At 71.8% G+C, this 57261-nt stretch carries 51 protein-coding genes (1 of these 51 running past the window's edge); 25 read left to right on the plus strand and 26 right to left on the minus strand.

The window, feature by feature from the left end; genetic code table 11:
- Window positions 1-396: 396 nt before the first annotated feature.
- The 5 genes from IO36_RS03800 to IO36_RS03810 all read right to left on the minus strand — a co-directional run bounded on the left by IO36_RS03800 (window position 397) and on the right by IO36_RS03810 (window position 4546).
- A complete protein-coding gene (locus IO36_RS03800; RefSeq protein WP_158997194.1) occupies window positions 397-1953 on the minus strand; it encodes a hypothetical protein in 1557 nt (518 codons plus the stop codon).
- A gap of 391 nt (window positions 1954-2344) precedes the next feature.
- Window positions 2345-2776: a DUF2690 domain-containing protein gene (locus IO36_RS49280; RefSeq protein WP_158997196.1), complete on the minus strand. Its 432-nt coding sequence runs from the start codon at window positions 2774-2776 to the stop codon at window positions 2345-2347.
- Between the two features lie 117 nt (window positions 2777-2893).
- The gene (locus IO36_RS49110) at window positions 2894-3268 is read right to left on the minus strand and encodes a helix-turn-helix domain-containing protein (RefSeq protein WP_342455104.1); all 375 of its coding nucleotides are present in this window, start codon (window positions 3266-3268) and stop codon (window positions 2894-2896) included.
- A 185-nt stretch (window positions 3269-3453) separates the two neighbouring features.
- Window positions 3454-3966 carry an RICIN domain-containing protein gene (locus tag IO36_RS03805; protein ID WP_037615994.1) on the minus strand — a complete coding sequence of 171 codons (513 nt, stop codon included), beginning with the start codon at window positions 3964-3966 and terminating at the stop codon, window positions 3454-3456.
- Between the two features lie 61 nt (window positions 3967-4027).
- Window positions 4028-4546, minus strand: a complete 519-nt coding sequence (locus IO36_RS03810; RefSeq protein WP_037615996.1) for an AMIN-like domain-containing (lipo)protein — start codon at window positions 4544-4546, stop codon at window positions 4028-4030.
- A gap of 465 nt (window positions 4547-5011) precedes the next feature.
- Between IO36_RS03810 and IO36_RS03815 the strand changes: the two genes are divergently transcribed.
- The gene (locus tag IO36_RS03815) at window positions 5012-6970 is read left to right on the plus strand and encodes a PhoX family protein (RefSeq protein WP_063764820.1); all 1959 of its coding nucleotides are present in this window, start codon (window positions 5012-5014) and stop codon (window positions 6968-6970) included.
- A gap of 79 nt (window positions 6971-7049) precedes the next feature.
- Window positions 7050-8903 carry a peptidoglycan recognition protein family protein gene (locus IO36_RS43680; protein WP_063764819.1) on the plus strand — a complete coding sequence of 618 codons (1854 nt, stop codon included), beginning with the start codon at window positions 7050-7052 and terminating at the stop codon, window positions 8901-8903.
- Window positions 8904-9474: 571 nt separating this feature from the next.
- Here the strand turns inward: IO36_RS43680 and IO36_RS49285 are convergent.
- The gene (locus IO36_RS49285) at window positions 9475-9600 is read right to left on the minus strand and encodes a hypothetical protein (protein WP_425535507.1); all 126 of its coding nucleotides are present in this window, start codon (window positions 9598-9600) and stop codon (window positions 9475-9477) included.
- A 68-nt stretch (window positions 9601-9668) separates the two neighbouring features.
- Between IO36_RS49285 and IO36_RS03830 the strand changes: the two genes are divergently transcribed.
- From IO36_RS03830 to IO36_RS03850, 4 genes are all read left to right on the plus strand, one after another.
- Window positions 9669-10370 carry an SMI1/KNR4 family protein gene (locus tag IO36_RS03830; protein WP_158997198.1) on the plus strand — a complete coding sequence of 234 codons (702 nt, stop codon included), beginning with the start codon at window positions 9669-9671 and terminating at the stop codon, window positions 10368-10370.
- A gap of 539 nt (window positions 10371-10909) precedes the next feature.
- Window positions 10910-11218 carry a hypothetical protein gene (locus tag IO36_RS03835; RefSeq protein WP_037615997.1) on the plus strand — a complete coding sequence of 103 codons (309 nt, stop codon included), beginning with the start codon at window positions 10910-10912 and terminating at the stop codon, window positions 11216-11218.
- Between the two features lie 57 nt (window positions 11219-11275).
- On the plus strand, window positions 11276-11809 hold the full coding sequence (locus IO36_RS44150) for a hypothetical protein (protein ID WP_051899962.1): 534 nt from the start codon (window positions 11276-11278) through the stop codon (window positions 11807-11809).
- Window positions 11810-12144: 335 nt separating this feature from the next.
- Window positions 12145-13530 (plus strand): MFS transporter, encoded by a 1386-nt coding sequence (locus IO36_RS03850; RefSeq protein WP_037615999.1) that lies wholly within the window; start codon window positions 12145-12147, stop codon window positions 13528-13530.
- A gap of 49 nt (window positions 13531-13579) precedes the next feature.
- Here IO36_RS03850 and IO36_RS03855 read toward each other — a convergent pair whose 3' ends face one another.
- From IO36_RS03855 to IO36_RS03880, 6 genes are all read right to left on the minus strand, one after another.
- Window positions 13580-15505 (minus strand): helix-turn-helix domain-containing protein, encoded by a 1926-nt coding sequence (locus IO36_RS03855; RefSeq protein WP_037616001.1) that lies wholly within the window; start codon window positions 15503-15505, stop codon window positions 13580-13582.
- A 99-nt stretch (window positions 15506-15604) separates the two neighbouring features.
- Entirely contained in the window at window positions 15605-16405 is an 801-nt protein-coding gene (locus IO36_RS03860) for a 3-hydroxybutyrate dehydrogenase (RefSeq protein WP_037616003.1), read from the minus strand.
- A gap of 60 nt (window positions 16406-16465) precedes the next feature.
- On the minus strand, window positions 16466-16939 hold the full coding sequence (locus tag IO36_RS03865; RefSeq protein WP_037616004.1) for an NUDIX hydrolase: 474 nt from the start codon (window positions 16937-16939) through the stop codon (window positions 16466-16468).
- An 84-nt stretch (window positions 16940-17023) separates the two neighbouring features.
- On the minus strand, window positions 17024-18673 hold the full coding sequence (gene lnt / locus IO36_RS03870; RefSeq protein ID WP_037616005.1) for an apolipoprotein N-acyltransferase: 1650 nt from the start codon (window positions 18671-18673) through the stop codon (window positions 17024-17026).
- A 102-nt stretch (window positions 18674-18775) separates the two neighbouring features.
- The gene (locus IO36_RS03875; RefSeq protein WP_037616006.1) at window positions 18776-19321 is read right to left on the minus strand and encodes a hypothetical protein; all 546 of its coding nucleotides are present in this window, start codon (window positions 19319-19321) and stop codon (window positions 18776-18778) included.
- 240 nt (window positions 19322-19561) lie between these two features.
- Window positions 19562-20347 carry a glutamate racemase gene (locus tag IO36_RS03880; protein ID WP_037616008.1) on the minus strand — a complete coding sequence of 262 codons (786 nt, stop codon included), beginning with the start codon at window positions 20345-20347 and terminating at the stop codon, window positions 19562-19564.
- Window positions 20348-20405: 58 nt separating this feature from the next.
- On the opposite strand from IO36_RS03880, the gene IO36_RS03885 reads away from it, so the two are divergent.
- Window positions 20406-21581 carry a glycosyltransferase gene (locus tag IO36_RS03885; RefSeq protein ID WP_209441147.1) on the plus strand — a complete coding sequence of 392 codons (1176 nt, stop codon included), beginning with the start codon at window positions 20406-20408 and terminating at the stop codon, window positions 21579-21581.
- Window positions 21582-21600: 19 nt separating this feature from the next.
- On the opposite strand, the gene IO36_RS03890 is transcribed toward IO36_RS03885, so the two are convergent.
- Entirely contained in the window at window positions 21601-22935 is a 1335-nt protein-coding gene (locus IO36_RS03890) for a TerD family protein (RefSeq protein WP_051899983.1), read from the minus strand.
- A gap of 291 nt (window positions 22936-23226) precedes the next feature.
- Here IO36_RS03890 and IO36_RS03895 point away from each other — a divergent pair, with 291 nt between their 5' ends.
- From IO36_RS03895 to IO36_RS03910, 4 genes are all read left to right on the plus strand, one after another.
- Window positions 23227-23646 (plus strand): DUF6643 family protein, encoded by a 420-nt coding sequence (locus IO36_RS03895; protein WP_037616211.1) that lies wholly within the window; start codon window positions 23227-23229, stop codon window positions 23644-23646.
- Between the two features lie 45 nt (window positions 23647-23691).
- A complete protein-coding gene (locus tag IO36_RS03900; RefSeq protein ID WP_037616012.1) occupies window positions 23692-24516 on the plus strand; it encodes an MOSC domain-containing protein in 825 nt (274 codons plus the stop codon).
- Between the two features lie 253 nt (window positions 24517-24769).
- The gene (locus IO36_RS03905) at window positions 24770-25375 is read left to right on the plus strand and encodes an Rv1733c family protein (protein ID WP_209441148.1); all 606 of its coding nucleotides are present in this window, start codon (window positions 24770-24772) and stop codon (window positions 25373-25375) included.
- A 174-nt stretch (window positions 25376-25549) separates the two neighbouring features.
- A complete protein-coding gene (locus IO36_RS03910) occupies window positions 25550-27979 on the plus strand; it encodes a right-handed parallel beta-helix repeat-containing protein (protein WP_037616016.1) in 2430 nt (809 codons plus the stop codon).
- On the opposite strand, the gene IO36_RS03915 is transcribed toward IO36_RS03910, so the two are convergent.
- A complete protein-coding gene (locus tag IO36_RS03915; protein WP_037616017.1) occupies window positions 27949-30348 on the minus strand; it encodes a hypothetical protein in 2400 nt (799 codons plus the stop codon). The genes IO36_RS03910 and IO36_RS03915 overlap by 31 nt on opposite strands.
- Window positions 30349-30627: 279 nt before the next feature.
- Here IO36_RS03915 and IO36_RS03920 point away from each other — a divergent pair, with 279 nt between their 5' ends.
- Window positions 30628-31458, plus strand: coding sequence for a DeoR/GlpR family DNA-binding transcription regulator (locus IO36_RS03920; protein WP_037616019.1), 831 nt, complete (start codon window positions 30628-30630; stop codon window positions 31456-31458).
- A 112-nt stretch (window positions 31459-31570) separates the two neighbouring features.
- Entirely contained in the window at window positions 31571-32047 is a 477-nt protein-coding gene (locus tag IO36_RS03925; RefSeq protein WP_037616021.1) for an SRPBCC family protein, read from the plus strand.
- Window positions 32048-32099: 52 nt separating this feature from the next.
- Here IO36_RS03925 and IO36_RS03930 read toward each other — a convergent pair whose 3' ends face one another.
- A complete protein-coding gene (locus IO36_RS03930) occupies window positions 32100-33224 on the minus strand; it encodes a PLP-dependent cysteine synthase family protein (protein WP_037616023.1) in 1125 nt (374 codons plus the stop codon).
- Between the two features lie 340 nt (window positions 33225-33564).
- On the opposite strand from IO36_RS03930, the gene IO36_RS03935 reads away from it, so the two are divergent.
- Together IO36_RS03935 and IO36_RS03940 are read left to right on the plus strand one after the other, a co-directional pair.
- Window positions 33565-33888 carry a hypothetical protein gene (locus IO36_RS03935; RefSeq protein WP_037616025.1) on the plus strand — a complete coding sequence of 108 codons (324 nt, stop codon included), beginning with the start codon at window positions 33565-33567 and terminating at the stop codon, window positions 33886-33888.
- A 212-nt stretch (window positions 33889-34100) separates the two neighbouring features.
- Window positions 34101-34616: an ATP-binding protein gene (locus IO36_RS03940; protein ID WP_078942982.1), complete on the plus strand. Its 516-nt coding sequence runs from the start codon at window positions 34101-34103 to the stop codon at window positions 34614-34616.
- A gap of 62 nt (window positions 34617-34678) precedes the next feature.
- On the opposite strand, the gene IO36_RS03945 is transcribed toward IO36_RS03940, so the two are convergent.
- From IO36_RS03945 to IO36_RS03955, 3 genes are read right to left on the minus strand one after another with little or no spacing between them, the layout of a single operon-like run.
- Window positions 34679-37240, minus strand: coding sequence for an ABC transporter permease (locus IO36_RS03945; protein WP_037616029.1), 2562 nt, complete (start codon window positions 37238-37240; stop codon window positions 34679-34681).
- On the minus strand, window positions 37237-37995 hold the full coding sequence (locus IO36_RS03950) for an ABC transporter ATP-binding protein (RefSeq protein WP_037616031.1): 759 nt from the start codon (window positions 37993-37995) through the stop codon (window positions 37237-37239). The genes IO36_RS03945 and IO36_RS03950 overlap by 4 nt, the downstream gene beginning before the upstream one ends.
- The gene (locus IO36_RS03955) at window positions 37992-38297 is read right to left on the minus strand and encodes an SHOCT domain-containing protein (protein WP_037616033.1); all 306 of its coding nucleotides are present in this window, start codon (window positions 38295-38297) and stop codon (window positions 37992-37994) included. Before IO36_RS03955 ends, IO36_RS03950 begins: the two co-directional genes overlap by 4 nt.
- A gap of 249 nt (window positions 38298-38546) precedes the next feature.
- Between IO36_RS03955 and IO36_RS03960 the strand changes: the two genes are divergently transcribed.
- Window positions 38547-39143, plus strand: a complete 597-nt coding sequence (locus IO36_RS03960) for a TetR/AcrR family transcriptional regulator (RefSeq protein ID WP_037616035.1) — start codon at window positions 38547-38549, stop codon at window positions 39141-39143.
- Window positions 39140-40063, plus strand: a complete 924-nt coding sequence (locus IO36_RS03965) for a phosphotriesterase family protein (RefSeq protein ID WP_051899963.1) — start codon at window positions 39140-39142, stop codon at window positions 40061-40063. The genes IO36_RS03960 and IO36_RS03965 overlap by 4 nt, the downstream gene beginning before the upstream one ends.
- 3 nt (window positions 40064-40066) lie before the next feature.
- On the opposite strand, the gene IO36_RS03970 is transcribed toward IO36_RS03965, so the two are convergent.
- Together IO36_RS03970 and IO36_RS03975 are read right to left on the minus strand one after the other, a co-directional pair.
- Entirely contained in the window at window positions 40067-41305 is a 1239-nt protein-coding gene (locus IO36_RS03970) for an ROK family protein (protein ID WP_037616036.1), read from the minus strand.
- Between the two features lie 80 nt (window positions 41306-41385).
- Complete coding sequence (locus IO36_RS03975; RefSeq protein ID WP_037616215.1) at window positions 41386-42063, minus strand: alpha-ketoglutarate-dependent dioxygenase AlkB family protein; 678 nt, start codon at window positions 42061-42063, stop codon at window positions 41386-41388.
- A gap of 58 nt (window positions 42064-42121) precedes the next feature.
- On the opposite strand from IO36_RS03975, the gene IO36_RS03980 reads away from it, so the two are divergent.
- Both IO36_RS03980 and IO36_RS03985 read left to right on the plus strand, forming a co-directional pair.
- Window positions 42122-43276, plus strand: a complete 1155-nt coding sequence (locus tag IO36_RS03980; protein WP_209441149.1) for a methyltransferase — start codon at window positions 42122-42124, stop codon at window positions 43274-43276.
- A gap of 163 nt (window positions 43277-43439) precedes the next feature.
- The gene (locus IO36_RS03985; protein ID WP_037616038.1) at window positions 43440-44837 is read left to right on the plus strand and encodes an FAD-dependent oxidoreductase; all 1398 of its coding nucleotides are present in this window, start codon (window positions 43440-43442) and stop codon (window positions 44835-44837) included.
- A gap of 49 nt (window positions 44838-44886) precedes the next feature.
- On the opposite strand, the gene IO36_RS03990 is transcribed toward IO36_RS03985, so the two are convergent.
- The 3 genes from IO36_RS03990 to IO36_RS04000 form a co-directional block, all read right to left on the minus strand.
- Entirely contained in the window at window positions 44887-46119 is a 1233-nt protein-coding gene (locus IO36_RS03990; RefSeq protein WP_037616040.1) for a DUF6545 domain-containing protein, read from the minus strand.
- 507 nt (window positions 46120-46626) lie between these two features.
- Window positions 46627-47478, minus strand: a complete 852-nt coding sequence (locus IO36_RS03995) for a class II fructose-bisphosphate aldolase (protein ID WP_037616041.1) — start codon at window positions 47476-47478, stop codon at window positions 46627-46629.
- Between the two features lie 155 nt (window positions 47479-47633).
- Window positions 47634-48515: an SIS domain-containing protein gene (locus tag IO36_RS04000; RefSeq protein WP_037616043.1), complete on the minus strand. Its 882-nt coding sequence runs from the start codon at window positions 48513-48515 to the stop codon at window positions 47634-47636.
- Window positions 48516-48638: 123 nt separating this feature from the next.
- On the opposite strand from IO36_RS04000, the gene IO36_RS04005 reads away from it, so the two are divergent.
- From IO36_RS04005 to IO36_RS04020, 4 genes are all read left to right on the plus strand, one after another.
- Window positions 48639-49418 carry a DeoR/GlpR family DNA-binding transcription regulator gene (locus IO36_RS04005; protein WP_037616045.1) on the plus strand — a complete coding sequence of 260 codons (780 nt, stop codon included), beginning with the start codon at window positions 48639-48641 and terminating at the stop codon, window positions 49416-49418.
- Window positions 49419-49768: 350 nt separating this feature from the next.
- Window positions 49769-51214, plus strand: a complete 1446-nt coding sequence (locus IO36_RS04010) for a glyceraldehyde-3-phosphate dehydrogenase (RefSeq protein ID WP_037616047.1) — start codon at window positions 49769-49771, stop codon at window positions 51212-51214.
- Window positions 51215-51615: 401 nt separating this feature from the next.
- Complete coding sequence (locus IO36_RS04015) at window positions 51616-52782, plus strand: MFS transporter (RefSeq protein WP_037616049.1); 1167 nt, start codon at window positions 51616-51618, stop codon at window positions 52780-52782.
- Between the two features lie 168 nt (window positions 52783-52950).
- The gene (locus tag IO36_RS04020; RefSeq protein ID WP_037616050.1) at window positions 52951-53721 is read left to right on the plus strand and encodes a maleylpyruvate isomerase family mycothiol-dependent enzyme; all 771 of its coding nucleotides are present in this window, start codon (window positions 52951-52953) and stop codon (window positions 53719-53721) included.
- Window positions 53722-53983: 262 nt separating this feature from the next.
- On the opposite strand, the gene IO36_RS04025 is transcribed toward IO36_RS04020, so the two are convergent.
- Window positions 53984-54397, minus strand: coding sequence for a MarR family winged helix-turn-helix transcriptional regulator (locus tag IO36_RS04025; RefSeq protein ID WP_037616052.1), 414 nt, complete (start codon window positions 54395-54397; stop codon window positions 53984-53986).
- A gap of 85 nt (window positions 54398-54482) precedes the next feature.
- Between IO36_RS04025 and IO36_RS04030 the strand changes: the two genes are divergently transcribed.
- Both IO36_RS04030 and IO36_RS04035 read left to right on the plus strand, forming a co-directional pair.
- On the plus strand, window positions 54483-56015 hold the full coding sequence (locus tag IO36_RS04030; protein ID WP_051899964.1) for an MFS transporter: 1533 nt from the start codon (window positions 54483-54485) through the stop codon (window positions 56013-56015).
- A gap of 65 nt (window positions 56016-56080) precedes the next feature.
- A complete protein-coding gene (locus IO36_RS04035; RefSeq protein ID WP_051899965.1) occupies window positions 56081-56416 on the plus strand; it encodes a DUF6332 family protein in 336 nt (111 codons plus the stop codon).
- On the opposite strand, the gene IO36_RS04040 is transcribed toward IO36_RS04035, so the two are convergent.
- Window positions 56377-57042 carry a response regulator transcription factor gene (locus IO36_RS04040; RefSeq protein WP_037616055.1) on the minus strand — a complete coding sequence of 222 codons (666 nt, stop codon included), beginning with the start codon at window positions 57040-57042 and terminating at the stop codon, window positions 56377-56379. The two genes, IO36_RS04035 and IO36_RS04040, sit on opposite strands and share 40 nt — an antisense overlap.
- Window positions 57039-57261, minus strand: partial view of a sensor histidine kinase gene (locus IO36_RS04045; RefSeq protein WP_037616223.1) — the end only. The gene runs 1016 nt beyond the window's last position; 223 of the gene's 1239 nt are visible here — the last part of the coding sequence; the start codon falls outside the window, past its right edge — the gene reads right to left on this strand; the stop codon is at window positions 57039-57041. Before IO36_RS04045 ends, IO36_RS04040 begins: the two co-directional genes overlap by 4 nt.

A 57261-nucleotide genomic window follows, 5' to 3' on the forward strand; every position in this document is an offset into this window, starting at 1 on the left:
GCCGCACCGCGCGTACCCCCCTGGCGACCAGCGCGGCCCACACCAGAACCACGCACCCCGCCCACCAGTGGCCGAGCACGGCCAAGAGAGCCGATACAGCTGCGGTGCACAGCGGGACCGCTGTGTGCCGCAGCAGAGCACGCACCCGGTAGCCGGACGCGGCATGTGCCGCGTCCGCCCGCGCCCCGCTGCCGTCGTCGTGTGCCCATCTCTGACGCAGCGTGTCCCAGGGCACGGCCGCGTCCCCGCCGACCGTTCCAAAGCCACGCGCGCGCCGCCACAACGACAGGTTCTTCCAGCCGCGGGGGAACCGCCGGGGCGGTGCCGCCGGGCTGCCGGGACCGCGGCTGACGCGCCATCCCTGCAGCTCGGCGTCCCAGGGCGCCGCACCCCCGCTCATGCCCGACTCCTCGGCGGAAGGTCGCCGTGTCCCACCGCAACACCGTGTACGGGCGCGGAGGACCGCTCGACGAGGACGCCATCACCGCGCAGCTGCAAGGCTCGCGCATCGAGTTCGGAGGTGTCCCAGTCACGTTCGAGGAGCGCGATACGCACCGCGTTCACAACGCGCTCCCGGATGGTCCCGATGTACCGGCCGGCGTCCAACTCCTGGAACATCGAGGCCTGGCGCTCGGTCGCGAGTTCCCGGACAGAGACCGCGGGTCCCTGGATCGGCCGCCTTCCTCCTCCGTTCACAGCCACCCGCAGGAACCAGGCGACCGTCCTCCCGACGTCGACCAGAGCGGAACCGGCTATGGCCGGTGTCCTCGCCAGCGCCCGGCCGGTCCTACCCGCCAGGACGGCAGGCTCGGGGAGGCGAGCGGCCCGGTCCGCGTCGCGAAATTCGGACCGAACCGGGTTGAGCACACAGGAAACGACCTCCAGCGTGACCATTCCACCCTGCGTGTGCGCCCGGACGAACACGGTCGTGACGACCTCCTCTCGCCAGGCGCCGACCCGAACCCGCAGGAAGTGGCGGCGCGCCTCGCCGCTCTCCTCCACGGCCGCGCGCCGATGCTCCTCGAAGGCGCCGGGGCTGTGCGGTACCTGATCGCGGCTGCGCAGCCCCTCCAGCGGAAGGAACACACACTCGTCGATCTCCACCTGACGCAGCCGGTCCAGACGCACTCCCGCAGCCTTGGACGAACCGTGCTCAGCCGGATAGCGCAGGGCCGCCAGTTGGGATTTGATGTGATCGAGTAGCCAGGCATTGCCGACCGGCTCTTCGGGATCGAGCTGCGCCGCCGAGCGGGCGCCCGAGGCGGGGCGCAACTCCACCGTGAGTGTCCACGCTTCCCGCAGAACGCCCATTCCCCGGAACGGGTCAGCCATGTCGTACAGGATCAAAGGCGAGTGCTGCTCTCGCCCTATGCGCTCGCGAATCCACTGCAGACGGGCGGAGACGACGTGTTCCGCTGGATCGCGCGCCAGGTCGGCAAACGATTCCGGAGCGAGGTCCCGGCGCAGCACCTGGTCGAGGTGCCACTGCCGCAGCGCGACACAGTAGGCCGTCAGCACCAGGCACCCCACAGCGATCCAGCCGTGCATGGCATTCCAGGGCAGGACGGGCGATTCGTCGCCGTACCTGTCCGGGCTGTAGGAGGTCTGCGCCGGGCCGAAGCACGCCACATACAGAACGAGCCAGAGCCCGGCGCCGAAGGTGACTCTGCCGGTCCAGCGCAGCACCGAGCCCCGACTTCTGCGGCTGCGGGCGGCGAGCATGGCACACCCCGGGAGCAGTGCCAGGACCAGCATGTCAGTGAGGAAGAACCCGACCAGCCACACGACCAGCACCAGTGCGGCCCAGGCCAGACCGATACGCCACGCGCGCAGGGCGTGGGCCAAGACCCGCGCGGCGTCGAAGCCGAGCGAGGGGGCGATCACTCGTTGGTCGTGTGCGTACAACTCGTCGAGTACCGCATCGCGGTAGGCGTCGTCGGCATAGACGCCCACGCACAACAGCCGGGTCGCCTCGCTCGAGTGTGGTGGCACGGGCTGGGTCAAAGTGCCTCTTCCTGCAAACAACTGTCCCGCCCATGCGAGTTGACATGCACGATCCGTTGAAGTGCGACCAAGAGGGTAGCGGCCAACGCACCGGAAAGTGTCCCTAATGGCCGAGAAAAGCCAAAGCCGTCCCTTCTCGTGCGCAGCGGTGAATCCGCACTGCGATCCGCACGACGCTCGCCGCGGACCTCGTAGACGGTGCGCCCAACACCGTCTGGCCGGCGTGTGAGCGTGTACGGCGAGATCCTCGGTCTGGGCCACAATGTGGCCAACGCCGCCGAGTTCCTCGACCGAGCCGGCCTGAAGATCGACCCTGCCGAGGTCGCGAGGGCGCCGTGGATCAACTGGCGCAGCGTAGGACCGGAACGCAGGGGTTCAGCGACAAGTGGCCGGCGCTCTCCCAGGCGAGGAGCCAACACGCTTCAAACTGCGGTGGTGTCCTTTGGGGCTCCATGCAGGGGTGTTCACCTGGGTTCATGGGTCCCTTGATGGGGACGGAATCGCCCACCGCGCCGTTGTCGACGCGTCCCCGGACCGAACCGCAAGCCGCGCTATAGCGCAGCTCGATGTGCATCCCGCGCAGCCAGGTCTCGCGCGCGGTTGTGGCGTCCCACTGGCAGTCCCTGGACTGGGGGTCGCGGCGCAGGCAGGTGTCCTCGTGGCAGCCAGGGCGGGGGTTCTGTGGCGACGGCCCGGACTTTCGGGCGAGGTTCGCGGCGCTGGACGCGGACGAACCGCCGTCCGGCTGCGGCGCATGCGATGCGGCGGCCACACTGTGGGCCAATGCCGGTGTCGATGGCGACCAGTTGATCAGCCGGCCGATGAGCGCACCGGTGCCGATCAGTTCGGCCCGGCGGGCGTGGGCGCTCCGGCCCCCTTCTCTCCGCTCTCAGGAAGGAGACAGCCGCCATCGGCCGGAGGGTCCGGAGGGGCGATCTGGTGGGCTCTCCGGTGGTGTCAACTCGCCCTCCGCACCCACCTGGACAGGGGCCGGGCGCTTGGGTCCGCGGCCGGATCGGGGGCGGGATTCAGGCCGGGATCCGGACCCAGATCCCCGCCCGGGTCCATCGCCTCGGTAGCTCTTTCCAGCAGGTCGAACATGGACTCCGTAGGTGCCCCCCATGGCAGCGGCGAACTCCCCTACGGCGACCGTCGTCGGCAGTTGCTTGCCGTTGAGGAAGCGTTCCCACGACGAGCGGCTGTCGTGCGTCTGGGCCGCAAGCCGCCCGTAGCCGAGCCCCGTTCTCTCCTTCAGTCGCCGCATCTCGCTCGCGAGCAGCTCTCTGCCCGACGGCTCGTCGCCGCCGACCCCCTGACTACCGTTCACTTGGTGTCCCCCTTGGACACATGGCTCACGCACGGCCAGTGGATCGGGGAGATTCCTCCTCAGCCCTGGGCGGGCCCGGATGCCCGGACCCGCCCAGCCCGGCCGTTCAGGGCATCAGCGGGTCATCCCCACAGCAGGAGTTCGTTCGGGTCGGTGTTGCAGTCGTAGAGGCGGGCGTAGTAGCCGGGGGCCGATCCGCCCCAGAAGTTCAGGCAGTTGTGCCAGGCGCTCTTGGGCTGGATGGTGACCCACCTGCCGTCGTCGTAGACGAAGTTGAACAGTCTGTCGTCGGTGGTGCCGCAGGCGTAGAGACGGATGTAGTTGCCCTTGCGGTCGCCGCCCTCCCAGTTGTTGAGGCAAAGGCTCGGGTTCTTGGCGCTCTGGACCTGGAAATAGTGAGAGCCGACGTCCAGGAGGTTCCACCGCTGGGAGGCGATCTCCCGGCAGTCCTGCTGCGCCACGTACGCGCCGCTGACGGCGTTCCCCTCCACGACCTCCATGCACTCGCCGTCGGCGGCGATGATGGGGACGTCGTACCGGTTGGCGGCCTGGGCGGGAGCGGCGCCGATCGCGAGGGCGAGGGCGGGTGCCGCGAGAAGGGCGGCGATCCGGGCTGTCGTGCGCTGGATGCTCAAGGTGATTCCCTCTTGGATGTACGGCTTGGACTTATGGATGTCTCTGGTTTCGTGCGCGGTGTCAGTGATGGACGTCGACCACCACACGGTTGGGGCTGGTCAGCGTGAAGACCCGGTAGCTGCGGTAGTCGTCCAGGGCCAGACCGAAGCCGTACTCCCCCTCGTAGCCGCCCGTGAGCGCGTAGCCCTTGAGGGAGGGGTGGTTCACGGTCTGCGGCGAAGGTCCGCCGAAGGTCCACGTGCCGTCGGTCGCGGTGTTGTTGACCCCGGTGAACCGGAGGGCCAGATAGTGCTTGGCCGTGAGGGCGATCGGGTGGCCCTCGTCCCCGCTCTCGTACCAGAGGCCGGTGTCGTTCGTCGTCGCGGTCCAGGTCGGCAGCGAGGACCCGCCCAGGTCGACGACGAGCCGGTCGAAGTCGGTGTGGCCGCCGGTGCGGACGTCCAGGAAGCAGGCGCTCGCGCACACCGGTGAGGTCGTCGCGGCGGAGGCCGGCGCCGGCGTCCCGAGAAGGAGCGTGCCGGCGAGGACCGCGAGTGCGGCCGGAATCCGGCCGTACGTGAGGCGTCCGCTGAGGCGCATCGCGTGGTGGTCCCTTCATCGGGCGGGGTGGGCAGGAGAGGGAAGCGACGTGCCGTGCTCCGGCAGGGCTTCGAGAGCCGCTTCGAGCACTGCTTCACATCGGACGGCCGAAGTGACCATAAGGCGGTCGCCCGGCCGTCCCCCTACTCCTGCCGTCCCGACCCTGTCTCGCCACCGTCCCAGAAACGTCCCACGTGGGGCGGGACAAGTCTGGGACGGTGGCGAGACAGGGTCGGGACGGCCAGGAAGCCGGGAAGCCCCCGCAACTGCTCTAGTGTTCGAGACCGCGGCCCCCTGCTGCCGGTCAACAGGGCTGCCCGCGCGTGGCGTTGGCGACGCGGCGCACCCGCGTGCGCGACGCCGCACCGGACGCGTCCAGTGCAGGACGCGCGCTCCCTCTCATTGCTGATCCCCTTCATTGCTGATCCCTGGCCTCAGCGGGCCACTCTCCGTTTGGTGGCGAACATGTCAGATCAACGACTTCCGTCCGACGCGGTCGATGAGGCCGACGAGGTTGCGGTGGCCTCCTTGTCGCGTCGCCAGGCCGTGGTCGGCGGCACCGTGGCCCTCGCCGCCTTTCTCGGGCTCTCCACGACGACGGCGTCCGCCTCCGCAGCCACGGCCACTGCCACGGCCGCACGGTCCGGTCAGCCGCGGGAAGAGGCGGGTTCACTCGGGTTCACGGCGGTTCCCGTGAGCACGGCGGACACCGTCTCCGTACCGCCCGGGTACACGGTGCAGACCCTCGCCCCGTGGGGGCAGCCCCTGCACGGGCACCACCCGGACCGGCGCCCCCGCAGCGGCGACACCGCCGCCGAGCAGGCCCGGCAGATCGGCACGCACCACAGCGGCCTGCACTTCTTTCCGTACGACGACGGCCCTCGCGGCAACCGGCGCGGAACGCTCGTCATCGGGCACGAGTACACGGACGCCGCGCTGCTGTATCCCGACGGCGGCGCGGAGATGACGAAGGAGAAGGTCGCCAAGGCGCTGGCGGCACAGGGCCTGAGCGTGCTGGAGGTGCACGAGAACGGCGACACCTGGACCGTCGTCGACTCCCCGCGCACCACCCGTGTCACGGGCAGCACGCCGGTGGCCTTCTCGGGCCCCGTGCGGGACGGCCACCCGGCACTGCACACGCACTCGTCCCCCGCGGGCACGCTGGGCAACAGCGCGTACGGAGTCACCCCTTGGGGGACCTACCTCAGCTGCGAGAAGAACGTCGCCGCCTACTTCGGCACCACGGACTCCCGCTGGCGCGCCACCAGGGCGCAAAAGCGCTACGGCCTCAGCGCGTCCGGCCGCGGCCACCGCTGGCACCAGGCCGACCCGCGCTTCGACCTCGCGGTCAACGGCAACGAGCCCAACCGGTACGGCTGGGTCGTGGAGATCGACCCGCACGCGCCCCACGCCACTCCGGTCAAGCGCACCGCTCTGGGCCGGTTCCAGCATGTCGGAGCGACCGTGACCGAGGACGCCGACGGCCGTCTCGTCGTCTACAGCGGCGACGACGAGAACGGTGGCTTCCTCTACAAGTTCGTGAGTTCGGACTCCTGGCAGCACCTGCGCGCCCAGGGGCACAGCCCGCTGGATCACGGCACGCTGTACGTCGGCCGGTTCGAGGACGACGGCTCCGGACGCTGGCTGCCGCTGTCGTACGGCACCGGTCCGCTCATCGGGGACAACGGCTGGCGCGATCAGGCGGACGTGGTGCTGCGTGCCCGGCAGGCGGCGGACGCGCTCGGCGCCACACCGCTGGACCGGCCCCAGCAGACCGCGGTCCGCCCCGAAGACGGCACGGTCTTCTGCGCGCTGGCGAACAGCCCCGGCCGGGGCCACTGCGGCTCCGGCCCGAACGCCCACCGCCCCGCGGTCAGCCCCCGCGCCACCAACCCGTACGGGCACATCATCCGCTGGCGGGAGGCGGAGAACCCGGGCGAGGGCGAGGCGCCCGCGTTCCACTGGGACGTCTTCGTCCTCGCCGGCGACCCGGCACACGACGAGGCGGTCTCCCTCGACACCGACAGCATGTTCGGCTCGCCGAAGGGTCTGTCGTTCGACGCCGAGGGACGGTTGTGGATCGGGACCGGCATCTCGGCCCACCACCAGCACCGGTCGGCCACCGGCCACGGAAACCTCGGCAACAACGCGCTGCTGGCCGCGGACCCGAGCACCGGCGAGATCCGCCGCTTCCTGACCGGACCGCGCGGCGCCGAGATCACCGGGGTCGGCACCACACCCGACGGCAGAACCATGTTCGTCAACGTCCAGCACCCGGGAGAGCGCACACCCACGTGGGGCGCACCCGGACAGGACGACCCCCGGGCGGTGAGCAACTGGCCCGATCGCGATCCGGCCGCGGTGCCGCGTTCCGCCGTGCTTGTGGTGCGACGCGCCGACGGGGGCGTGATCGGGGCCGTGTGACGGGTCCACCGACCACGGGCCGACGGCCACCACGCGTCCTGCCGGCAAGCTCAGCAGCAAGAATTCAGGGAGAACCCAGATGGTCACCATCATCTCGCGCAGTGAGTGGGGCGCTCAGCCGCCCAAGAAGATCGATGTGGAAAGCTTCAGCCCATGGCTCGGCGGCATCGTCGTGCACCACGAGGGGGCTGGGAACTTCGCCGTCGATTCCCACGACAAGTGTGCCGGCCTGGTGAGGAAGGTCCAGGACGACGCGATGCACTACGACATCATCGGCGACGTCCTGGTGGAGGCCCATCAGAAGGAACCCGAGTACGACGACATCCCCTACAGCTTCCTCATCTGCAAGCACGGCAGCATCTACGAGGGGCGCGGCCTGGGCCGGCGGTCCGCCGCGAACAGCAAGGAGATGCCCGGCGCCAACAGCGACTACTACGCCGTGATGGGCATGATCGGCGCCGACGACCCGGTGACCCCGGCGATGGCCGCGGCCTTCAGGGACCTGTGCGGCTTCCTGCAGAACGAGTGGAACGCGGGCTTCAGGATCGTGGGGCACCGGGACGTCCGACTGAAGACGCACACCGACTGCCCCGGTAACCTCTATCCCTACGTTCAGCGCGGCGACTTCGTCGTGCCCGGCGGGGGCACCGGCGCCGGTCCCGACGCCGACATGCTGTACCTCTACCCGCGCAGTGCGTGGGGTGCGCGTCCGCCGAAGGACGTCACCTCGGTGGACCTGAGCTCCCGTATCGGATTCACCGTCCACTACTCGGACGGACCCACCTCGCAGACGCCCCGTCAGATCCAGAACTACCACATGGATTCCAACGGTTGGTCCGACATCGGCTACAACTTCCTGGTCGACACCAGCGGCCGCATCTTCGAGGGCCGGGGCTGGTACGTGCAGGGTGCGCACGCCTACGGGGCCAACACCACACACATCGGCGTCTGCTTCATCGGGGAGAACGGCGACGCCACGGAGGTCGCGCTCCAGGCCATCCGCAGCCTCTACGAGATGGCGGTCGACAAGACCGGCCGAACCCTCGCCAAGACCTACCACGGCGGACTCCCCGGCAATTCCACCAACTGTCCCGGAGGGCATCTGCAGGCCTGGGTGGAGGGCGGCATGGTGGCGGGGATCCGCCCCATCGACTACGCGACCGGAACGTACACCGGCTCCGGCTCCGACTCCAGCGGCACCAGTGGGGGCGGTATGACGCAGGTCCGTTCGGTGGCGGCGCAACAGCAGGCGGTCAACGGCCTGGGCTACAGCCCGGCGCTGGTCACCGACGGTATCTGGGGCCCGTTGACGGACGCGGGTGTGCGGTGGCTGCAGGGCAAGGTCGGGACGGGCGCGGACGGTCTGTGGGGTCCGGGGACCGAGGCCGCGTACAAGGCCTATGCGGGCGGGGGTTCCGGTGGCGGGGGCGGCGGTATGACGTCGGTCCGCTCCGTGAAGTACCAGCAGTGGGCGGTCAACGGCCTGGGCTACAGCCCGGCGCTGAACGAAGACGGTGCCTGGGGGCCACTGACGGCCACGGGTGTGCGCTGGCTGCAGGGCAAGGTGGGTGTCAGCGCCGACGCGATGTGGGGCCCGGCGACGGAGGCGGCGTACTTCGCGTACATCGACGACGGTGCCGGCCTGGTCGTGGACGGCGACTTCGGGCCCGCGACCATTCGGGCGACACAGCACGCGATCGGCGTCACCGTGGACGGCCAGTGGGGGCCGGACTCCAAGCGGGCGCTCCAGCACCACCTGAACGTCTGGTCCAACGCCGGGCTCACCGAGGACGGCGCCACCGGACCCGCGACGTACAAGGCCCTGCAGACGTTTCTGAACGCGATGGCCGGGGCGGGCCTGACCGTGGACGGGATCTGGGGTCCCGCCACCGTCAAGGCGCTGCAGACCGCCCTGAACCAGGGGAGGTTCTAGGACTCGTCCGGCAGGCCCCGACGGATTGGACATCTCGGTGCGATGTGCCGGGCCGTCGCCGGTCACGCCCATGACGGCCCGGAAGCGGCCCAAGCCGCCTGACACGGCCCCTCACCTGCGGGAAACACACTGGTGAGGGGCCGATTCATGCCCTCGTTCGGCAGGTAACACCCCATGTCGCCTGACGGCCGGCCCTCGAGGAAGACCCGTTTGGTGGGGCTGTGACCTGGGGTTCCGCCGCCGACGTCTGTGGCTCGCTTGTCGTTGTCGGTTGCCGTCGGTCGTCCTCGGCGACCCTCGGACCGCCCAGCCCTGGCGCACGCGACCGACGGCGGCACCACAGCTACAAGGCCGGCCTCGTGCCCCACTTCCTGCACGGTCGATGAGAGCCAGCAGTCTCCCGCTGTCCAGGAGAGGTGCCAATGAATCACAAGGTGCGGGCCGCCGTTTTGTGGTTCGCCAAGCCTGGGGATCCGCACCGGGCCGGGCGCTCCAGGGCTTCCCCCAGCTCGCTCTGGACTCCCTCCGGGATCTCACCCGATCGCCCCCACAGCAGGACGAGTTCGGCGACTTACCGCAGCTTGAGGTTGGTGTGCTGCGTGTCCTCCCACAGGACAGTCCGGCCTTCCTCCGGGATGACCTGGGCCATGGCCACGATCATCCCGATCGCCTGGTCCACCACCGCATGCGACGTCACCGCTTCCTTCAGCTGGCGAGCCTCCTCTGCCGGGTCGGCGATCCGATCCGCAAAAGGGACTAGTGTGCGTGCTCACCGTCGACAGGAGGGCTGTGAAAGCGCGCGTGTACTGGTCAGGAGTTCGGGAGCGCGTGATCGCAGTGGAGGAGGCCGAGCGTCGAGCCCGTGGCCTTGGGCCGTCTCGATACCCGACGTTCGAACCCGTCCTGACCCTCGCGGAGATCGCCGAGGTGGAAGCACAGTTCGGTGTCGCGCTCCCCGAGGAGTACCGCACGTTTCTGGCGGAGGTCGGAGCCGGCGGCCCCGGACCGGCACTTGAGCTCACATCGTTGCGCCGAATCGACGCGAAGTGGGCATGGATCTGGGACAACGACGAGGACCATCCCCATCTGCTGGACCCCAGTGGGCCGTTCGTCGAGACGGAAGACTGGGCCGACCAGCAGATGGCAACCCTTCGTGCCTCCGGGTACGCACCCACCACCCGTGACGAGGACGACGACTATCTGGGCGACTACCGCAAGGTCTTCGGCGACGTCGGCGAAGATGCCTGGTTCCTGGAACGAGTGCGGGGCGCTATCCCCATCAGCGACAACGGATGCGGGATGACCGGCTGGCTCATCGTCGTCGGCCCGCACCGCGGGGAACTCCGCGACCGCGACTGCGCGTACAACCCGCCCTTCGAGCCGTACGTCGATGCGAACGGAGACCGCCACACCTTCCGTAGCTGGTACATCGAGTGGCTTGAGCAACGCGAGAGGGCAGCTCGATGATCAATGCCCGGTGTCTCTGCACCAGAGCTCTCCGCTACTGCGTAGGGCGTCTCGGTCTATGTACCTAAGCAAGGCAGGCCCGACCGCACTGACGGGCCCCTCGGCCAACAGCTGACGACAGGCCTCACCGACGCAGATTGTGTTTTGCCGATCAGCGTGGACAGGCCAAAGTCCGTGCCCAGACCGGCCGGCGTGGGGCCGGCCAGATTCTCCTTGCCGCCCAGCTCTTTCAGCACGCGCACGAAGGTCCCCTTGCACTAACGGGACCGACGACCAGGAGAATTTTATGCCGATCGGTCCGCCCGGACCGGATGTACCCGAACCACTCCTGCAGTGCTGCGACGGCGTCCGGATCGTCGGGCCAGATCTGCCCGAGAAACCCGAGCCAGGTGGGTGAGCTCGCGGCGGGGTCGCAGGCGAACGGCGTGGAGACGGTTTGAGGGGGTGGCGGCGGAATGCGGGCAGGTGTGGACGTAGGGTGCGGGGGCTGTAAAGATCACGCGGGCGTCCGCCCTGGATGCGGAACTCGGAGAGGACCCATGGCCATCTACCTCGCAGCACTCTTTGCCCTGTGTGCCCTGGTGGCCGCCGTCGGTGGCATCGCAGCGATCGCTTTTGGCTGGGTGCTCCCCAACATCCGGCCGGGTGTGAAATACAAGCGCGCATACGGCGTGGGAGCGTTGGTGTGCGCCGTCGGCATGTCCTTGATTGCGGCTGGCTCGATCTCTTCCAGCGATCTGATGCATCAGGCGGAACGAACAGTCGGCGTCCTATTCCTGGCTCTCAGCATCGGGCTGATCCGGGCGAGCAAGCGTCCCGCGGGCACGGACCTGGGAGCCCGGGGTTAGCGGCGCGGGCAGGATCGTGCTGAGAGCCTCCATCTTGTCCGTGCCAGGTGCGCTGGGGTGGATGACTCCGAGCGCGCGCAATGGACGCTGACGCCGTTCGAAAGGGTCGGTCCGCTTCGGTTCGGTATGAGCCTCGAAGCAGTGGCCACGGAGATGGAGGCGGCGGCCTTCGTGGGCAAGGAAGCCCCAATGTCTCGATCCGGCGCCCTGGTAGGGCAGACCTGCTTCCACCCGAAGGGCAAGCTCTCCCCATTGCATGCCGTCACGGCCTATACCCGGCAGACTGGCGAGTTGGCAGCCGTTGCGGTCGACGCACTACGAGGGCCGCAGGTCACCATCGACGGGATGCGCCTGATCGGCCAGGTTCCATCTCAGCTTGAAGACCGCTTCTGCGAGTACACCCAGGCACGCGGACCGGAGTTCCGGATTTCCGTCGGAGGCGAACCGAATATCGGAAGAACTGGCCTGATGGTCCGGGCCCAGCGTGCCCGCGACATCCTTCTGACACGGGTCTTCTTTACAGGGCACTTCGACGACTGGGCTTACACAGTGCACGATTCCGTTCCAGCGCCGGAGTGGGACACCCGGTGATCCCAGCCCCCGGGCAGCCATCGCGGCAGGCTTCCGTCAGCCGTGGAAGTGATTGCGCTTGATGACGGACTCAGCACGTGGCCAGCACCAAACCAGCGCGGGAGTCAGCACGGCACCGTCAAACCGTTCCGAACTGCGCGTCTCCGGCAGCCCGCGCTCCGGCCACCTTCGAACCCTTGAACCGCGCTTCCGTGGGCCGGCACGGGTTGGCATGGTGGCCGCACGCACAGCAGCGCCCCGAACTATGGTGCCCCACCACATACGCCTCCGACCTGTGCGTTCCTACGGTGTGCCGACACGTACCCGTCCCCACCGCACGCGAGGAAGTGGCGCACATGGCCTCCGCAGCATCCGCTCCCCCGACACCCGGCAACCTCAAGCGCATCGTCGCCGCGTCCCTCATCGGTACCACCATCGAGTGGTACGACTTCTTCCTCTACGGCTCGGCCGCCGCCCTGGTCTTCAACAAGCTGTTCTTCCCCGACTCCGACCCGCTCGTCGGCACGCTCCTGTCCTTCCTGACGTACGCCGTCGGGTTCGCGGCCCGGCCGCTGGGCGCGCTCGTGTTCGGGCACTACGGCGACCGGCTCGGCCGCAAGCGGCTGCTGGTGCTGAGTCTGCTGATGATGGGCGGGGCGACCTTCGCGATCGGTCTGCTGCCCACGCACGCGACCGTCGGCGCGGCGGCCCCCGTCCTGCTCACGACGCTGCGTCTGGTGCAGGGCTTCGCACTTGGCGGCGAGTGGGGCGGTGCCGTCCTGCTGGTGTCCGAGCACGGCGACGCCAAGCGGCGCGGATTCTGGGCGTCCTGGCCGCAGACCGGAGCGCCCGCGGGGCAGTTGCTCGCGACCGGCGTCCTGTCCCTGCTCACCGCCACCCAGTCGGACGCCGCCTTCGTGTCCTGGGGCTGGCGCATCCCGTTCCTCCTCTCCGGTGTCCTGGTCGTCGTCGGTTTGTGGATACGTCTGTCTGTCGACGAATCCCCTGTGTTCAAGGAGGCGTTGGCCCGGGCCGAGGCGCGCAAGGCCGCCGGAGCGGACGAGCCGGCCAAGCTGCCGCTGGTCTCCGTCCTGCGCCACCACTGGCGTGACGTGCTCATCGCGATGGGCGCCCGCATGGCCGAGAACATCAGCTACTACGTGATCACCGCCTTCATCCTCGTGTACGCCACCACCTCCGCCGGCGTCTCCCGGCAGACCGCGCTCAACGCCGTGCTCATCGCCTCGGCCGTGCACTTCGCCGTCATCCCTGCCTGGGGCGCCCTCTCCGACCGCATCGGCCGCCGACCGGTCTATCTGCTCGGTGCCGCGGGCGTCGGCCTGTGGATGTTCCCGTTCTTCTCGCTGATCGACACCGGCGGCTTCGTGAACCTGATCGTCGCCGTCACCGTGGGCCTGGTCCTGCACGGGGCCATGTACGCGCCCCAGGCCGCCTTCTTCTCCGAGATGTTCGCGACCCGGATGCGCTACTCGGGCGCCTCCATCGGGGCCCAGTTCGCCTCCGTGGCGGCAGGCGCGCCCGCCCCGCTCATCGCTACGGCCCTGCTCTCCTCCTACGACAGCTCCACGCCCATCTCCCTCTATGTGATCGGGTCCGTCGTACTGACGCTCGTGGCCGTGGGCCTCGCGAAGGAGACCCGCCACCGCGATCTGTCCGCGATCGAGGCCGCCCCTGACGACTGGCCGGCTCCGGTCGCACCGGCGGACGCCCGTACGGTCTGACCCCGGTCCCGCACTCCCCGATCCCCGTACGCGCTCCCGCGTGCGGGGATCAGCGCGGTCCGTCGGAGGACAACCGGTGCAGTCTCAGCGCGAGTTGGATCTCCAATGTGCGGGCCGGGCTCTGCCAGTCGTCCCCGAGCAGGCGGCCCACCCGCTCCAGCCGCTGGGCCACGGTGTTCACATGCACGTGCAGGGCGTCCTTCGTGCGCGCCGGGCTCATACCACTGGCGAAGTACGCGTCGAGGGTGACCAGCAGGTCGGTACCGCGCCGTTCGTCGTAGGCCACGACCGGACCGATCGTCCTGCCGACGAACCCGGAGATGTCCCGGTCCCCGGCGAGCAGCAGTCCGAGGAAGCCGAAGTCCTCGGCGGCCGCGCCGTCGCCCGCCCGGCCGAGCAGACACAGCGCTTCCAGGCAGCGCTGCCCCTCCGTGTAGGCCGCGGCGACCGCCTCGGGGTGGGCCGCGAGGCGGTCCAGCGGCGCGGAGGCGCCCACGGTCACAGGCTCCTGGACGGCGGTTCCCAGGTCTTTGGCCGTGCGGCGGGCCAGCGCCGTCGCCGTGTCGCCCGGCCCGAGCGGGAGCAGCAGGACGGTTCCGCCGTCCCGCGCGGCGGCCAGTCCCTGGCGGGTGGCGGCGAGGTGGGACGCAGCCGACCACAGCCGTCTGCGCGCTCCGGCCTCCTGGCCGGCGTCGGCGCCCACCGCGTCGAGCCGTGCCGCCAGCACCACATGCCGTCCGTCGAGATCGGCGCGCAGCCGGGCCGCTCTCTCCCGCAACAGGCCGGGATCGCGGTCCCGGGCGTCGAGCAGGTCGTCCAGCAGCTCCCCGCGGACCCGCTGTTCGGCCTCGGAGGCGGAGCGCCGGGCGAGCAGGAGCAGTGAGGTGACCATCGCGGCGCGCTCCAGGGTGCGCTGGTCGACGGGGTCGAGGCGGGGATGGCCGCGCAGCACCAGCGCGCCGAGCAGCTCGCCGCCGGCGGCGACCGCGGCGACCCAGCCGTCGCCGTGCCGCACGGCGTGGCCGCCGGTGCGGGCGGCCTCCATGGCCAGAGGCGGGGTGTCGCCGGGATCCGCGAACTCGACGGTGCCGTCCAGGACCTCGGAGACCGCGGCGGCAACGTCCTGGACGCCGCCGCCTCTCAGGACGAGTTCGGCCAGCCGGTCGTGGATGTCGGAGGCGCGCTCGATCACCGCGCTGCGGTCCTGGATGATTTCGTTGGCCCGGCCAAGCCGGTCCAGGGCGGAGCGGGTGTCCGTGAGCGCGTTGGCGGTGTCGATGGCCGCGGCGGCCAGGGCCGCGAACGAGCCGAGCAGGGCGATCTGTTCCCGCTCGAAGACCCGCGCTCTGCGGTCCGCCGCGAACAGGACGCCGATGACCTGGGGTCCGATCATCAGGGGCACGCCGAGGATCGCGACGAGGCCCTCGTCCTGGACACCCGCGTCGATGGTGCGGGTGTGCTGGAACCGCTCGTCCTTGAAGTAGTCGTCGGTGACGTACGGGCGGGCGGTCTGCGCGACGAGTCCGCCGAGGCCCTCGCCCATGCCGAGCCGCAGCTGCTGGAAGCGCGCGGCGACCGAGCCCTCCGTGACCCGCATGTAGGTGTCGCCCCGGGAGGCGTCGTTCAGGCTGAGATAGGCGATGTCGGTGCCCAGCAGCGACCGGGCCCTCTGCACGATCGCCCGCAGCACGGCGTCCAGGTCGCGCAGGCCCGCGAGGTCGTGCGCGGTCTCGAAGAGCGCGGAGAGTTCGGCCTCGCGCCGGCGCCGTCCCTCTATCTCCGTGCGCACACGCAGAGCGAGCTCCTTGGCCTGTTCGAGCGCGGCGACGCGCTCCTCGGACAGACCCTCGGCGCGGGCGAGCAGCACCGGCCGCTCGTAAGCGTCGGCACTCGCTCCCTTGGCCAGGAGTTCCAGGAACGGCGCTTCCGCGCTGTCGGCGGAGCGCTCGGCTGATGGCAGGTGATCGCGGGACATGGCAAAAGGATCGCGCATCCGCGGCGCGGCGCCCCCGCCCTGTGGACAACTCATGAAAAGCGCAGGTGGGCGGGGGTGCGGGCCAAGGCGGACTCCGGCTCAGTGCGCGGTCCAGCCCCCGTCGAGGGTCAGTGAGGTCCCGGTGATGAAGGCTGCCTGCGGGGTGCAGAGGTAGGCGACCGCCTCCGCGACCTCCTCCGGTTCTATGAGCCGTTTCACCGCGCTGTCGCGCAGCAGGATCTCGGTCAGGACGCGCTGGGGCGGGATTCCATGGGCGCGGGCCTGATCGGCCAGCTGCTTCTCGACAAGTGCGGTGCGCACATAGGCGGGGTTCACACAGTTCGAGGTGACTCCATGGGGAGCGCCTTCGAGGGCCGCGGTCTTCGAGAGGCCTTCGAGGCCGTGCTTCGCGGCGACGTACGCCGATTTGAACGCCGAGGCGCGCAGCCCATGGACGGAGGAGACGTTGACGACGCGGCCCCAGCCCTGGCCGTACATGTGGGGCAGGGCGCCGCGGATGAGCCGGAACGGCGCCTCCAGCATCACGGTGAGCACCGTGTGGAACACCTCGGGCGGGAACTCCTCGAGGGGGCGGACCATCTGCAGTCCTGCGTTGTTCACGAGGACGTCGGTGCCGGCCGCGGCCTGTTCGGCCGCGTCGAGGTCGGTGAGGTCGAGGAGGACGGGTTCGACCGTGCCGGCCAGTCCCTGCGACTGCCCGGCCAGGGCCTCCAGCCCATCGGCGTCCCGGTCGACCGCTCTCACCTTGGCCCCGGCGGCGGCGAGCCGCAGTGCGCAGGCGCGGCCGATGCCGTTCGCGGCGCCGGTGACGAGGGCGGTGCGGCCGCCGAGGTCGAGTGCTGAGGCGTGGGGGCCCGGGAGGGCGCTGGGCGCGGTCATACCTCGACCCTAGGCAGCCCCCGGGCCCCCACCGATGTGGTCAGCGCACACACTTCACCCTCAGGTGGTGGGCTCGAACCATGTGGGTTCGTCGAGGAGTGCCTGCTTGATCCGGCGGAGCGCGTAGTCGTCCAGCTTCGGCAGGGCGTCCACGTCGAACCAGCCGACCTGGAGCGACTCGTCGTCGTTGACGCGGGCCTCGCCGCCGATCGCGCGGCAGCGCAGGGTGGTGTCCATGAACTGGCAGACGTCGCCGTTGTCGAAGGTCACCTCGCGGGTGGCCTGGATCATCACGACGCGCTCGACCTCGACGTGCACGGCCGTCTCCTCGTACACCTCGCGCACCGCGCAGGCCGCCGGCTGCTCCCCCGGGTCCGGGATGCCGGAGATCAGCGCCCATTTGTGGCTGTCCGAGCGCTGGCCGAGCAGGACCCTGCCCTCGTCGTCGAAGACGACGACGCTGACTCCGGGGAGCCAGAGGAGCTGATGGCCGGCGAAGGCCCGGATGGTGCGGATGAAGTCGGGAGTTGCCATGGGCCCGACCCTATCCGCGCAAAGCCGCCGCCCCGCGCACGGGTGACGGAGTCGTCCTGTGCGCGGGGCGGCGGGTCGTTCTGCCTAGCCGTTTTCCGGTGTGCCAGCCAGGGCGTCATCCTGGGCGCCGGTGTTCCTGCGCGACCGGAGCGCCGTGGCGGCCCCCCAGCCGAGACCGCCCGCCGCGACGAGCACGAGGACCATCTCGGGGATGATGCCGAGCTTCGTGGCCGGGGTCTCGGAGGAGCGCAGCGGCACCTTCTGGACCAGGTTGGCGGCGACGAACATGCCGGTCTTCTGAGTGATCTTCCCGTCGGGCATGATCACGGCGCTGACACCGCTCGTCACGGGGACCGTGACCGTGCGGCTGTGCTCGACGGCGCGGATGCGGGACATGGCGAGCTGCTGGTACGTCATCTCGCTGCGGTCGAAGGTCGCGTTGTTGCTGGGCACCGAGATGATCTGCGCGCCGTCGGTGACGGTGCTGCGCACGGCCCAGTCGAACGCCGCTTCGTAGCAGGTGACGAGACCGACACGGGTGCCGTTCATGGTGAACACACCCGGCTTTGTACCCCGGCTGAAGTCCTGGCGGACCATGCTGGTCCAGTTCTTGTTGATCGCTCCGAGCAGCGGGCGCAGGGGGAGGTACTCGCCGAACGGCTGCACCTGGCGCTTGTCGTAGGTGTTCACCGGGCCCTTCACCGGGTCCCACAGGATCTGCTCGTTGTAGAGCTTGCCGTCCCGCTCGACGACCGCGCCGACGGAGACGGGGGCGCCGATCGCCTTGGCCGCCGAGTCGATCACGTAGCGGGCGTCGCTGTTGGCGTACGGGTCGATGTCGGAGGAGTTCTCGGGCCAGAGCACCAGGTCGGGCTTGGGCTTCTTGCCCGCCCTGACCTCGGCGGCCAGTCGCTCGGTCTCGGCCACGTGGTGGTCGAGGACGGCGCGGCGCTGCGCGTTGAAGTCGAGGCCCGCACGCGGGACGTTGCCCTGGATGAGCGCGACCGTGGCGGTGCCGTTCTCGGCCTTGTCGCTGACCAGCATCCGCGCGGCGAGCGCGCCGAGCACCGGGACGGCGATGCTGAGCAGGGCCACCGCGGCTGCGCCGCGGCGCAGGACGCCGGTGCCGCGCCGCTCGACGGCGAGGCGGACGATCTCGTACAGCCCGAAGCCGCACAGGACGACGCAGAAGCCGAGGACCGGGGTGCCGCCGACCGCGGCGAGGGGCAGGAACACGCCGTCGGCCTGGCCGAACGCGACCTTCCCCCAGGGGAAGCCGCCGAAGGGCGCACGCGCGCGTGCCGCCTCCGCGGCGATCCACACGGCCGCGGCCCACAGGGGCCACCCGGGCAGCCGCCCGACGAGGGTGATCCCGGCGCCGACGAGCGCTATGTAGATCGCCTCCACGGCGACGAGCGCGAGCCAGGGACCGGAGCCGACCTCGACGCCGGTCCAGACCAGCAGGGGCAGCAGGAAGCCGAGGCCGAAGAGGTAGCCGAGGCCGAGTCCGGCCTTCCAGGAGCGGCCGCGCAGGGTCCACGCGAAGATCCCGAAGGCGGGCAGGGCGAGCCACCACAGGGTCCGTGGCGGGAAGCTGACGTACAGCAGCACTCCGGAGAGTGCCGCGGCGGCGGCCGGAGCGAGACGACGCACCAGGGCGGACCCACGTGGGGCGGGCGCGGCCTGGGGTTCGAGCTGGTCCGGCTCGTCTACGGTGGTTGCGGTGGCGGTCACTCCGGGAGTGTACGGCGCCTGACCTGGGGGCGGACAGCTCGGCCCGACGGGTGGAACGGGGCCTGGCCGGTCCTGGCGCACGTCACCGCCACGAGGTCCTTGTCAGCGTCCCACGCCGGTCCGGTCCGGGCGCAGCCGGCCGCGGATGACCCGGACCGCCGCCTCCGCGTTGTCCACGGTGATCGTGAACGTATGGCCGTCTCCGAGGCGCAGGACCATGCCCTCGCCCCGCCGGACGATGACGGCGGTGCCCTGCTCGGGCCGCCAGCGGTACCCCCAGCCGCCCCACTGACGCGGGGTGACCTTCGGCGCGAAATCGGCGCCGACGACCGTGGAGAGCGGAATGCGGCGGCGCGGCACTCCAATGTGGCCGCAGCGCACCTCCAGGGACTCCTCGTCCACCCGCACGGCGACATGGACGAAGGCGAGCGTGCCGAAGAGGATCAGCAGTCCGGCGGCGATGCATCCGACGACGGACATGACCAGCGGTGCCGTGCCCGACGTCCCGCCGGAGGTGACGGCCAGCTCGATCCCGAGCGCCAGACAGGCCATGCCGGCCAGGGCGGGCAGCCACTGGACGCGGTTCCGCGCGCGCCCGGTCCAGATCTCCGGGTGCGGGGAGGTTTCGCCGTGGGGGTGGTCCCTCATGTCTTGAGACTACTCAGGTTCCGCTGCGCGGGCACCGGTCTCTGCGCCGAGTGGTGCGGGCGGAGGAGGCACCGGTGCCGCGCGCGTGCCCCGCCCGTGGACGGGGCTCGGCCCGGCCGGCCTGGGCGCATGGGGCTCACGGCTCGGCGGCCCCGGCATCCGGCTCGTAGTACGTGGAGGCTCACCACTCGGTGGCCCCGTATCGCGACCTCACCGTTCGGGCTGCCCGGCCCGCGGTGGTCAGCGCGCGGGGCTGACCGTCGAGAGCATGCGGGCTTCCTCGTAGGTCAGCGCCGTGGCGGTCAGGGCGCCCTCGCGTCCGCCTTGCAGGACCGTGACGGTGGAGGTGGCGGGAGCGGTCGGGTCGGGGAGCTCGCCGATCCGGCGCAGTGCCTGGGTGGCGACCGCCCCGGCGGAACCGTGCAGGACGAGCGGCGGGCGGCCGGGGCGCTGCACCGCCGCGCGGATGCGCTCGGCGACGAGTTCGTAGTGGGTGCAGCCGAGGACGACGGCGGCCACATCCTCGGGGGTGCGCGCGGCGGCGGCCTCGATCGCGGCGTCGATGGCCGCCTGGTCGGCGTGCTCGACTGCGTCCGCGAGTCCGGGGCAGGCCACCTCGGTGACCGCAACCCCGGCGGCGAACTCCTCGATCAGTCCCCGCTGGTACGGGCTGCCGGTGGTGGCGGGCGTGGCCCAGATCGCGACGGGTCCGCCGCCCGCGGCGGCCGGCTTGATGGCCGGGACGGTGCCGATGACCGGCACCTCCGGTTCGAGGCGGGCGCGCAGGGCGGGCAGGGCGCGGACGGAGGCGGTGTTGCAGGCGACGATCAGCGCGTCGGGCCGGTGGGCCGCGGCGGCCTCGGCGACCGCGAGGGCACGCGCGGTGACGTCCTCCGGAGTACGGGGGCCCCAGGGCATGCTGCCGGGGTCGGAGGAGAGGACGAGATCGGCGTCGGGCCGCAGTCGACGCACCGCGGCGGCAGCAGCGAGCAGTCCGATTCCTGAGTCCATGAGCGCGATCTTCACCCGGTCACCATAGACGATCCGTGTTGACGGGCGACCGTCGTGGGGCAGACTGCGGCGGGTGAGCGCCCTCGTGTGGATCGCCGTCGGATCACTGGCCGCGTGGCTGTGGCTGCTGCTCGGCCAGGGCTTCTTCTGGCGCACGGACGTGCGGTTGCCGGTCCGTCGCGATCCGTCGGACTGGCCGTCCGTCTGTGTCGTGGTGCCGGCCCGGGACGAGGCCGCCGTCCTGCCCGAGAGTCTTCCGTCACTCCTGGCGCAGGACTATCCGGGGCGGGCGGAGATCTTCCTCGTCGACGACGGCAGCTCGGACGGTACGGGGGAGCTGGCCCGCGAGCTGGCGCGGCGGCACGGCGGGCTGCCGCTCACCGTCGGCACGCCCGGGGAGCCGCCGGCGGGCTGGACGGGCAAGCTGTGGGCCGTGCGCCACGGCATCGCTCTCGCCCGCGCGCGCGATCCCGAATATCTGCTGCTGACCGACGCGGACATCGCGCACGCCCCGGACAGTCTGCGGCTCCTGGTGGCGGCGGCCCGCACGGGTGGCTTCGACCTCGTCTCGCAGATGGCGCGGCTGCGGGTCGAGAGTCTCTGGGAGCGGCTCGTCGTGCCCGCCTTCGTCTACTTCTTCGCGCAGCTCTATCCCTTCCGCCGGATCAGCGTGCGGGGCTCGCGGACGGCGGCCGCGGCGGGAGGGTGCGTCCTGCTGCGCGCGGACGCCGCCGAGCGGGCGCGGATCCCGGACGCGATCCGGCAGGCGGTCATCGACGACGTGGCGCTGGCCCGTGCCGTCAAGGGAAGCGGCGGTCACATCTGGCTGGGGCTGGCCGAGCGGGTGGACAGCGTGCGCCCCTATCCGCGGCTGGGCGATCTGTGGCGCATGGTCTCGCGCAGCGCGTACGCCCAGCTGCGGCACAACCCGCTCCTGCTGGCCGGGACGGTCGCCGGGATCGCCGTCGTCTACCTCGTGCCGCCGGTCGCCCTCGTCGTGGGCCTCGCCGCCGGGAACACCTGGGCGGCGACCGCCGGCGGGCTCGCGTGGCTGGTGATGACGGCGACCTACGCACCGATGCTCCGCTACTACCGGCAGCCCCTGGCGCTCGCTCCCCTGCTGCCGGTCACCGCGTTCCTCTATCTCCTTATGACCGTCGATTCCGCGGTGCAGCACTACAGGGGGCGCGGCGCGGCCTGGAAAGGCCGCACCTACGCCCGCCCCGACACCGCCCTGGACGACCGCTAGTCCCGCGCCACTCGACAGTTCACTTCCTGCCCGGGGTCCAGTTCATGCCCCAGCCGTAGGCGTGGTCGAGGGTGCGCTGGGGGCTGACCCCGCGCGCGGGGACCAGGTACCGGGCCTCGCGCTGGACGACGAGGTCGGCGCCGTTGCCGGTGATGAGGGCGAGGGCGCAGACGGTGGAGGGAACGGTGCACTCGTCGAGCGAGAAGTCGATGGGAGCGCCGTTCTGCGGCTGGAGGGTGACGGTGGCGTGCAGGTCGGCGAAGGACCGCGCTCCTTCGTAGATGGTCACGAAGATGAGGATGCGCCGGAAGCTCTGCTTGTGGTCGAGGTTGATGGTGAGGTTCTCGCCGGAGGCCACGGCCCCGGTGCGGTCGTCCCCGTCGAGATGGATGAAGGGCGGCTGGTGCAGCGCCCCGAAGGCGTTGCCGAGCGCCTGGACGACTCCCTTGCGGCCGTCGGACAGTTCGTAGAGCGCGCACAGGTCGAGGTCGAGGTCGGCGTGCATGGCGACGGCGCGGCCCCGCTTGCTGCCCCATCCCGAGAACTGCTTGCGCACCTCCCAGTTGAGGTTCACGCGCATCGTGCCGCCCGTGCCGCCCTGTTTGGCGAGCGAGACGGAGGGGGCCTCCTTGGTCAGCGTCACCTTGGAGAGACTCACCGGCGGCTGAGGGGCGGGGGCCGGGTAGGGCCCCGGAGGCATGGGCGGTGGCACGTTCACCGGTGGGGCGACCGGCGGGTACACGGTGACCGGAGGTGCCACGGGCGGCGGCGGCCCCTGTACGAGCGTGGCGGGCCCCTGCGGCGCGGCGGCCGGGGGTGCCGCGTGCTGCGGCTCGTCCACCGTGATCCCGTAGTCGGTGGCCAGTCCTTCGAGTCCGCTTACGTAGCCCTGTCCGATGGCGCGGAACTTCCAGGCCCCCTGGCGCCGGTAGAACTCGCCGAGGACGAAGGCGGTCTCCACGGTGGCGTCCGTGCTGTCGAAGCGGGCGACCTCGGCGCCGGTCCTTGTGTCGAGCACCCGGATGTAGAGGCCGGGAACACGGCCGAAGGAGCCGCCGTCCGCGGAGCCGGCCAGGACCACGTTCTCGACGGAGCCCTCCACGCGCGCGAGGTCCACGGACAGGGTGTCGGTCACCTGGCCGCCGTCGTTCCGCTTGCCTTCGTGGCGCACCGCGCCGGAGGTGTGCGCCGGCTGGTTGTAGAAGACGAAGTCGGCGTCCGAACGAACCTTTCCGGCCACCAGCAGAAGGGCGGAGGCGTCGACGTCGGGCACCCCCTGTCCCGAACGCCACCCCAATTCCACCCGGAGTGCGCTCGTCGGGACTGGAACATTGGATCCCTTAGGCATTGACATGTACGCCCCCATCACGTGTCTCCGCGCCGGTGCGAGTCCCGAACGGACCGCCGGCTCCGTTCTCGCCAAACCTAATCCCCAGGTCCGCCGAGCCCCATGGCTCGCGCAGGAAGATCCTGGTCAACCGCCGGTAACCCGGTCCGAACCTCGGCCTTTACACGATCTCAACCATCTTTGACGTCCTTTTTTGCCAAGTTCGCTCGCATTGGGGATCCCGCGTCACCGCGGACACGGAAAACAACCCTCTTATCGGTCTCCCCAACCAGCACATCGTGGGCTTAACTTATGGCCATGACCTCCCCCCGCTCCACCTATGGCGGCGGTTACTACTCCGCCTTCCAGGACACCCCGATCTACGACTCCCTCGTCGCCGAGCGGGGTACCCCTCAGATCGCCCCGATCCGGGTCCCTTCCGCCTACGACCCGGGCAGCAACAACCTCCCGGCCCTGCCGTCCGCGCTCCCCGCGCTGCCGTCCGGCCCCTCCTCGTACGGCTACCAGCCCCAGCAGCCCTCGCCGCTGCAGCAGGCCCCCGCGCCGTACATCCCGCAGCAGATGGGCGCCCCCCGGGGTTACCCCAGCCCCCAGCCGCAGCAGCCCCGTCCGATGGCGGCCGGCACGGGCTTCGAGGCCATGCGCCCCGCGGCTCCCCGTCCCGCCCCCGCTCCGTACCAGGACCCGTACAACGGTCAGCAGTACCGCGGGTACTGACACCTCCGGACCGGATTGTCGGTGCCACCTGGCACGATGGCGGTCATGGGGAACGCGGAACTGCACTCGATTCACGTCCATCCGGTCAAGGCCTTCCGGAGCCACGCGCTCCAGGAGGCCGTGGTGGAGCCCTGGGGGCTGGCCGGAGACCGACGCTGGGTCCTGATCGACGACGGGGGAAAGGTCGTCACGCAGCGCGAGCAGCCGCGTCTGGCGCTGGCCGTCGCCGAGATACTCTCCGGCGGCGGCCTGCGTCTTTCGGCCGCGGACCACGCGTCCGTGACCGTTCCCGTGCCCGAGCCCACCGGTACGACCACGGTGGAGATCTTCGATGACAAGGTCGAGGCCGTCCTCGCCGACGCGGCGGCGCACGCCTGGTGCAGTGCGTACGTGGGCGCCGACGTGCGCCTCGCCCACATGGACGATCCGGCGGTCCGCCGGCCCGTCGACCCCGACTTCGCGCTGCCGGGCGAGACCGTCAGCTTCGCGGACGGGTATCCGCTGCTCGTCACCACCCTCGGATCGCTGGACGCGCTCAACTCCCTGATAGCCCAGGGCGACCGGGCCGAGGAGGGACCGGTGCCGATGAGCAGGTTCCGCCCGAACGTGGTCGTCTCCGGCACGGAGGCCTGGGCCGAGGACGGGTGGTCGCGCATCGCCATCGGCGACGTCACCTTCCGCGTCACGCGCATGTGCGGCCGGTGCATCGTCACCACGACCGACCAGGACACCGCCCGGCGCGGCAAGGAACCTCTGCGCACGCTCGCCAAGCACCGCCGCTTCGGCGGAAAGGCGATGTTCGGGCAGAACCTGGTGCCCGAGACCCGCGGTTCGGTACGGGTCGGGGATCCGGTCACGGTGCTCGCCTGAGGTCAGGGCACCGGTCGCGACCCTCGCCCGAAACCAGGGCCCCGGACCCTTCCGGACGGCGCCTCGGGCCGCCCGACGACATTCCGCCAGAGACCGGACGCCGGGAACACCGGGGCCGGGCCGGATCGTTGAATCGGCGTGAGATGTTCATGAAGGGTCCTGGGGGAGGGTGAAGCCGGCCTCTCTTCCCCGGCTTCGCGTGTGAACGGCTCCGCTGCTGGTAATCACGGAAGCGGAAGGGGGGTGTGGGACGGTGCGCGCGATCATCGGTCTCTGGCGCTGGCGGCGCAATCCGCTGCGCCGTACGACGGATCTGGTCGAGGCCTGGCTCGCGCTGGCCACGCTCCTGCTCATCCTGGTCGCGGCGCCCTCCGCCGGGGCCGCCGTGGGCGTCTCCATGCAGGGGACGCTGCAGAAGGCCGTCCGGGACCAGCGCAAGGACCGGCACCCCGTGGCGGCGGTCGTCGTCAGAAGGCTGTCCCGGGGACCGCTGGCTCCCGACCCCGAGACCCCCTCCGGCCGGGACGCGCACAGCCGTGTCGTCGCGAACTGGACGGCACCGGACGGCACCCCGCGGCACGGCACGGTGATCGCCGACCTCAAGACACCCGTCCCCGGAGACCGTTTCTGGCTCTGGACGGACCGGCACGGCCGAATAATGGGCCGCCCGCTGGACAGCGCCACCGCGACCACGCACTCCGCCCTGGCCGGATTCGGCGCCGCGGTGCTGGCGGCCGGACTCCTGGAGAGCGCGAGACGGCTGGTCCTGTGGCACATGGTCCGCCGCCGTCACGCCGGATGGGACCGCGCCTGGGCCAAGGCGGGCCCCGACTGGGGCAAGGCAGACACCGGCAGCTGACGGCCTTCCCGCTCCGGTCAACCGGGCGTCCCCGCGCACGCTACGGTGGACCGGCCGAACCGTTCGGCGCCGTCGTGAGAGGCTGTCCGGCAGGGACCGGCAACCCGCGACCGACGGGGCATCAGCACAACCTCGCAGGACCCGCGTACGACGAGGTGGGGGCACAACAGCGCCATGGCACAGGGCACGGTCCAGGTCACGCACACCGGAACCTCGCGGTGGCGGCGCCGCACAGGTGAGTACGCATCGCTGGCCGCCGCCCTGGAGGCCGCGGCCGAAGGCGACGTGCTGACCGTCGCTCCCGGTACGTACCGGGAGAACCTGGTGGTGGAACGCGCGGTGACGCTGCGCGGCCCCGAGGGCTCCCCCGGCTCCGTCCGCATCGCGCCCGTCGACGGCGTGGCACTGACCGTACGGGCCTCGGCCGTCGTGCAGGACCTGCACCTCGAGGGCCAGGACTCGGCCTCGCCCGCGCTGCTCGTCGAGGACGGCACACCGGAGTTGCTGGACCTACGGATCGTGACGCGGTCCGCGGCCGGGATCGAGGTCCGCGGAGGCGCCCGGCCGACCGTGCGCCGCTGCACCGTCGACAACCCCGGGGGCGTCGGCGTCGCCGTACTGGACGGCGGCGGAGGGGTGTTCGAGGAGTGCGAGGTCGTGGCCGCCGGGCAGTCCGGGGTCGTGGTCCGCGGGGGCGCGCGTCCGCGACTCGAGCGCTGCCGGGTGCACCACACTTCCGGTCCGGGCCTGTCGGCGACCGGCGAGAACTCCTCGCTGGAGGCGATCGGTTGCGAGGTGTACGAGGTCAAGGGCTCCGGGGTGCAGATCACCGCCCGGGCCACGGCCCACCTCACCGACTGCGACGTCCACCGGACCACCGCCGACGGTGTCACCCTCGACACGGACGCCGTGCTCACGCTCGCCGACTGCCGCATCCACGACATCCCGGAGAACGCCGTCGACCTGCGTTCCCGCTCGGTGCTCACCCTGACCCGCACGAGCGTGCGGCAGTTCGGGCGCAACGGCCTGTCGGTCTGGGACCCGGGCACCCGTGTGGACGCCAACCAGTGCGAGATCTTCGACAGCACGGGCGACTATCCCGCGGTGTGGGTGAGCGACGGAGCGACCGCCGTCCTGGACTCGTGCCGGGTGCACGACGTGCCGGACGCCCTGTTCGTCCTGGACCGGGGCTCCCGCGCGGACGTCGTCGACTGCGACATCTCCCAGGTGCGCAACACCGCGGTGTCGGTGAGCGACGGAGCGACCGCGCAGCTCGACGACTGCCGGATCCGGGATGCCGCGACGGGTGCCTGGTTCCGCGACCACGGCAGCGGCGGCACTCTGTCCGGCTGCATCGTGGACGGCACCCAGACGGGCGTGATCGTCACCAAGGGCGCCGATCCGACCTTCGAGCGCTGCACAGTCACCGCCCCCGCCGAGGCCGGCTTCTACGTGTCGGCTGACGGACGGGGCAGCTTCGTCAACTGCCGGGTGGCGGACAGCGGGGGCTACGGCTTCCACGTCATAGACGGCTGCCGGTCGACGCTGCGCAAGTGCCGTACGGAGCGCTGCGCGCGCGGGGGCTACGAATTCGCGGACGGCGGCTCGGCCCCCGGCTCGGGTCCCGTCGTCGAGGACTGCGCCAGCGACGAGAGCGCCTCACTGCGCGCCCCGGCCCATGAGACGGCGGTCGAGACGTCGGCCCCGTCCGCCGGTCTGCTGGGGACGATCCCCGGTCAGCGCAGCACCGAGCGGGAACCCGTCGTCCCCGCGGCGGAGCCCGCCCCGCCGGCTCGCGGATCGCGGATCGTCCTCGGTGAACTCGACACCCTGGTGGGTCTGGAGAGCGTCAAGCGCGAGGTGCGCGCCCTCACCGACATGATCGAGGTGGGCCGCCGCCGCCAGGAGGCGGGCCTCAAGGCGGCCTCCGCCCGGCGCCATCTCGTCTTCACCGGCTCCCCCGGCACCGGCAAGACGACCGTCGCCCGGCTGTACGGCGAGATCCTGGCCTCGCTGGGCGTGCTGGAGAAGGGACATCTCATCGAGGTGTCCCGGGTGGACCTCGTCGGTGAGCACATCGGTTCCACGGCGATCCGCACCCAGGAGGCGTTCGACCGGGCGCGCGGCGGCGTGCTGTTCATCGACGAGGCGTACGCGCTGTCGCCGGAGGACTCGGGCCGCGACTTCGGGCGCGAGGCCATCGACACGCTGGTGAAGCTGATGGAGGACCACCGGGACGCGGTGGTCGTGATCGTGGCGGGGTACACCGCCGAGATGGAGCGCTTCCTCTCGGTCAACCCCGGGGTGGCGTCCCGTTTCTCACGGACCATCACCTTCAACGACTATCTGCCCGACGAACTGCTCAGGATCGTGGAGCAGCAGGCCGAGGAGCACGAGTACCGGCTGGGTCCGGGCGCGTCCGAGGCGCTGCTGAAGTACTTCACGCTGATCCCGAAGGGGCCCGCGTTCGGCAACGGGCGCACGGCGCGGCAGACGTTCGAGGCCATGCTGGAACGGCACGCGGGCCGTGTCGCCCAGCTGGCCGAGCCGACCACGGACGATCTGACCCTGCTCTACTCGCAGGACCTGCCGGAACTGCCCTGAGCGTCCCCGCCGGGACGCGGGCCCGGTACCCCGGGCAGCAGCCGCTCCAGCAGGCGTTCCCGTTCGTCGGCGAAGACCGGGTCCGCCTGGTAGTCGGAGTGGCCGAGGACCGGCGCGGGCAGCGGCTGCCGTTCGGTGCGTCCGTAGGCGAGCGGGTCCCTCAGCGGATCGTGGTCGACCTCGGGGCCGCAGTCCCCGGACAGCAGGACGGGTCCGCCGATCGGGTCGGTGCGCCGGTAGAGGTTGCGCCAGCAGGCCACGTCACGGTGCAGTGAGGCCAGTGCGGCGGGGCCGAAGTGGGCCGGGAACCAGCGTCCGTACAGGCGCTCCAGCGGGGAGCCGTAGGTGAGCAGCGCGACCCTGCCGCGTACCGAGGGGTCGAGCTGCCAGGCCGCCGCGGCCGCGAGCACGCTGCCCTGGGAGTGCCCGGAGAGCACGAGCCGTCCGCCGGTCGCCCGGGTCCAGGTGGCCATGCGCCAGGTGAGGTCCGGGACGGCGCGCTCGGCGTAGCAGGGCGGCGCGAAGGGGTGGGCGGCGCGCGGCCAGAAGGTGCCGACGTCCCACAGGATGCCGATGGTGCGGCGGGCGGCCGGGTCCTTGTAGGCGCGGCGGCCCCAGGTGACGAACAGGATGAAGCCGAGGCCGATCAGCCAGGAGCCCAGTGCCTGCGCGGTCTGGGCGGCCCCGTGGACGAAGCCGTTCGTGCCCCGGGCCGCCTCGCTCGGGGCGTCGCCGGTGGTGAGGGCGCCGGCCAGGGCGCAGGCCCCGAGGAGCAGGGTCGCGGAGGCGAGGACGCCGACCATGAGCGGCGCACGGTCGGTGAGGGCGGCCATGGCGCGGGTGCTCGCGATGCGGCGGGTGCGGGCCGAGTCCCTGGGCTCGCCCGGGTAGTCGCGTTCGACGGTGTCCATTTCGCGGCGGCGCCCGCGCCAGGTGCGGCGGGCGAGCCAGCCGGTGAGGGCGAGCAGGACGACGAGCAGCGGCGGGATCACGGAGGCCTGCCAGGTCAGCAGGACGGGCGGGCCCGGGATCGAGTGGCGGGTGCCGTCGAGCCAGTCGGCCACCCGCTGGGACACTCCCCCGGACATCACACCGCCGAGCGCGCAGGCGAGCATGGCGACGGCGGGCCCGGCGAAGCCGCGCAGGGCGGTCCGCGGGACCGGGCCGCCGTCCGCCGTCCGGTGCGGGTCCGGGGGCTGGGGGGCGGTGCCGTACAGGGCACGGGCCACCACGCACAGCGCGATCACGAGCAGGCCCTGGACGAGGGTAAGGCCGCCGAACGTGGCGTCCCCCGCCAGACGGCCCGCCGAGTGCCAGCGGGGCCTCGACCAGCCGGCGTACACCAGGCCGAGGGCGAGGAGGACGAGCGCGCCGAGCGCCAGCCGGCGCACCAGGGTCCGGTCGCTTCCGTGGTCGATCCGGTTCTCGCTGCGGCCGCGACGGCAGACCACCCACAGCACAACGGCCGCGCCGGCCACGAGCGTTGCGCTCAGCAGGCCGCCCAGGGCCGCCAGGACGGGGGACCCGCCCGGGGCGCGGTCGTGGCGGAGGGCCGGGGAGCCCACGGCGGCGGCGACGGTCAGAAAGCCCGCGGCGGTGTGCGCGGCGCGCAGCCGGGCCACCAGGCGGCGGCCGAACCAGAAGCCGGGACGGCCGAGTCCGGTGCCCTCGGTCTCCTCGTCGTGCTCGGCTGCGCGGGCGATCGGCTGCTGCGACTCGTACGCGCTCCAGGTGCGGTGGGACAGGTACCAAAGGAGCGCGGTGAGCGCCGTGGGGACCAGGGCGGCCAGGGCGAGGCGGCGGCCCGGCTCGCTCCACCAGCCGGCGTCGGGCCGGTCCGGGGAGAGGAATCCGAGCCAGGAGTGGTTGCGCACGCACAGGCGGGTGCCCGCGCACTGCCAGGCGGCGAGGTCGAGGGCGACCTCGCAGGCCGCGGCGACGAGCAGCACCGTGAGCGTGAGTCCGGCGAGGCGGACCAGCAGCCCGTACAGGCGCACCGTCCGGGAGTGACCGTGCGAGGCGGGGCGCATCCAGTGCGCGAGGTTGACGACCATGAAGGGCAGCAGGAGGAGCCAGAGGGCGCGGGCGCCGTTGCCGGAGGTGAGGTTGCACCACACGTACGCCTCGCGCACCGGTCCCGCGCGGTGGTCCCCGGCCCGGTCCTCGGCGTCGACGTCGTCGACGCGCCGGAACACGGCCGCGGTGGTGTCTCCGGTGATCCGGACGGTCCGCGGGTCGTTCAGCATCTCCTCCGGCGTGGTGCCGCCGACGCCGTGGACCAGGAGTTCCAGGGCGCTCCCGGCCGCTTCGTGCCGTCGTGCGGGGCTGCCGGGCTCCCCGTCGGCGGTGTGTTCCCGTGCACGTTCCACTAGTCCGCACTTCCCCGTGCCACGCGTGTCTCAGGTGTCATGTGCAGGCACAAGGCTCTCGCGCTCCGGTCCCCGTGTGCACCCGAAGGCACCGAATCTCCCCGATACGTGTGAACGCGGCGGCACAGGAGGGGCACAGCGAGTGCGCAGGCAGTGGCGCGACCGAGGGTGTCCCGTGCGAGGATGGGGCATCCTCCAGACCTCGGGCAAGGAGAACGTCCACGTGGGAGTGGGTTCGGACGGAGTGGGGCAGGCAGCGGCGAAAGGACCGGAGCGGTCGTGAGCGAGAATCAGAACCTCCTCGCGGAGCAGCGGCGCGCTCTGATCCTCGACGAGGTGCGCCGCCGGGGCGGCGTCCGCGTGAACGAGCTGACGCGCAGGCTCGGTGTCTCCGACATGACGGTCCGCCGTGACCTCGACGCCCTGTCCCGTCAGGGAGTCGTCGAGAAGGTGCACGGCGGCGCGGTCCCGGTGGTCGAGGCGAGCACGCACGAACCGGGTTTCGAGGCCAAGTCGGGCCTGGAGCTGACCGCCAAGGAGGACATCGCGCGGGCCGCGGCGGAGCTGGTCGCGCCGGGCTCGGCGATCGCCCTCTCCGGTGGTACGACGACCTACGCGCTGGCCCATCACCTGGTGGACGTCCCGGACCTGACCGTGGTCACCAACTCGGTGCGCGTGGCGGACGTGTTCCACTCGGCCCAGCGCACCTCGGGACAGCGCCAGGGCGCGGCGACGGTCGTGCTGACCGGCGGGGTGCGCACCCCGTCCGACTCGCTCGTCGGGCCGGTGGCCGATCAGGCCATCGCGGCCCTGCACTTCGACGTCCTCTTCCTCGGTGTCCACGGCATATCGGCCGAGGCGGGTCTTTCGACGCCGAACCTCGCGGAGGCGGAGACCAACCGGCGGCTCGTGCAGTCCGCGCGACGGGTCATCGTGGTGGCGGACCACACCAAGTGGGGCACGGTGGGCCTCAGTTCGTTCGCCGCGCTGGACCAGGTCGACACGCTGGTGACCGACGGCGGCATGCCGGCCGAGGCCCGCGCGGAGATCTCCGAGCGCCTGCGGCGGCTCGTGGTGGCCGGTGAACCCGAGGACGATACAGACATCTGACGGTCCGCCAGCTAAGGTGACGCTGCCCGCGCCGCCGGTCACGCCGTCGGCGTCGTCCGTGGCGCGGGTGCGCCGGGCCGCCGCTCGCGGCCGACCGCGAGGGGGTCCGCTCATGGCACGTCGACTGCGTCCGGTGGGAACCGACTTCGTCGAGACCGCTCCGCTGCGTCTGGTGTTCGCGCGGGAGGTCGCCGCGCCCGTCGAGGCCGTCTTCACCGCGCTCGCCGAGGACGTGTCCGGCTGGAGCGAGTGGTTCTCGGCGGTGACGCTCGCCCGGCCGGCCGGCGAGGGCGGACGGGAGGTGCGGCTCCGCGGCGGCACCCGCTTCGAGGAGACCGTCCTGGTGAGCAAGGCTCCCGAGGTGTACACCTACCGGGCGGACGCCACGAACGCGCCGGGGCTGCGCGCCCTGGTCGAGGAGTGGCGGCTGACGCCCGCGGGCGGAGGGACACGCATACAGTGGACCTTCGCCGCCGACGGGACCGCCGTGTTCCGGACGGCGCTCACCCTGGGGCGCGGCGGGCTGGGCCGCGCCTTCCGGGGCGCGGTGACGGCACTGGACCGAAGGCTCGCGACGGCGACCGCCTGAACGAATCCTGGGACCGGGGCACCCGGTCCCACCCTCACGCACCCACGCCAGGTCAGGCCGGCCAGACGCCCGTCTCCAGCATGGAGTTGATCGCCGTCGTGTACGGCGCGATGTCCAGGCCCTGTTCGGCCAGCCACTCGTCCGAGTAGTACTTGTCGAGATAACGGTCCCCGGGGTCGCACAGCAGGGTCACCACGCTTCCCCTGCGCCCCTCGGCCACCATCTCGGCGACGATCTTCAGGGCGCTCCACAGGCCGGTGCCCGTCGAGCCGCCCGCCTTGCGGCCGATGGCGGCCTCCAGGGCCCGTACGGCGGCGACGCTCGCCGCGTCCGGCACCTTCATCATGCGGTCGATGGCCCCGGGCACGAAGCTCGGTTCGACCCGCGGTCTGCCGATGCCCTCGATGCGTGAGCCGCGGTCGCAGGTGACGTTCGCGTCACCGGTGATCCAGCCTTCGAAGAAACAGGAGTTGTCGGGGTCGGCGACACAGATGCGGGTGTCCGCCTGCATGTAGTGGACGTAGCGGGCGAGGGTCGCCGAGGTGCCGCCCGTACCGGCCGTGGCGACGATCCACGCGGGTTCCGGGAATCGCTCCAGGGCGAGTTGGCGGAAAATGGATTCGGCGATGTTGTTGTTGCCCCGCCAGTCCGTCGCCCTTTCCGCATAGGTGAATTGGTCCATGTAATGGCCGCCAGTCCGCTCCGCGAGGGCGACGGACTCCTCGTAGATCTTGCGCGAGTCGTCGACGAAGTGGCATTGCCCGCCGTGGAATTCGATCAGCCGGCATTTCTCCGCACTCGTGGTGCGGGGCATCACCGCGATGAAGGGCACCCCGACGAGTCCCGCGAAATAGGCCTCGGACACGGCCGTCGAACCGCTGGACGCCTCGATCACCGGGCGGCCGGGCCGGATCCAGCCGTTGCACAGGCCGTACAGGAACAGCGAGCGGGCCAGACGGTGCTTGAGGCTGCCGGTGGGGTGGGTCGACTCATCCTTCAGATACAGGTCGACTCCCCACTCCTCGGGGAGCGGGAAGCGCAGCAGATGCGTGTCGGCCGAGCGGTTGGCGTCGGCCTGGACCTTGCGGACGGCTTCTTTGAGCCAGCTCCGGTACTCAGCGTCACTCCGGTCGACATCGAGGGTCTCACCGGTCCGGATCGGCTGGACAGTGCTCACGGGATGGCTCCTAACGCGGGGCGCCGACGCGGCTTCAGCGGGTCGGACGCCTCGATCATAAGCACCTTCCGCACGCTTCTCACCTGCATAAACACACCTTTGGTCAGCCCAAAGACACCCCTGGGGTGACGCCGGGACCCGCTGTCCGCGCGCCGGTGGTCCCGCTTTCCAGGGGGGCGCATCCGGCCTTTGCTTCCGTCACCGCCACCACCTCGCCGCTCGTACTGGTGCTCGGCGCGACCTGCGGGCAGACTGCACCGCGCGGGGCGGTCGCCCCCGACACGGATGCACACTGGGTCACGACAGGGCACACCCGGAGCCCACGAGGGGGCGGAGCGTCATGGCGGAGCCGGAGTTCACGGCCACGGGCGTGCGGATCGGGAAGAGGCTGCGTTCGCTCACCCGGGCCGGACAGGTCCGGATCAGCGACGGCAGGCTGGAACTGCTCACCAGCTACGGCAGCGAGATCGACAGCGCGCCGGTGCAGGCGGTGCGGGCCTCGAAACCCTGGTTCGCGCACGAGGACCGGGCGTTGGCGGACGTCAACGGCACGCGGTACTCGCTCACTCTCGGCGAGCACGATCCGGCGCCGGGCCGGCCGGGGCCCCCATCGGCGCGCCGGTTCATCGAGGCGGTCCGCAAGGCCGCGGGTCGCAAGGGCTGAGGCCGCACGAGCCTCGCCGGTCCCCCGTCCACGAACACCGCGAGTTGCGGGACGGTGTCCCCTGGGTCACTCTGATCTCACATCACTCTGGGTTTACCGGCGATAACGCTGCGAACCAGCCCGCCGGTCACGCAGCAGGCGGCCGTTCCAGGGCCACTCTGCTGGATCCGATCTCCGTCTTCTTCCGGACCTCAATTCGGGGAGTCGCAGCCGTGATCAGCCAGCCAAGCAGGCATTGCACGGTGGAGCTCCAAGCCCTGCCGTCGCGGATCGGCCAGGTCCGCAGAATCGTCTCTGCGCAGTTGCGCTACTGGCATCTGGACCCCTTGATAGACCGGGCGGCGCTCGGCGTGACCGAGCTGCTGTCCAACGTCCACCGGCACGCCCAGCCGGACAAGGTCTGCACCGTCGAGATCGAGCTGCTGCTCGACCGCCTCACGGTGTCGGTGCACGACCACGATCCGCGGCTTCCCGTGATACGCGAGGCCGACCCCGGTTCCACCTGCGGACGTGGCCTCGCCATGGTCGCCGCGGTGAGCGAGAGCTGGGGTGTGCGGCCCGACGGCGAGTCGGGCAAGGCCGTGTGGTTCACGCTCCCGGCGTCCGTCCCCGTGGTGACGGCCTCGCTGCGTCCGCCGTACGAGAAGGCGAGCGAGGTCACGCTCCGCCAGACCGTCGACGTCCTCAGCCCGGAACACGCTCCCGCCCGGTCGGCCGTTGCCGGCTGACCGGGCGGTGACAGCCCTCCCGTACGCCGCTCACGCACGGGCGTCGTACGACACCGGGTCGCTCACTCGGTGGCGATCGCCCGCAGCACGTCCAGGCGCGCCGCCCGCCGTGCCGGACGCAGTCCGGCGAGTACTCCGGCGGCGAGGCCCACCAGTGCCACCACCGCGAGCCGCAGCGGCGGCACCGCGAAGGCGAACGCGCTGTCCGACGCGCCGTCGGAGGCCTCGACGAGCACCCAGCCGAGGAAGGCACCGAGGGCGAGTCCGCCCGCCGTGCCGAAGGCGGCGACGAGCACCGACTCCCAGCGCACCATGGCGCGCAGCTGCCCCCGGGTCTGTCCGACGGCCCGCAGCAGCCCGAGTTCCCGGGTGCGTTCGTGGACCGCGAGCGTGAGCGTGTTGGCGATGCCCAGCAGCGCGATGAGCACCGCGAGCGCCAGCAGCGCGTAGACCAGGGTCAGCATCATGTCGATGCCGGCCGCCGAGGACTGCGCGTACTCGACGCGGGTCTGTACCTCGGGGCTGCCGTACCGGTCGGCGACCTTCCGCACCGCGGCCTTGCCCTCGGCCGTGCTCACCCCCTCCCGCAGGGAGACGGCGACGAGCGTGTCGGCGTCCTGGGTGCGGTGCGGGGCCCAGGCGGCGCGGCTGATGACGTAGTCGCCCACGAGCTCCGACCGGCCGTAGAGGGCGCGGACGGTGAAGTCCGCCGACCGCCCGTCGGTGAAGGCGAGGCGGGCCGTGTCACCGGTCGTCAGATGCCGCCGTGCGGCCTCGTCGCGGGTGATCGCGATGCCGTCGGTGCCGAGGCCGCTCAGCGACCCCTGGACGTGTCCGAGGTCGAAGACCTTGCCCAGCGTGACCGGATCGGTGACCGTCAGGGCGCGGCCCTCGCCGTCGACCTCGGCGACGCCCTTGCCCAGCCCCACGGCGTAGTGGACCGCCGGGTCGCGGGCGATGGCGGGAGCCAGCCGGGGGCTGAGTCCGCTGCCGCCCGCCCCGAACGACGGTGTGCTGACGGCGACGTCACCGGCGAAGGAGCGTGAGACGGTCTGGTCCATGGTGGCCTTGAGCGAGGCTCCGAAGACCGTGAACAATGACACGACGGCGACGCCGATCATCAGGGCACCCGCGGTGGCGGCGGTCCGCCTGGGGCTGCGCAGCGCGTTGCGCCGGGCGAGTGAACCCGTGACACCGCGCAGCCGGCCGAGCGGCGCGCCGAGGACCCGTACGGCCGTCGTGGACGCCACCGGGCCGAGGACGACGAAGGCGGCCAGGGCCAGCACTCCGCCGAGTCCGGCCAGCCACAGCGACGGACTCAGCAGGACACCGGTCAGGGTGACGCCCAGCGCCAGGGCGGCCAGTCCCCCGCCGGCCGCGGCCCGGAAGCGCGAGGCACCGGACTCGTCGACCGCCGTCTCCCGCAGCGCGGCGAGCGGGGCGGTCCGTCCCGCGCGGGCCGCGGGCAGCAGGGCGGACCCGAGGCAGACGGCGACGCCGACGACCAGCGGCAGCAGCAGGGACAGACCGCTGATCACCAGGGCGCCGTCGGGGAAGGGGAATCCGATGGCCGGGAAGAGCGCCTGGAGTCCGGCGGCGACACCGATGCCGCCGAGGAGTCCGGCGGCCGAGGCGGTCAGGGCGACGACGGCCGCCTCGGCCAGGGTGGAGGCGGTCACCTGCCGGCGCGAGGCGCCGAGGGCGCGCAGCAGCGCGTTCTCCCGTGTGCGCTGGGCGACGACGATCGCGAAGGTGTTGTGGATGGAGAAGGTCGCCACCAGCAGCGCGATGCCGGAGAAGACGAGCAGGAGCGTGGTGAACAGCGTGAGGAAGGCGCCGGAGATCATGTCGGTGTTCTCCTGCGCGGACTCCTGTCCCGTGATGGCCTCGACTCCCTTGGGGAGGACGGGAGTCAGGGCGGCGACGAGTTCGTCCTGATCCACTCCCGGGCCCGCGCGCACCCGGATGCTCGCGGCCTGGCCGGGCTTCGCGGTCAGGTACTTCTCCGCGTCGGAGCGGGTCATGCCGGTGTACGTCACCTGGGCCATGCCGTCCGCGCCGCCGAAGGTCGCGAGGCCGACGACGGTCACCCGGACGGGGTCGGGTGTGCGCAGGACCGTGGTGTCGCCGATCTTCAGGTGGCCCTTCTTCGCCGCTCCCCTGTTGACGACGACCTCGCCGGGCTTCGCGGGGGCCCGGCCTTCGGCGAGCCGGTAGGCGTTGAGCTTCGGGTCGTCGATCCAGTTGCCGGCGAGGGTGGGCGGGCCCTGTCCTCCGACGGGCTTGCCGTCGGAGCCGACGAGCTGGCCCGCGCCCTGGATGTCGGGGGCCGCGGCGGCGACGGCGGGGACCCGCTCGATGGCCGCGACCAGGCCGGTGGCGACCGGGGCGCGGACGCCCTGGCCCTCCCCCGGCGCGGTGATGACACCGGCGCTGCGGACGACGGCGTCGGTCCCCTTCGTCGCGTCGCCGAACATCGTGTCGAAGCCGGCGCGCAGGGTGTCGCCCATGACGAGGGTGCCGGCCAGGAAGGCGACGCCGAGGAACACGGCGAAGAAGGTCCCGGCGAAGCGGCGCTTGTGGCCGCGCAGCGAGGAGAGGCTGAGGCGCAGTGCGGCGTTCATACGGGCGCGCCCTTGCCGTCGAAGGCCTTCATTCGGTCGAGGACCCGGTCGGCCGTCGGGTTCTCCATCCGGTCCACGAGGCGTCCGTCGGCGAGGAAGAGCACCTCGTCGGCGTGCGCGGCGGCGACGGGGTCGTGCGTGACCATGACGACCGTACGGTCCATGCGGCGCACCGCCCGGCCGAGGAGGCCGAGCACCTCCTGACCGGAGCGGGAGTCGAGGTTGCCGGTGGGTTCGTCGGCGAAGACGACGTCGGGTTCCCCGGCGAACGCCCGCGCCACGGCGACGCGTTGCTGCTGTCCGCCGGACAGTTCGCCGGGCCGGTGGTGCAGCCGGTCGCGCAGTCCGACGACGTCCACGAGCGCGTCCGTCCAGGCGCGGGAGCCCTTCGTCCCGGCGAGGTCCATGGGCAGGGCGATGTTCTCGGCGACGGTGAGCGTCGGGATCAGGTTGAAGGCCTGGAAGACGAAGCCGATCCGGTCGCGGCGCAACAGGGTCAGCCGGCGGTCGTCGAGGGTGCCCAGTTCGGTGTCGCCGATGTACGCGGCGCCCGAGGTGAGGGTGTCGAGCCCGGCCGCGCAGTGCATCAGGGTGGACTTTCCGGAACCCGAGGGCCCCATGATCGCGGTGAAGCGCCCGGCCGGGAAACCAACGCTCACCCCGTCCAGGGCCCGCACGGCGGTGTCGCCGGCGCCGTACACCTTCACGGCGTCGACGACCCGTGCCGCGTCCGGCCGGGCGGTGGTGGCCGTCATGCCGCACCGCCCTTGCCCGTGCGGCCGAACTGCTCGTCGAGGACGGACAGTCGGCGCCAGTACTCGTCCTCGTCGATCTCGCCGGAGGCGAAGCGGCGGCCGAGCACGGCGATCGGCGAGTCGCCGGCCGGCAGGGAGCCGCCCGGTCCGTAGCCGCCCGGCGCCCGCCAGGGGCCACGGCGTCCGCGCCAGGCGGTGCGCCGCAGGACGGACACGACGCCGATCACGACGGCCGCCCAGATCAGCGGGAAGAACAGGATCCAGGGGCCGGGGCCGCCGTCCCAGTTCGCCAGGGTCTGCATGTCGACTCATCTCCTCGGTGGAACCACGCGGTGCGCGGGATCTCGGTGATGGTTCGAGACTCGCCCCGGCAGGGGGTCCGCGTCGTCGTACGGCCAGCGGTCGTGCGCCTACCTCCCCGGGAGTACGCCGGGAGCACCGGACTGCTTCCCGCGGCCGCTTCCCGGGTTGGCTCCCGCGGCTTCCTCGGGCGGCTTCGCTCGGCGGCTTGCCTTGGTCGGGCGAGCCGCCACCGCGCTGTACCTACTGGTATGTACAGTGGCTCCATGAGCACTCCGGACCGGTTGATCGAAGCCACGCGCGCGTTGCTGTGGGAGCGCGGATACGTGGGCACCAGTCCCAAGGCGATCCTGGAGCGCGCGGGAGCTGGGCAGGGCAGCATGTACCACCACTTCAGCGGCAAGCCGGACCTGGCCCTCGCCGCGATCCGCCGCACCGCCGAGGAGCTGCGGGCCGCCCTCGAGGACGTCCTCGGCCCGCCCGGAACTCCGTACGAGCGCATCGAGGCGTATCTGCGCCGCGAGCGCGACGTCCTGCGCGGCTGCCCGGTCGGCCGGCTCACCATGGACCCGGACGTGATCGCGAGCGACGAACTGCGCGCGCCGGTCGACGAGATGCTCGCGTGGCTGCGCGGACGACTGGCCGCCGTCGTCGAAGAGGGCCGGGTACAGGGGCAGTTCGCGGCCTCGCTCGACAGCGGGCAGACCGCCGCGACGATCCTCGCGACCGTCCAGGGCGGTTACGTCCTCGCCCGCGCCTCCGGTTCACCGGCCGCCTTCGACGCGGCGGTCCGGGGCCTGCTCGCGCTGCTGTCGCCGGGCGACGCGCCGAAGGGAGGCCGGTCGTGACGTCTCCCCCGGCCCTGGTCCGCACCGTCCTCGGCGATGTGCGCCCCGAGGACCTCGGCGTGTGCGACGCGCACGACCACCTCTTCTTCGCCAGCCCCGTGCTCCCGGGCCAGGAGCTGTGCGACGCGGCCGCCGCGGCCGCCGAACTGACCGCGTTCCGCGAGCAGGGCGGGGGTTGCGTGGTCCAGTGGACTCCGTACGGTCTCGGCAGGCGCGCCGCGGACCTGCCGAGGATCTCCCGTGACACCGGGGTGCACGTCGTCGCGGCGACCGGACTGCACCAGGCGGCGCATTACGCACCCGAGTTGCCGGCCGAGCTGCGCAAGAGACCGGCCGAGGTCTTCGTCGCCGAGCTCACGACGGGCATCGGGACGACCGGGGTCCGGGCCGGGCTCATCAAGGTCGCCGGCGGCTTCCACGCCCTGGACGCGCACGCCCGCTGGACGATGACGGCCGCAGCCGAGGCCCACCACGCCACCGGGGCGCCGATCGCCGTGCACCTCGAGCTGGGCACCGGCGCGCTCGACGTACTCGACCTGCTGTGCGGCGAGTTGGGCGTGCCCGCGCACCGGGTGATCCTCGGGCACCTCAACCGGTCCCCGGACCCCGTGGTGCAGCGCGAGGCCGCCGCGTCCGGCGCCTATCTCGCCTTCGACGGCCCCTCACGCGCCCACCACGCCACCGACTGGCGCATGCCCGAGGCGATGCGCGCACTCGCCGACGCCGGCTTCGGCGAGCGACTGCTGCTCGGCGGCGACACCACGACCGCGGCGGCCCGCTCGGTGGCCGGCGGGCCGGGGATGCCGTATCTGCTGCGCCGCGTCCGGCCGAGACTCGAACACGCCCTGGGCGAGCGGCTGGTGGCACGGATCCTCACCGAGAACGCAGGCCGTGCCTTCGCGGTCGCCCGGCCCTCGTGAGCGTCAGCCGGTCAATGCCCCGAGCGGATCGTCCAGTACCGGCTGCCAGGCCAACTCGGCCGCTCCGACCAGGCTGTTGTGGTCCAGGGTGCAGGCGAGGATCGGCACCCCGCCGCTGCGTCCCCACAGGCTGCGGTCGGCGACGACGGCCCGCAGCCGGTCCGGGTCGGCGTCCAGCAGGGCGCGGTGCAGCCCGCCGAGGATGATGCGGTCCGGGTTGAGGATGTTGACCAGGCCCGCAAGGCCGAGGCCGAGGCGGTCGATCAGCGCCTCGATGGCCGTGCGCACGGCCGGATCGGCGCTCTCGTCGCGGATCAGTTCGTTGGACTGCTGGAGCAGCGACACCTCGGGGCCCGGGGTCCGGCCGGCCGCGGTCAGGAAGGCCAGCGGGTCGGCCTCGACGTCGAGGCAGCCGCGGCTTCCGCAGTGACAGGGGCGTCCCTCGGGATTGACCGTGAGGTGGCCGACTTCGAGGGCGAGCCCCGAACTGCCGGTGTGCAGACGGCCGTCGAGCACCAGCGCGCCGCCGACGCCCCGATGTCCGGTGGCCACGCACAGCAGGTCGCGGGCACCCCGGCCCGCTCCGTGCCGGTGCTCGGCGAGGGCCGCGAGGTTGACGTCGTTGGCGGCGAACGCCGGCCCGTCGATCCCGGCCGCGCGTACCCGCTCGGCGAAGATCTCCCGGACGGGTGAGCCGGCGGGCCAGGCCAGGTGCAGGGGATTGAGCGCCAGCCCCTCGGGCTCGGCGACGGCCGACGGGACCGCGAGCCCGGCACCCACACAGCGGCGCCCGGTCTCCCGGAGCAGTTCCGCGCCCGCGTCGACCACCGAGCCGAGCACCTTCGCGGGGTCGGCGTCGACGGTCTCGCAGCCGGGCGCGGTCGCGACGATCCGGCCGCCGAGACCGACCAGCGCGGCCCGGAAGCCGTCGGCGTGCACCTGCGCCGCCAGCGCGACGGGCCCGTCGTCGGCGACCTCCAGCCGGTGCGAGGGCCGCCCCTGGGAACCGGCGGCGGCGCCCGGCCGCGCGTCGACCCTGATCAGCCCGAGGGCCTCCAGTTCGGCGGCCACCGCACCCGCCGTCGCCCGGGTGACGCCCAGCTCGGCGGTCAGTACGGCACGTGTCGGCGCCCGGCCGGTGTGCACCAGTTCCAGCGCCGGTCCGAGCGCTCCGCGCCCCCGGTCGAGCCGTGTCCGCGTGCTGCCATCCCCCGCCGTCCGGGGGCCCGCCTTGCCGTTCATGAAGGCGATCCTCCCATGATCCGCTCGCGCGGGGCCCGCCCGGTCACGGCGCCACCGCCCGGCCGTGGGAGCGCTTGCCCCTACGGTGCCGCCCCGGGCGGGAAGCCGCCGGCCCGGAGCGTGAGGTTCAGCCGCCCGGTCAGCCCCAACTCCGGGGGCGCCGTGCCCGCGTACACCTTCGGGACCCCGTGGTACGCGAGCCGTGACGGGCCCCCGAACACGAAGAGGTCGCCGCTGCGCAGCTCGACGTCGGTGTAGGGCCGGGTGCGGGTCTCCGTGTTGCCGAACCGGAAGACACAGGTGTCGCCCAGGCTCAGCGACACGACCGGCGCGTCGCACGATTCGTCGCTGTCCCGATGCATGCCCATGCGGGCGTCGCCGTCGTAGAAGTTGATCAGGGCGATGTCGTACGCGGCGGACGCCCCTGCGGCGAGGGCCTCGGCTCCGAGGGCGTCCGTGACAGCTTCCCGGGCCAGCCCGGCGAGTCGGTCGGGGAAGGGCTTCACCGGCGATCCGTCGCCGTCGACCACGGTCCGCGCGTAGCCGTACGGATACCAGTGCCAGCCGAGACACACCTGCCGCGCGGTCATCGTCCCGCCGCCGGGGGTGTGGACCGTGCGCAGGCCCGCGGGCGGGCGGGCCCAGTCGCGGCAGGCCTGAAGGAGCCGCCGCTGGCGTCCCGCGTCCAGCCAGTCGGGCAGGTGCACGGCACCGGGCGCCACCACCGTCCTGCCGCGCGGGAACAGCTCCGCGTCCATCGACATGCCCCCATCCTCGCGCACCCGGGGCGGCCGGGTCCCTTAGCCTTGAGCCACCATGAACGACCGGATGACGACACCCTGGGGCGAGTACGAGCTCGCCCGCTTTCCCGAGGACCCCCGCGACCGGCTGCGGGCCTGGGACGCCGCCGACTCGTATCTGCTGCGGCACCTGGCGGAGAGCGAGATCCCGCTGACGGGTTCCGTCGTGATCGTCGGCGACCGGTGGGGCGCGCTCACCACGGCCCTCGCCGAGCGGCGGCCGACGCAGATCACCGACTCCCATCTGGCGCGGGAGGCGACCCGCGCCAACCTGGAGCGGGCCGGGGCCGACCCGTCCGGACCGCGGCTCCTGACGACCCAGGACCCGCCCCCCGAGCGGATCGACGTCCTACTCGTGCGGGTGCCGAAGAGCCTCGCCCTGCTGGAGGACCAGCTGCACCGGCTGGCGCCCGGCGTGCACGAGGGGACGGTCGTCGTCGGCACCGGGATGGTCAAGGAGATCCACACCTCGACGCTGCACCTGTTCGAGCGCATCCTCGGTCCGACCCGTACGTCGCTGGCCGAGAAGAAGGCCCGGCTGATCTTCTGCACCCCGCTCCAGGGGATCGCCCGGAAGTCCAACCCCTGGCCTTACAGCTACCGCCTGCCGGACGACGTCGGCCCGGTGTCCGGCCGCACCGTCGTCAACCACGCGGGCGTCTTCTGCGCCGACCGCCTCGACATCGGCACCCGCTTCTTCCTGTCGCACCTGCCGCGCAGCCGGGGCGCCGAGCGGGTCGTGGACCTGGGCTGCGGCAACGGTGTGCTCGGCACCGCCGTGGCGCTGGCCAATCCCGAGGCCGAGGTGCTCTTCGCGGACGAGTCCTACCAGGCGGTGGCCTCGGCGGAGGCGACGTACCGGGCGAACGCCGACGGGAGGGCCGAGTTCCGGGTCGCCGACGGACTGGAGGGCGTCCCGTCCGGCAGCGTCGACCTCGTCCTGAACAATCCCCCGTTCCACTCCCACCAGGCGACGACGGACACGACCGCCTGGCGGATGTTCTCCGACGCGCGGCGCACGCTGCGGCCGGGCGGCGAGCTGTGGGTCATCGGCAACCGTCACCTGGGCTATCACCTGAAGCTGCGACGCCTCTTCGGCAACAGCGAACTGGTCGCCGGTGACGCCAAGTTCGTGATCCTCCGGGCCGTGAAGAAGGACACCGGACGGTAGGCCGGCGGCCCGGAACAGGAGGCCGGGCCGGCCCTCGCCGGGCTCGCGAGGGACGCCCAAACTCCGCACCACGGACAGAATTCCCTCACTTTTTGATCACCCCTGGACACCGGCGGATACGACCGTAGAGTGATGCCGATCACCACGGACACCAGGGGGAACCATGTCGCGCCGCGCTGTCGTCATCGGCGGGAGCGTCGCCGGCATGCTCGCCGCCGCCGCCCTGTTCCGCTCCATGGACGAGGTGATCGTCCTGGAGCGCGACGACCTGCCGGACAGACCGGCCCCGCGCAAGTGGCTGCCGCAGGCGCGGCACGCCCATGTGCTGCTGCCCAGCGGACGGGACGCCATCCGGGAACTGCTTCCGGTGGCGGACGTGCACGGCCGTCTGCTCGCCGCGGGCGCGCGCGAGCAGTCCCTGACCGGCACGCTGGGTTTCGGCCCGCAGGGCTGGTACCGGCGCTGGCCGGACGTGACCGAGGACCTGCTGGTCACCTGCTGCAGCCGGGACCTGTTCGACTGGGTGCTGCGTGACGCGGTGCTGGGCACCACGCCCGTCGTCGTCCGCCGTGCCGAGGCGCTGTCCCTGCTGGGCACCGACCAGCGCGTCACGGGTGTCCGCGTCCTCGCCGAGGGCCTGGAGGAGGACCTGCGGGCCGATCTGGTAGTCGACGCGAGCGGACGGAACTCACGGGTCGAGCACTGGCTCGAGGGCCTCGGTGTGACGGACGTGCCCACCGACGAGGTCGACTCGGGTCTCGTCTGCGCCAGCCGGGTCTTCCGCGTCCCGAGGGGCGCGGAGAACTTCCCGCTGGTCCAGGTCGAGGCGGATCCGTCGACGGCCCGGCCGGGGCGTTCCGGTGCCCTGGTCCCGATCGAGGACGGGCGCTGGCTGGTCACCCTGTCGGGGACCCGCGGCGCCGAACCCACGACCCACCCGGGCGGGTTCACCGATTTCGCCCTGGGCCTGCGCCACCCGCTCATAGGCCGGCTCATATCGGGCGCCGAGCCGCTGAGCGAGGTCTTCCTCAGCCGGAACACCCGCAACAGGCGGCGCGACTTCGAGAAGGCGGTGATGCCCGAGGGCCTGGTGGTGCTCGGTGACGCCGTCGCCACCTTCAACCCCGTCCACGGCCAGGGCATGTCCGTCGCGGCCCTGGGCGCGCAGGCGCTGAGCCGGCAGCTGCGGCAGACCGACGTCACCGCGCCCGGGTTCGCCCGGGCGGTGCAGCGTGCGGCCGCCCGTTCCGTGTCCGCCGCGTACGCGATCAGCACGTCCCAGGACCAGTGGTTCCCGGAGGTCGTCGGCCGGGCCCCCTCGCTCGTGGACCGGCTGCTCAGCACCTACATGGGTCGGCTGGCACGCGTGGCCACCACCTCGTACGCGGTGTCGGCGGCCCGGTCCAAGGTCGCGGCACTCCAGGCCGAGCCGAGCCGGCTGCTGCACACCGAGCTGCTGCTCGCCACGCTGAAGGGTCCTGTCATGGAGCCCCTGGACGGGCCCCCGCTGACCTTCGAGGAGAGCGCCTTCGTCGACGCCATGGGCCCGCTCGCCGTCTGACCGGCGCCCCCCTGGAGCCGACCCCGTCCCGCACCCCCGGCCCACGCGGTCAGGACAGTTGCCCCGCCGTGGTCCTGCGGGACTGGACCGCCGCGTCGACGATCGGGGTCCGCACCGCCTTCGACAGGCTGAGCAGCGACGGCTGGCACGTGTCCAGCGACCGCGAACCGGCGGCCGGCGGACGCATCCGGGCACTGACCGACACCACCACGTCCACGTCGCCCACCGAGATGCCGATGGTGCCGGTCTGCGCGACGGGGGTCGGGGTCTCGGCGAGCGCGGCCACCGCGACCATGGCGGCGATCCCGATCGTCTCCGCCTCGGCGGCTGTCGATCCGGCCGCCAGCGCGTCCCGGCAGGCCCGGCTGCGTACCTGGTCGTCGAGCTGTCCGGCGAGCCGCCTCAGGCCGTCGCGGATGGCGGTCTCGCGGGTGGTGAGCCGCAGTTCGACGTCGCCGAGCGTCCGCCAGGAAAGCTCAGTGACACAGCGCCGACGGCCGGTCGGTCCCGCCAGCAGCCGGAACAGCGGGCGCAGGCGCACGAAGGTGACCGCCGAGTCGATGCGCGGGCCGACGAGGGGCAGGATGTAGCCGGCCGAGGCGAGACAGGAGCCGACGGCCACCAGCGGGGCGACACTGGTGCTGAGGCCGTCCCAGCGGTGGCCGAGCCAATGAGCGGTCAGGGCGACGAACTTGACGACTCCGTAGGCGCTGGTGAAAAGCCAGCCGAGCACCAGCAGGACCAGCGAGCCCCGGGTCCAGCGGCTCACCTTGCGGATCCAGCTCCAGCACAGCAGGGTCGTCGTCACCGCCGCCACCGAGTGCGCCAGCAGATAGAGCACGATCATCTCGCGGATGTACGGCGTCGAGGCGTAGTAGGTGTCGAAGTCGGCCCGGCGTTCGACCGGTGCGTCGCCCAGCGCGAACAGGACGCCCTCCGCGGCGATCACCGCGAGATAGCTGAACAGCCAGGCCCGGGCCGTGCGCCGCACCTGGACGGGGTCGCTGCCCCGCCAGTGCACGATGAGGATGAGGGAGGCCGCGCCGAAGGCGGTCACCGCGCCGTAGGTCAGCGGCGCCGCCATGTTCGCGATGCCGGTGACGCGGTTGACGAGGATCACGGTGGGCGGGGCGCCGAGCACGAAGCAGAGCCCCGAGAGCAGGATGACGGCGCAGAACGACCGCTTGAGCGGGTCCGTCCGGTGCCGGAGCAGGTCGGGCAGCTGGGCTGCGAGTCCCGTCCAGAGGACCGCCGCGGCGAAGTAGTAGATCAGTCCGTTCACATGGGCCCCAGACGCAGGCGCGGACGGGGCCCACGGTACGCGCCGTGGCGCGGGCCGGTTCCGGACGAAGGCCGGTTCACCGGGGTACACATACCGTCGTCGCGTGCCGGCATACGGATATCAGCCAGAAGTTGACCGCTCAAGGCCCTCTCCGTTCCGCGGCCGGTCCAGCGTCGGCCGTGCCCCGAAAACACCGCAAACCCCTGCTCCCCGCGTTCATGGGGGCAGGGGCACCCGTATCCGAGTGGCCTTCGGGGCGAACGTTCACCCGCGAGCGCGCCGTGCCCTTTCGGCCTCCTCATAGATGCTCACCCTAGCCACCTTCACGCCCGCTCGAACTGCCGTCGGTGCAAAAGCACATGTGTGGAAAGTTGCTTCCGAACGACGGCATGTCCGCGGCGAGGTCGCTTTGGGGCGAATATCCGGCTGTGGTGGCATCGGTACGGGGCATCTGTCGGGGTGTCGGGGCGGTTCGCGCCTGCCGTCTCCGGGCGGCCGGGCTCGCGGTCAGGCCCGCAGCGTGCCGATGAGCGACGTCACCGTCCGCGCCATCGCCTCCCGTCCCACTCCCAGGTACTTCCGCGAGTCCACGGCGTCGGGGCTGGCCGTGAGGAACTCACGGATGGCGGCCGTCATGGCGATGTTCAGGGCGGTGCCCACGTTGACCTTGGCGATCCCGCCCGCGACGGCCGTCCGCAGCTCCGCGTCGGGCACTCCGGAGGAGCCGTGCAGGACGAGGGGCACGGCGAGTGTGGCGGCCAGCCGCTTGAGGAGGTCGTGGTCGAGGGCCGCGGTCCGGGTGGTCATCGCGTGCGAGCTGCCGATCGCGACGGCCAGCGCGTCCACACCGGAGTCGGCGACGAAGGCACGGGCCTCCATGGGATCGGTACGGGCTCCGGGCGCGTGGGCGTCCCGCGGCGCCTCACCGTTCTTGCCGCCGATCTCACCCAACTCGGCCTCGATCCACAGACCTTGGGCGTGCGCCCAGTCGGCGGCGGCCCGGGTCGCGGCGAGGTTCTCCTCGTACGGCAGGCGCGAGGCGTCGTACATGACGGAGCCGAACCCGGCACCGGGCGCCTGACGCAGCAGGTCGTCGCTCTGTACGTGGTCGAGGTGCAACGCGACGGGTACGGAGGCCCGTTCGGCGGCGGCGGTCGCGGCCCGGGCCAGCGGGAGCAGCCGTCCGCGGCGGAATCTGACCGCGTTCTCGCTGACTTGGAGGACGACGGGCGCCGCGGCCGATTCCGCCCCGGCTATGACGGCTTCGATGTGTTCCAGGGTGATGACGTTGAACGCGGCGACGGCGGTCCGGGCCGCGGCGGCCCGGGCGACCAGGTCACCGGTTGCTGCGAGGGGCACAACTCCTCCTGCTCCATGGGGGATCGGACGGGTCCTTCGCCGTTGGCGCCCCGACGGGCCCCGTCGGCTCGGCGGCTCGGTGGCGGCTCGACGGCTTGGGTGGGCCTCAGTGAGTGCGGTGAGGTGGCCGCGCCGGCGGCCTCGGCCGCGCGCGGTCAGTGACCGAGGATCACCGAGCGGGTGAGGTGGCGGGGCCGGTCGGGGTCCAGACCGCGGAGAGCGGCGACGGCGACGGCGAGGCGCTGGACGCGCACGAGTTCGGCGAGCGGGTCGAGGCCGCCGTCCACCCAGAGGCCGCCCGTCTCCCGGACCTGTCCGGCCAGCCCCTCGGGCGCCTCACCGAGCACCCAGGTGGCGGTGCCGTCGGTCGTGATGCTGATGGGACCATGCCGGTACTCCATCGCCGGGTAGGCCTCGGTCCAGGCGAGGGACGCCTCCCGCATCTTGAGCCCGGCCTCGTTGGCGAGCCCGACGGTCCAGCCGCGCCCGAGGAAGGTGAACTGCGAGCAGCCGACGAGCTCTTCGGACAGCGGGGCCTCGAGCGCGGTGCGGGCGTCCGCGACGACGCCGTCCTCGTGCAGGCCCAGATGGGCGCGGAGCAGGGTGAAGGCGGTGGTCGCGAAACGGGTCTGCACGACGGAGCGTTCGTCGGCGAAGCCGAGCACGACGACGTCGTCCGCGGACGTCATCACGGGTGTGTCCGGATCGGCGGTGACGGCGGTGGTGCGCACGCGCCCGCGCAGCCGTCCGAGCAGTTCGAGCACCTCGGTGGTCGTCCCCGAACGGGTCAGGGCGACCACACGGTCGTACGACCGGCCGGCGGGGAACTCCGAGGCCGCGAAGGCATCCGACTCCCCTTGCCCGGACTGCTCGCGCAGCACGGCGGCGGCCTGCGCCATGAAGTACGACGTGCCGCACCCCACGATCGCGACCCGTTCCCCCTCCGCCGGCAGCGCGGACTTGTGCGCGGGCGCCTCTTCGGCGGCGCGGATCCAGCACTCGGGCTGGCTGCTCAGCTCGTCCTCGACATGCGTCATGCCGTACCCCTCCCGTGGATGCTTGTTTCTGCAAGATATAGCGAGCTTTCGAGCACAATCAAGCATCGAGCTCGGGGATACGGTGCGTTAAGGTCACGGAGGACCGAGGAACGGAGGGCCCTGATGTCGCGGGACGCCCGGTGGAAGGCGCTGCTGGAACTGCTGGTGGAGCAGGGCCGCCTGGACGTCGAGGAGGCGGCCGCGCGGCTTGAGGTCTCCGCGGCGACGATCCGGCGCGACTTCGACCAGCTCGCCGAGCAGCAGATGCTCGTGCGCACCCGGGGCGGAGCGGTCGTCCACGGCGTCTCGTACGAACTGCCCCTGCGCTACAAGACCGCGCGGCGCGCCTCGGAGAAGCAGAGGGTCGCGAAGGCGGTGGCCGACCTGATCACCCCCGGCGAGGCGGTGGGCCTCACCGGCGGCACCACGACGACCGAGGTGGCCCGCGCCCTGGCCGTTCGCCCGGACCTGACCTCGGGCTCCCCCGCACTGACCGTGGTGACGAACGCGCTGAACATCGCGAACGAGCTAGCCGTGCGCCCCCAGTTCAAGATCGTGCTGACCGGAGGCGTCGCCCGCCCGCAGTCGTACGAACTGATCGGGCCGTTGGCTGACGCCGTGCTCCAGCAGATCACCCTGGACGTCGCGGTGCTGGGCGTGGTCGCGTTCGACGCCGAGCACGGGGCGGCCGCCCACGACGAGGCGGAGGCCGCGATCAACCGCCTGCTGTGCGAGCGGGCCGAGCGCGTGATCGTCGCCGCCGACTCCAGCAAGCTGGGGCAGCGCGCCTTCGCACGGATCTGCTCGACCACGTCGGTGGACACCCTCGTCACGGACACGGCGGCGGACCCCGGGACGATCCGCCGCTTCGAGGAGGCGGGCATCGAGGTCATGGCCGTATGACCCGCCCGCACTCCCACCCGAACCCGCCGACTGCCACCGCCTGAGCACCGGGCCTCACCAACCACCGCCCTCCGGCCGGCAGATCCCGGCAACCACCGCCCTCCGGCTGGAGGCACGAGCCTGTCCGGCCGTGACGGCCCACGGGCTGGCCGACCATCGGAGCCGGCACACCAGCCCTGACCAGGCATTTCGGGCCCCGCCAGCCTTCCTCACGCTGCCCTCCACACCCCCATTCCCCCGGGCGGGAGCCCGCTCCGCACTCCTCAGCCGGCGCACAGGGAACCCCCTCGGCGATCAGAAGAGAGGGCCGGTTACCATATGAGCGCCGCCTAGCTCGAAAGATGATTCCTGTGACTGTCAACGACGACGCGTTCACCAACTGGAAGACCCGCGAAGAGATCGCGGAATCGATGATCCCGATCATCGGGAGGCTGCACCGGGAGCATGACGTCACCGTCCTGCTGCACAGCCGTTCCCTGGTGAACAAGTCGGTAGTGAGCATCCTCAAGACCCACCGCTTCGCCCGGCAGATAGCCGGCGAGGAGCTGTCGGTCACCGACACGCTGCCGTTCCTGCGGACGCTGACCACGCTCGACCTCGGTCCGTCCCAGATCGACATCGGCATGCTGGCCGCGACGTACCGGGCCGACGACCGCGGCCTGTCCGTCGAGGAGTTCACCGCCGAGGCCGTCGCCGGCGCCACCGGCGAGAACAAGATCGAGCGCCGCGAGGGACGCGACGTCGTCCTCTACGGCTTCGGCCGCATCGGCCGCCTGCTCGCCCGGCTCCTCATCGAGAAGACCGGCTCCGGCAACGGCCTGCGTCTGCGCGCGATCGTCGTGCGCCAGGGCGGCGACCAGGACATCGTCAAGCGCGCCTCGCTGCTGCGCCGCGACTCGATCCACGGCCAGTTCCAGGGCACGATCACCGTCGACGAGGCGACCAGCACGATCATCGCCAACGGCAACGAGATCAAGGTCATCTACGCGAACGACCCGTCCGAGATCGACTACACGACGTACGGCATCAAGGACGCCATCCTCGTCGACAACACCGGCAAGTGGCGTGACCGCGCGGGTCTGTCGAACCACCTGCGTCCCGGCATCGACAAGGTCGTCCTCACGGCTCCGGGCAAGGGCGACGTCCCGAACATCGTGCACGGCGTCAACCACGACACGATCAAGCCGGACGAGCAGATCCTGTCCTGCGCCTCCTGCACCACCAACGCGATCGTGCCGCCGCTCAAGGCCATGGCCGAGGAGTACGGCGTCCTGCGGGGCCACGTGGAGACCGTCCACTCGTTCACCAACGACCAGAACCTGCTGGACAACTACCACAGCTCGGACCGCCGGGGCCGCTCCGCGCCGCTCAACATGGTCATCACCGAGACCGGCGCCGCGTCCGCGGTCGCCAAGGCGCTGCCCGACCTCAAGGCGCCGATCACCGGCAGCTCGATCCGGGTTCCGGTGCCGGACGTCTCCATCGCGATCCTCAGCCTGCGCCTGGGCCGCGCGACCACCCGCGAGGAGGTCCTGGACTACCTCCGCAACGTCTCGCTGACCTCGCCGCTCAAGCGCCAGATCGACTTCATCAGCGCCCCCGACGCGGTGTCCAGCGACTTCATCGGCTCGCGCCACGCGTCGATCGTGGACGCCGGCGCCACCAAGGTCGAGGACGACAACGCGATCCTCTACCTCTGGTACGACAACGAGTTCGGCTACTCCTGCCAGGTCATCCGAGTCGTCCAGCACGTCTCCGGGGTCGAGTACCCCACGTACCCGGCTCCGGCGGTCTGAGCCGACGGCCACAGCCGCACACCGCTCGCCACCGGGATCTCCCGGTCGGCGGGCGGTGACCGGTGAGGGGCGACAGGGCATCCCGGAACACCGGGGCCCGGTCGCCCCTCCGCCGTTCCGGGACCGGGCCACCCGTCGTCCGCCCCTCTTCCGCGCCGGGACCCGGTCACACCCTTCCGCGCCGGGAACGGCTACGCCTGTTCCGTGCCGGGGACGCGTCACCCCTCGTCCGTACCGGGCGCCGGGCCACCCCTCGTCCGCACCCGCTCCACCGTCCCCCACCAGCGCGTTCTTCGGGTCACACCCACGCACCCCGGCCCGCCGTCTCCCTTGCCCCGAGCAGGGGAGACGTCTACCGTGAGTTTGTGCCGCTAATAAACAAAACGGTTCCGCACAGCGTTGTGCCGGATCGCTCCCTGACCCGACTCCGTATCGTCCTCACCACCTTCTTCGCCCTCGACGGCTTCGTCTTCGCCGGCTGGGTGGTCCGCATCCCCGCGATCAAGCACCAGACCGGCGCCTCCTCCGGAGCCCTCGGACTCGCCCTGCTCGGCGTCTCCGCCGGAGCCGTGATCACCATGATGCTCACGGGACGGCTCTGCCGGCGGTTCGGCAGCCACCCGGTGACCGTGGCCTGCGCGGCACTGCTGTCGCTGAGCGTCATCCTGCCCCCGTACGCCGGCTCGGTGACCGCCCTCGGGCTGATCCTGCTGCTCTTCGGAGCGGCGTACGGCGGTGCCAACGTCGCCATGAACAGCGCGGCCGTCGATCTCGTCGCCGCGCTGCGACGCCCGGTCATGCCCAGTTTCCACGCGGCCTACAGTCTCGGCGGGATGCTCGGGGCGGGTCTCGGCGGCCTGGTGGCCGGATACCTGTCACCGGCACGCCATCTCCTCGCGATCGCCGTCGTCGGCCTGCTCGTCACCGCTGTCGCGGGACGCTCGCTGCTGCGTCAGGAGGTGCCGTCGTCGCCGGATCGCGAACGGCGCGAGGGTTCCGCCGGGCAGCCGCTCGTGAGCGCCCGCACCCGCGGCCTGGTGGTGGTCTTCGGACTGATCGCGCTGTGCACCGCCTACGGTGAGGGCGCGCTCGCGGACTGGGGCGCGCTCCACCTCGAACAGGACCTGGACGCCCATCCGGCGATCGCCGCCGCCGGGTACGCGTGCTTCGCCCTCGCGATGACGATCGGCCGGCTCAGCGGGACGGCGCTGCTCGAACGGCTGGGCCGGACCCGCACGTTGGTGATCGGCGGCACGACGGCCTCGCTCGGCATGCTGCTCGGCTCCCTCGCCCCCTCCGTCTGGGCGGTGCTCCTCGGATTCGCCGTCACCGGACTCGGTCTCGCCAACATCTTCCCCGTGGCGGTCGACCGGGCCGGGGCGCTCGCCGGAGCGAGCGGGGTCGCCGTCGCCTCCACCCTCGGGTACGGGGGCCTGCTGCTCGGGCCGCCCGCGATCGGGTTCATGGCCGACTGGTACTCCCTGCCGACGGCGCTCACGAGCGTCGCGGTACTGGCGGCCGTGGCCGCGCTGATCGGCTTCGCGACGCGCCGCGCCGCCGTCGGGTGACACGTGCCGCCACGGAGCGAAACCGGCTCCGCGGGACTCTCGCCATGAGCCCGCGGAGCCGGTTTCGCCCCGGAGAGCCGCCGGGGCCGGCTCGTTCAACTCCCCCTGCCCGTCTCACACTCCGTGCGACCTGCCCGCCGTCGCACCCGCGTGGGGCACACTCTCGGCATGGAGATTCGGGAGTACGTGGAAACCCTGGACCGGGAAGGCCGTGCGCTGGCCGCCGCCGCGGAGAAGGCGGGAGTCGACGCCGCCGTGGTGACCTGTGCGGGCTGGCGGGTGAGGGATCTGCTGCGGCACACGGGCATGGTCCACCGCTGGGCCACCGCGTTCATCGCCGAGGGGCATTCCTCGTACCACCCGGACGGCGGTCTGCCGGACCTCGACCACGACGAACTGCTCGCCTGGTTCCGCGAAGGCCACCGCCGGCTCGTGGACACGCTGTCCGACGCGTCCCCCGACGTCCAGTGCTGGAGCTTCCTGCCGGCGCCCTCGCCGCTGGCCTTCTGGGCCCGCCGACAGGCGCACGAGACCACGGTGCACCGCGTCGACGCCGAGTCGGCACTCGGCGGGGACCCCACCCCCGTCGCGCCGGACTTCGCCGTCGACGGCATCGACGAACTTTTGCTCGGGTTCCACGCGCGCGAGAAGAGCGCGGTCCGCACCGAGGAGCCCCGCGTGCTGCGGGTACGCGTCACGGACCGCCCGGACACCGTGTGGACCGTACGCCTGTCGTCCGAACCGCCGCGCGCCGAACGCGCCGGCCGTCCCGTCACCGGCCAGGACACCGCCGAAGTGAGCGAGGCGGACTGCGAGTTGGCGGGACCGGCCGCGGACCTGTACATGGCCCTGTGGAACCGCGTCCCGTTCCCGGCCGTGTCGGGCGACACCTCGCTCGCCGCGCTGTGGCGGGAGAAGTCCGCGATCAACTGGAGCTGAGGCTCGTCCAGGGCCTGGGTATCACCTGGAGTCGAGACGTGTCCCGGAGGCCGGGCCCCCGGGACGGCCGGCCGAACGGGGTCTCCGGCCAGGTTCGACCGGCGGAGCGAGGCCTTCGGAACGGCTGGTCGAGCGGGGTCTTCGGGACAGCCTGTCGAGCGGGGCCTTCGCGACGGCCGGCCGAGCGGGGCCTTCGTTCGAGTTCGGCGGGCCGAGCCCTCCCCCCTCCCCGGCACCGGCCGGCACCGGCCGGGAAACACGCTCACCCGCCGGACGCCGTCCGGTCCCCCGCCAGCATCCGCGCCAGGACCGCCCGCTGCAACGGCAGTACCTCGCCGTGCAGTTCACGTCCCCTCGGCGTGGGACAGACCCGCACACCCCGCCGGTCCTCGGGGCACATCCCCCGCGTCACGAGGCCGTCCTTCTCCAGGCGTCCGATCAGCCGGGACAGCGCGCTCTGGCTGAGATGGACCCGCTCGGAGATCTCCTGCACGCGGAAACCGGCACCGCCGTCCGCCGCGGTGCCCGCGATCAGCAGGTCCAGGACCTCGAAGTCACTGGCCCCCAGGCCATGGGGATGCAGCTCACGGTCGAGTTCACAAACGGTCCGCGCGTGCACCGTCAGGATGTCGCGCCACCGGTCCACGAGCCCTCGCTCGGCATTCTCGCCCGCCATGCCCGCACCGTAGCAAAGAACCGAGTTTGTTGCATCGGAATTAAATGCGCTTGCATTGAATGCATGTGCATGTACTGTCGTCCCCATGACCTCTCCGCTCACCCACCCCGCGCCGGGCCGCTGGACTCCCCGGCTGTGGGGCACCCTCCTCGTGCTCTGCGCCGCGATGTTCCTGGACGCGCTGGACGTGTCGATGGTCGGCGTGGCCCTGCCGTCCATCGGTTCCGAACTCGACCTCTCCACCGCGACCCTGCAATGGGTCGTCAGCGGCTACATCCTGGGGTACGGCGGTCTGCTGCTCCTCGGCGGACGCACCGCCGACCTGCTGGGCCGACGCCAGGTGTTCCTCGTGGCCCTCGCGGTGTTCGCGCTCGCCTCCCTGCTCGGCGGACTCGTGGACTCCGGCCCGCTCCTGATCGCCAGCCGCTTCATCAAGGGACTGAGCGCAGCGTTCACCGCGCCCGCGGGCCTGTCGATCATCACCACGACGTTCGCCGAGGGCCCGCTGCGCAACCGCGCGCTCTCGATCTACACCACCTGCGCCGCCACCGGCTTCTCCATGGGCCTGGTCCTGTCCGGCCTGCTCACCGAGGCGAGCTGGCGGCTGACCATGCTGCTCCCCGCGCCCATCGCCGTCGCCGCCCTGTTCGCCGGCCTCCGGCTCATCCCGCGCAGCGAGCGCGAGAGGAACCACGGCGGCTACGACATCCCGGGCGCCGTCCTGGGCACCGCCTCGATGCTGCTGCTCGTCTTCACGGTCGTCCAGGCGCCCGAGGCCGGCTGGGGATCGGCCCGGACCCTGCTGTCCTTCCTCGCCGTCGCCGTGCTGCTCACCGTCTTCGTCCGGGTCGAGCGCCGCAGCCCGAGCCCGCTGATCCGGCTCGGCGTGCTGCGCTCCGGCAGCCAGATCCGGGCCCAGCTCGGCGCGATGGCGTTCTTCGGCTCGTACGTCGGCTTCCAGTTCCTGGTCACGCTGTACATGCAGTCGCTGCTCGGCTGGTCGGCGCTGCACACGGCGCTCGCCTTCCTCCCGGCCGGCGCGCTGGTGGCGCTGTCCTCCACGAAGGTCGGGGCCGTCGTCGACCGGTTCGGCACCCCGCGGCTGATCGCGGCCGGCTTCGCCCTGATGGTCGCCGGGTACGCCCTCTTCCTGCGCGTCGACCTCGACCCGGTCTACGCGACCCTGATCCTGCCGACCATGCTGCTGATCGGCGCCGCGTGCGCCCTGGTCTTCCCGTCCCTCAACATCCAGGCGACCAACGGCGTCGACGACCACGAGCAGGGCATGGTCTCGGGCCTGCTCAACACCTCCGTACAGGTCGGCGGCGCGCTCTTCCTCGCGGTCGTGACCGCCGTCGTGACCGCGAGCTCCTCCGCGGGCGCCTCCCCCCAGGACGTCCTCGACAGCTACCGGACCGGCCTGATGGTGGTGACCGGCATCGCCCTGACGGGCCTGCTGATCACCCTGCCCGGCCTGCGCACCCGGCGGCGGCACGAATCCGTCGTGGTCGCCGGGTCGGGCCGGTCCGCAGTGCCCGGACACGACGGTCAGTCTGTCGCGGCGGGGCTCACCACGGCGGACCCGGTGGCGGAACCGGTCGCCGCACGCGATCACTGACGGTCCGAACGATGCGCCCGGCGGGGGAACTTGCCCCTCCGGGCGCACGACTGTTGACTCACTTCATGAACAACAACGGGGCATACAAGGACAGTTGTCGCAACGGTACGGACAGAACAGAGGAACGGCGCAGTCAGGCGCAGCGGGACGCCGCCACCGTCGAGATCGGGTACGCCCTCGCCAGCGCGGCGTTCGTCGCCGCGGTCGCCTCCGGTTTCGTCGCCGGACCCGCCCTCTTCCTGCCGCTGTCACCGGGCACGGTCCACGCCCTGGTGACGGCCGGCGGCGTCCTGGCAGCCACCCTCTTCCCCCTCCGGGTCGCGACCGTGCTCTACCGCTTCCACCGGCACGGCACCCCGGCTCAGCCCAGCCAGCCGGGCCGCACCAACCCCGACTCATAGGCGAGCACGACCAGTTGGGCCCGGTCACGGGCCCCCAGCTTCACCATCGTCCGGCTGACGTGGGTCTTGGCGGTGAGCGGACTGACGACCAGACGGCGCGCGATCTCGTCGTTCGAGAGTCCGATGCCGACCAGCGCCATCACCTCCCTTTCCCGGTCGGTGAGTTCGGCCAGGGCCGTCGCCGACTCGGGCTCCTTGGAACGGGCCGCGAACTCGGAGATCAGCCGCCGCGTCACCCCGGGCGAGAGCAGGGCGTCGCCGTCGACCACCGCCCTTACCGCGCGCAGCAGTTCCTCGGGTTCGGTGTCCTTGACCAGGAACCCGGACGCGCCGGAGCGGATGGCCTCGAAGACGTACTCGTCGAGCTCGAACGTGGTGAGCATGACCACCTTCACGTCCCCGAGGTCCGCGTCGCCGGTGATGCGGCGGGTGGCGGCGAGGCCGTCGAGCGCGGGCATCCGGATGTCCATCAGGACGACGTCCGGGCGCAGTTCGCGCACAGCGCGCAGCGCCTGCTCGCCGTCGGCGGCCTCCCCGGCCACCTCGATGTCCGGCTGCGCGTCGAGCAACGCCTTGAACCCGGCCCTGACCAGCGACTGGTCGTCGGCGAGCAGTACGCGGATCACCGGTTCTCCTCCTTGGCCTTCCACGGCAGCACGGCCAGCACGCGGAACCCTCCGTCGTCACGCGGACCGGCCTCGATCGTGCCACCGAGGGCGGCCGCCCGCTCCCGCATCCCCGCGAGTCCGTTGCCGCTTCCGCCCGCCTCCGCTCCGGTGGCGGGCCCGTCGTCGTCGATCCGCAGTCGCAGCACACCCCGTTCGTGATCGAACCGCACCCGTGCC

This window comes from Streptomyces aureus (assembly GCF_000725495.1).
GTDB lineage: Bacteria > Actinomycetota > Actinomycetes > Streptomycetales > Streptomycetaceae > Streptomyces > Streptomyces aureus_B.

Bases quoted from the DNA above. Each gene is read 5' to 3' on its own strand.
- IO36_RS49110 (WP_342455104.1), bottom strand. From the start codon at position 3,268: ATGCGGCGACTGAAGGAGAGAACGGGGCTCGGCTACGGGCGGCTTGCG.
- IO36_RS03810 (WP_037615996.1), bottom strand. From the start codon at position 4,546: ATGCGCCTCAGCGGACGCCTCACGTACGGCCGGATTCCGGCCGCACTC.
- IO36_RS03815 (WP_063764820.1), top strand. From the start codon at position 5,012: ATGTCAGATCAACGACTTCCGTCCGACGCGGTCGATGAGGCCGACGAG.
- IO36_RS43680 (WP_063764819.1), top strand. From the start codon at position 7,050: ATGGTCACCATCATCTCGCGCAGTGAGTGGGGCGCTCAGCCGCCCAAG.
- IO36_RS03835 (WP_037615997.1), top strand. From the start codon at position 10,910: ATGGCCATCTACCTCGCAGCACTCTTTGCCCTGTGTGCCCTGGTGGCC.
- IO36_RS03850 (WP_037615999.1), top strand. From the start codon at position 12,145: ATGGCCTCCGCAGCATCCGCTCCCCCGACACCCGGCAACCTCAAGCGC.
- IO36_RS03855 (WP_037616001.1), bottom strand. From the start codon at position 15,505: ATGTCCCGCGATCACCTGCCATCAGCCGAGCGCTCCGCCGACAGCGCG.
- IO36_RS03860 (WP_037616003.1), bottom strand. From the start codon at position 16,405: ATGACCGCGCCCAGCGCCCTCCCGGGCCCCCACGCCTCAGCACTCGAC.
- IO36_RS03865 (WP_037616004.1), bottom strand. From the start codon at position 16,939: ATGGCAACTCCCGACTTCATCCGCACCATCCGGGCCTTCGCCGGCCAT.
- IO36_RS03875 (WP_037616006.1), bottom strand. From the start codon at position 19,321: ATGAGGGACCACCCCCACGGCGAAACCTCCCCGCACCCGGAGATCTGG.
- IO36_RS03890 (WP_051899983.1), bottom strand. From the start codon at position 22,935: ATGTCAATGCCTAAGGGATCCAATGTTCCAGTCCCGACGAGCGCACTC.
- IO36_RS03895 (WP_037616211.1), top strand. From the start codon at position 23,227: ATGACCTCCCCCCGCTCCACCTATGGCGGCGGTTACTACTCCGCCTTC.
- IO36_RS03900 (WP_037616012.1), top strand. From the start codon at position 23,692: ATGGGGAACGCGGAACTGCACTCGATTCACGTCCATCCGGTCAAGGCC.
- IO36_RS03910 (WP_037616016.1), top strand. From the start codon at position 25,550: ATGGCACAGGGCACGGTCCAGGTCACGCACACCGGAACCTCGCGGTGG.
- IO36_RS03925 (WP_037616021.1), top strand. From the start codon at position 31,571: ATGGCACGTCGACTGCGTCCGGTGGGAACCGACTTCGTCGAGACCGCT.
- IO36_RS03935 (WP_037616025.1), top strand. From the start codon at position 33,565: ATGGCGGAGCCGGAGTTCACGGCCACGGGCGTGCGGATCGGGAAGAGG.
- IO36_RS03945 (WP_037616029.1), bottom strand. From the start codon at position 37,240: ATGAACGCCGCACTGCGCCTCAGCCTCTCCTCGCTGCGCGGCCACAAG.
- IO36_RS03950 (WP_037616031.1), bottom strand. From the start codon at position 37,995: ATGACGGCCACCACCGCCCGGCCGGACGCGGCACGGGTCGTCGACGCC.
- IO36_RS03955 (WP_037616033.1), bottom strand. From the start codon at position 38,297: ATGCAGACCCTGGCGAACTGGGACGGCGGCCCCGGCCCCTGGATCCTG.
- IO36_RS03960 (WP_037616035.1), top strand. From the start codon at position 38,547: ATGTACAGTGGCTCCATGAGCACTCCGGACCGGTTGATCGAAGCCACG.
- IO36_RS03970 (WP_037616036.1), bottom strand. From the start codon at position 41,305: ATGAACGGCAAGGCGGGCCCCCGGACGGCGGGGGATGGCAGCACGCGG.
- IO36_RS03975 (WP_037616215.1), bottom strand. From the start codon at position 42,063: ATGGACGCGGAGCTGTTCCCGCGCGGCAGGACGGTGGTGGCGCCCGGT.
- IO36_RS03980 (WP_209441149.1), top strand. From the start codon at position 42,122: ATGAACGACCGGATGACGACACCCTGGGGCGAGTACGAGCTCGCCCGC.
- IO36_RS03985 (WP_037616038.1), top strand. From the start codon at position 43,440: ATGTCGCGCCGCGCTGTCGTCATCGGCGGGAGCGTCGCCGGCATGCTC.
- IO36_RS04000 (WP_037616043.1), bottom strand. From the start codon at position 48,515: ATGACGCATGTCGAGGACGAGCTGAGCAGCCAGCCCGAGTGCTGGATC.
- IO36_RS04005 (WP_037616045.1), top strand. From the start codon at position 48,639: ATGTCGCGGGACGCCCGGTGGAAGGCGCTGCTGGAACTGCTGGTGGAG.
- IO36_RS04020 (WP_037616050.1), top strand. From the start codon at position 52,951: ATGGAGATTCGGGAGTACGTGGAAACCCTGGACCGGGAAGGCCGTGCG.
- IO36_RS04025 (WP_037616052.1), bottom strand. From the start codon at position 54,397: ATGGCGGGCGAGAATGCCGAGCGAGGGCTCGTGGACCGGTGGCGCGAC.
- IO36_RS04030 (WP_051899964.1), top strand. From the start codon at position 54,483: ATGACCTCTCCGCTCACCCACCCCGCGCCGGGCCGCTGGACTCCCCGG.
- IO36_RS04035 (WP_051899965.1), top strand. From the start codon at position 56,081: ATGAACAACAACGGGGCATACAAGGACAGTTGTCGCAACGGTACGGAC.